The following is a 57278-nucleotide window of genomic DNA, read 5'->3' as shown; positions in this document are numbered from 1 at the left end:
CGACGCCTTCCTTGGAGTCGTTGGCGTGGATCAGCTTGAGCCGGCCCTCGCCGACCGTGTCCACCAGCAGGTCCAGCGTCTGCTTCATCCCGCCGGGCCCCGCGAGATCGTGCCCCGCCGCGTAGATGTGGCACGTGTCCAGGCAGACGCCGAGCTTGGGGTGCGCGTCGAGCGCCTCGAAGTACGGGCCGAAGTCCCAGGTGCGCGAGCACAGCGAGGAGCCCTGCCCCGCCGTCGATTCGAGCAGCAGGAACGGGTCGTCGTCGTGCGTCAGCTCGTCCAGGAGTGGCAGCAGGCGGGTGCGTACCTGCGCGAGCGCCTCGGAGCGCGGCCGGCCGCCGGTCGCCGAGCCGGTGTGCACGACCACGCCCAGCGCGCCGATCTCGCGGCCGCGGCGCAGCGAGTGCCGCAGCGACTCCACGGACTTCTCGGCGGTCGCCTCGGTGTGCGAGCCGAAGTTGATCAGGTACGGGGCATGGACGTACGCCGGTATCCGTTCGGCGGCGCACGCCGCGCGGAACAGCTCGTCCTGGGCCGGGTTTCCGGTGGGTGTCGCCCAGCCGCGCGGGTTGGCGACGAAGACCTGAACGGCCTCGGCGCCCATTTCACGGGCGTACGCGAGGCCGGTGGTGGCGAGGCCGCCGGCCACCGGGACATGGCCGCCGACGGGGTTTCGGGAGGGGAAAGGTGCGTTGCTCATCGCCGTCAAGCATGCCAGGACGGTGCGTGGCCCCTGTCGTGCCCTGTCCCTTACAGGCCCTTGGTCCTGATGGTGATCGTGCTGCCCTCCGGAGCCTCGTCGCCCTCCTCGACCGACTGGCTCGCGATCTTGTCGCTGAAGGAGAGGAAGGGGCGGTCGACCTCGACCTCGAAGCCTGCTTCTTCGAGCGTGCTCCTGGCGTCGTCGACGTCGTCACCGACCACATCGGGCACGGGAATCATGCGCGGTCCCTTGGAGACCGTCAGCGTGATGGTGTCGCCCTCGGCGAGCTGCGCTCCCTCGGCCGCAGACTGCCTGGCGACGGCTCCGGCCTCCTCCTGGGAGGTGATCCGCCCGGGCGCGACCTTCACCTTGAATCCGGCCTCCTCCAGTTCGGAGGTGGCGTCTTCCACGCTCGCGCCGGTCACGTCGGGCACCTCCACGGGGGAGCCCTTGCTGACGACGATGGCGATCGCGGAGTCCGGGCGCCGTTCGGTGCCGGCGGCCGGGTCCGTACTGACGACAGAGCCCTGCGGGACGTCCTCGCTGAACGCCCTGGTGACGATGCCGGGGGCGAGACCGGCCTCCTTGAGTTCGCCCCTGGCCTTGGCCAGCGGCAGCCGCTCGACGTCGGGGACCTTCACGGTCCGCGGGCCGCGCGAGACGACCAGCGTGACGGAGCTGTTGTCGCGGATACGGGCGCGGGACGCCGGGTCGCTGTTCATGACGGTGCCGCGTTCGTACGTCGCGCTGTACTCGCGCTCGACCTTCTTCACGTCGAGACCGGCGGCGGAGAGCCGCTTGGCGGCCTCCTTCTCGGTCTGGCCGAGGAGCGAAGGGACACGGGTGAACTGTCCCGAGTTGATGTACCAGACGCCGGTGCCGCCCCCGAGGAGCAGCAGGACGGCGACGACGGCCGCGAGGACGCCGCGCCGGGGCGCCGCGAGGGCGCCCCTGGAGGGCGAGAGCTGCGGCGCGGGCATCTGGAGACGGCTGGTGCGGTTGAGGGGTTCGTCGCCGCCGCTGCTGCCGGTTCGCTGCCCGATGGCCCGGGGGATGACGCTCGTACGGTCCTCGGCTCCGTTGTGCGTCACCTGCGCGCGGGCCTGCGGCGGCACGGCGTCGAGCTGCTCGCCGCTGAGCGCGGCGCGCGCTTCCCTGGCCTGCGCGAGGAGCGCCACGGCGTCGTACGGACGGATCTCGGGGGCGCGTGCGGTGGCGGCCGCGACCAGGTCGTCCAAGGCGGCGGCGAGGCCGGGCACGGCGGCGGACGGGGCGGGGACGTCCTCGTGGAGGTGCTGGTAGAGCACCTGTGCGGGGGTGCCGCCGGTGTGCGGCTTGGCGCCGGTCAGCATCTCGTACAGCACGACACCGCAGGCGTAGACGTCGGCGCGGGTGTCGGCGGTGCCGTGCTCTATCTGCTCGGGCGCGAGGTAGGAGACGGTGCCGAGGATGGACCCGGTGGTGCTGGTGACCGTGTCCACGGCCCGTACGAGACCGAAGTCGGCGACCTTGACTCGCCCGTCGTCCCCGATCAGGACGTTCTCCGGCTTCATGTCCCGGTGTACGAAACCGGCGCGGTGCGCGGCGCCGAGCGCGGCCAGGACGGGCTCCAGGATGTCCAGGGCGGCGCGGGGCTGGAGGGCGCCGCGCTCGCGCAGTACGTCGCGCAGGGTGCAGCCGGCGACGTACTCCATCGCGAGGTAGACGTACGGCCCTTCCGTGCCCTGGTCGAAGACGCCGACCACATTCGGGTGCGCGAGGCGGGCGACCGACTTCGCCTCCCGGATGAACCGGTCCACGAAGGAGGCGTCGGCGGCGAGGGTGGGGTGCATCACCTTGAGGGCGAGCACGCGGTCGAGGCGGGTGTCGACGGCCCGGTAGACCGTGGCCATGCCGCCGACGGCGATGCGCGCGTCGATGCGGTAGCGGCCGTCGAGCACGTGCCCGACGAGCGGGTCCTGGAGGGTCGTATCCACGGAGTGGAGTCTACGAGCCGCCGCTGACACGCTTCGCGCGCTGGGTGAGGTGGGGACCGTACTGCAGCGGATCTGTGACGCGGGCGGGTCGCCTGCGGCGGGCCCGTTCCCCACCCCGCCCCTTCCCGAACTGTGGCTCCGCCCCAGACCCCGGTCCTCAAGCGCCGGACGGGCTGGACGGTGCCGCTGAGCGGGCAATCCAGCCCGTCCGGCGTTTGAGGACACGCCCGCAGGGCGTCCGGGGTCCGGGGCTTGCCCCGGTCTAGGGAAGGGGCGGGGTGGGGAACAAGCTCCGCGCAGCGGCGGCCGGGGTCAGAACGCCGGGCGTTCCGGGTCCAGGGTCGCCATGCCGGCCGCCGGCGAAGACGCCTCGGCGAAGTGCCGCCGGGGAATCCGCCCCGCCCTGTGCGCCAGCCGCCCCGCGTGCACCCCGTGCCGCATCGCCTCAGCCATCAGCACCGGCTCCTGCGCCCGCGTGACCGCCGACGCCAGCATCACCGCCGCGCACCCCAGCTCCATCGCCAGCGTCGCGTCCGACGCCGTGCCCGCTCCCGCGTCCAGAACGACCGGCACGCGCGCGTGCTCCACGATCAGCTGGAAATTGTGCGGGTTACGGATGCCCAGCCCCGACCCGATCGGCGACCCCAGCGGCATGATCGCCGCACACCCCACGTCCTCCAGCTTCCGCGCGAGCACCGGATCGTCGTTCGTGTACGGCAGCACGGTGAAGCCGTCGTCCACCAGCGTCTCCGCCGCCTCCAGCAGCTCGATCGGATCGGGCAGCAGCGTCCGCTCGTCGGCGACGACCTCCAGCTTCACCCAGTCCGTCCCCAGCGCCTCCCGCGCCAGCCGGGCCGTCAGCACGGCCTCGCCCGCCGTGAAGCACCCCGCCGTATTCGGCAGCACACGTATTCCGAGCTTCTCCAGAACGGAAAGTACCGATCCCTGGACCGTCGGATCGAGCCGCCGCATCGCGACGGTCGTCAGCTCGGTCCCCGACGCGACAAGTGAACGTTCCAGTACGTCGAGGCTCGGCGCCCCGCCCGTTCCCATGATCAGACGCGAGGAGAACGTCGTGTCGCCGATGGTCAGAAGGTCGTCGGCCATGGTTCAGCCTCCCTGGACTGCGGTGAGGACTTCGATACGGTCACCGTCGCCGAGCGTGGTGGCATCCCACTGCCCGCGCGGTACGACGGTTTCGTTGAGGGCTGCGGCGACCCCCGAAGGGGCCTTGGTAAGGGTCGCGACGAGCGCGCCCAGCGTCGTACCGGCGACGACCTCGCGGGTCTCGCCGTTCACGGAAATGGTCATGCGGGCTGCTCCTGCGGTACGGAGGCGGGGGAGGCGGAGGACAAGGCGGGCGGTGTCGGCGCGAAGCGCAGCGGGCTGAACGCACGCGCCTCTTCCGGCAGCTCCCCGCCGGTCAGCACAGCGGCCATCGCATCGCCCGTGACCGGCGTGAGGAGCACCCCGTTGCGGTAGTGCCCGGTGGCCAGATGAAGCCCCGGCAGCGCGGTCGGCCCCAGCAGTGGTGCGTTGTCCGGGGAGCCGGGCCGCAGCCCCGCGCGGGTCTCCGTAAGGGGCAGCTCGGTGATCCCGGGCACCAGCTCGTGCGCGTCGCGCAGCAGCTCGTACACGCCGCCCGCCGTGACCGTCGTGTCCCAGCCGAGCTCCTCGCTCGTCGCGCCGACGACCAGCTCGCCGTTCTCGCGCGGCACGAGATAGACGTGACTGCCCCGCACTACCGCACGCACGGTCCGGCTCAGGAAGGGCGCGTACGCGGGTGGCACGGCCAGCCGCACCACCTGCCCCTTCACCGGCCGTACCGGCGGCAGCACCTCCTCCGGTACGCCCGCGAGCCTGCCGCTGAGGCTGCCGGCCGCCAGTACCACCTGGCCGGCGGCGAGCTCCGTCCCGTCGGCCAGTACGGCCCCGGAGGCCCGTTCCCGTACGACAGACAGCCGATCCACCCAACCGCGGTGGAATGCCACTCCGGCCCGCTCGCAGGCTGTCAGAAGGGCAGCGGCGAGCCGCCTCGGGTCGACCTGATGGTCGCCGTCCACCCGCAGGCCCCCGCGCACGCCCGGCGCGAGCATCGGCTCCAGGCGGCGGCATTCGCGCCCCGTGAGCCACTCGGACTCCAGGCCGGAGCGGCGTTGCAGCTCATGGAGCTCGCGCAGATGGGCGCGGTCGTCCGTGTCGAGCGCGACCGCGAGCGTGCCGCACGAGCGGTAACCGGTGTCCTGCCCGCTCGCTGCCTCCAGCTCGGCGACGAACGCCGGATAGCGCTCGGCGGACGCGAGATTGAGCCCGAGCAGCGTCTGCTCGCCATAGTGCAGCTCGGTGACGGCGGCGAGCATTCCGGCTGCGACCCGCGCGGCCCCGCCGCCCGGCTCCGGATCGGCCACAGCGACGCGCAGCCCCCGTTGCGCGGCCCGCCAGGCCGTCACCAGGCCGATGATTCCGCCCCCGATGACGAGGACGTCTGATGTGTCGGATGTATCCGATGTACGCGACATGGGCGTCCAGCCCCTCCCTTCGCCGGCATGACCCGGATCAGGTTCGTACGGTCGGAGGCCGCCCAGCCTCCCTCTCAGCCCGGTACGCCCGGACTCCCGCGAGTGGTTTTCCTGCTGGGGTTCCGGGGGCGTCCCCCGGATGGCAGCAGTACGGTGGCCACCCTAACGCCCGGCCCCAACGCGCTGTAAGGGAGCAACTCCAGTGGCCCGCTCGCTCGACGGACTCGTCCTCTCGCCCGTCGCCGACCAGGCACCCGGCCAGGTCGGGACCCGAACCCGCTTCACGTACCACGAGCAGGACGGCCGGATCTGGGCCGACTACGCGGGCGGCGACGTCGTACACGGCCATCTCGTCGGCACGCGCGAGGGCGACGCGCTGGACTTCCGGTACGTACAGCTGAAGCAGGACGGCACCACGTCGTCGGGCCACTGCACGTCCACCGTCGTCGCCCTCCCCGACGGGCGCGTGCGTCTGGAGGAGACCTGGGCGTGGGAGTCCCAGGAGGGCAGCGGGACGAGCGTCGTCGAGGAGCTGCCGTCTCCATCGGTGTGATGGTGTGTCAGGGATCTCCCCTTCGCGGCCTTGAGAACAGCGGCACACGCCGCCCTACAGTGACCGGGTGAGCGACCAGAGGCAGAGGCAGACAGCAGAGCGGCGCGTCGTCATCGTCGGCGCGGGAATGGCCGGCGTGCAGACTGCGGTGGCCCTGCGCGACCAGGGCTGGACCGGATCCGTCACGCTGATCGGCGCCGAGCCGCATCAGCCGTACGACAGGCCGCCGCTGTCCAAGGCGGTGCTGCTCGGCACGGCCGAGGAGTCGGCCTTCGACGTCGACTTCGAGGCGCTCGGCATCGAACTCCACCTGGGGCGTGAAGTGTCGGGCGTACGCCCCGGCGCGCACGAAATCGACACTCCCTCGGGGGCGGTTCCGTACGACGTACTGGTCGTCGCCACAGGAGCGGTGCCCATCACGCTGCCGGGCAGCGAGGGCGTCCAGGGAGTCCATCTCCTGCGCACCCTCGACGACGCCGCCCGGCTGCGGCCCGTGCTCGACCGGAAGCACGACATCGTGGTCGTCGGGGCCGGCTGGATCGGCGCGGAGTTCACCACGGCCGCCCGCGAGGCCGGCTGCGCGGTAACCGTCGTCGAAGCGGCGGACCGGCCGCTCGCGGGCACCATGCCCGCCGAGGTCGCCGCGCCCATGGCCGCCTGGTACGCCGAGAGCGGCGCCGAACTGCTCACCGGCGCGCTCGTCGCGGCGATCGAGCCCGGCACGGTCGTCCTCGCCGACGGCCGGCGGCTCGCGGCGGAAGCGGTGGTCGTCGGCATCGGCGCCAGGCCCGCGACGGCCTGGCTCGCAGGCTCGGGCATCGCGCTCGGCCCGGACGGCTCCGTCACCGCCGACGCGCGCCTGCGCACCTCGCAGCCCGACGTGTACGCCGTCGGGGACTGCGCCTCCTTCCCCTCCGCGCGCTACGGCCAACGCCTGCTCGTCCACCACTGGGACAACGCGCTCCAGGGACCGCGCACGGTCGCGGCGAACATCGTCGCGGCGAACAGCCCCGGCGAGACACCGCAGGAGTACGACCCCGTCCCGTACTTCTGGTCCGAGCAGTTCGGCCGCTTCGTGCAGTACGCGGGCCATCACGCCGGCGCCGACGCGACGGTGTGGCGCGGCGACCCCGACGGCGCCGCCTGGACGGTGTGCTGGCTGCGCGAGGGGGCGCTCGTCGCGCTGCTCACGGTGGCCCGGCCGCGCGACCTCGCGCAGGGCCGCAGGCTCATCGCTTCGGGCGCCCGGCTCGACCCCGAGCGGGCCGCCGATCCGTCCGTCCCGCTCAAGAACGCCACCCTTTAGGCGGTCACCGCGGCCCGGACGGCTGGCCCCGACTACCGGCTGTCAGTCCCAGGTGGCACGCTTGTCCCGTGACCGAGATTGACGCAAAGATCGATGCTCTCGTCCCCGCCTGGCTCTACCTCCCCGACATCGCCGAAATGCTCGGTGTCGAGGTGACGCGCGTCCGGCAGCTGGTCAGGGAAGGCCAGCTGATCGCCGTACGCCGTGGAGAGAACCGGGCGCTTCAGGTGCCTGCCGCCTTCATTGACGGCGACAAGGTGGTCAAGGGTCTCGCTGGGACCCTGACGCTCCTGAAGGACGACGGCTTCTCCGACGAAGAGATGCTCGAGTGGCTCTTCACTCCCGACCCGACCCTGCCCGGTACCCCCGCGCAGGCGTTGAGTGAGAATCGCGGCACGGAGGTGAAGCGGCGCGCCCAGGCGCTCGCCGTCTGACCTCTGCCGACATAACCGCACGCGGTGTACGGGCCCTCGACGGCCCGTGCACCGCCCACCAACGGGGGGACACCACCATGCCCGCGTCCACGAAGCGCGCACTGCTTGCCGATGCCCGGCTGTACCTGTGCACGGACGCGCGAAAGCGTCAGGGCGACCTTCCGGAGTTCCTGGACGCCGTCCTGTCCTCCGGCGTGGACATCGTGCAGCTGCGCGACAAGGGCATGGAGGCCGGCGAGGAGCTGGAGCACCTCCAGGTCTTCGACGACGCCTGCCGCCGGCACGGCAAGCTGCTCGCCGTGAACGACCGGGCCGACGTGGCACACGCCATCGGCGCCGGCGTGCTGCACCTGGGACAGGGTGACCTGCCGGTTCCGGCCGCGCGCGCGATCCTCGGCGCCGACGTCCTCGTCGGCCGCTCCACGCACGGCGAGTCCGAGGTCGACGCGGCCGTCGCCGAGCCCGGCGTGGACTACTTCTGCACGGGCCCCTGCTGGCCCACCCCCACCAAGCCCGGCCGTTACGCCCCTGGCCTCGGCCTCGTCCGGTACGCCGCCGCGCTGCGCCAGGACCGGCCGTGGTTCGCGATCGGCGGCATCGACGCCGGCAATCTCGACGAGGTGCTGGAGGCCGGTGCCCGCAGGGTCGTGGTCGTGCGGGCGATCACCGAGGCCGACGACCCGGCCGCCGCCGCGGCCGCGCTCGCGAAGAGGGTCAGGGCGTACGCCGGATAGCCGTCCAGGGCCGGCTCGGGCCGCCCACGACTGTCCACGGGTGTCCGACAGGTGGACAACAATCTGGCAATACGGACATAACACCCGCTTTTGTTGGGGCCGCGCCGAGCCCTGGTTAACCTGCGGGTATGGCCCTTGGCACAGCTTCGACCAGGACGGATCACGCACCCACCGTGCGTGAGCTGCTCGCGACCGGTAAAACTTCGTACTCGTTCGAGTTCTTCGCGCCCAGGACCGAAAAGGGTGAGCGGAACCTCTGGAACGCGCTGCGCCGGGTCGAGGCGGTCGCCCCCAGCTTCGTCTCCGTGACGTACGGAGCGGGCGGATCCACCCGCGCCGGAACGGTCGGGGCCACCGAGCAGATCGCCTCCGACTCCACGCTCACCCCGGTCGCGCACCTCACGGCGGTGGACCACTCCGTAGCGGAACTGCGCAACATGATCGGCCAGTACGCGGACGCAGGCATCCGGAACATCCTCGCCGTGCGCGGCGACCCGCCCGGCGACCCGATGGGCGAGTGGGTCGAGCACCCGCAGGGCGTGCGGTACGCCGCCGACCTGGTGCGGCTCATCAAGGAGTCCGGCGACTTCTGCGTGGGCGTCGCGGCCTTCCCCGAGATGCACCCGCGCTCGACCGACTGGGACACCGACATCGGGCACTTCGTGGACAAGTGCCGCGCCGGCGCGGACTACGCGATCACCCAGATGTTCTTCGAGCCGGAGAACTATCTGCGGCTGCGCGACGCGGTCGCCGCCGCGGGCTGCGAGACGCCGATCATCCCGGAGGTCATGCCCGTAACGGGTACCAAGCAGTTGGACAGGCTTCCGCAGCTCAGCAACGCGCACTTCCCGGCCGCCGTCAAAGAGCGGATCCTCGCCGTCAAGGACGATCCGGCCGCTGTACGCTCCATTGGCATCGAGTTCGCCACGGAGTTCTGCGCGAGGCTGCTCTCCGAGGGCGTACCCGGATTGCACTTCATCACGCTCAACAACTCCACGGCGACGCTCGAGATCTACGAGAATCTCGGACTGCACGAGCAGTCCTGACCGGCCGTACCCGCATCCTTCCGCGGGAGCGGCCGTAGGAGAGGGGCGGGCATGGGCTGGGCGGTCCTCTACATCGCGTTCGGAGTTGTCGCACTGTGGCTGCTCGGCGAAGTGCTGCTGCAGTACAAGGCGCGGCTGAGATGGCGGCTGCTCGCCTTCGCCGGCTTCATGGGCGTGGTGCTCGGTGTGCTGATGCCGTCCGTGTTCGTGATCGCGGGCGGCGCGGTCGCCTTCGCGATCGGCCAGACGTACGTCACCCTGTCGTTCCGCCGCGGCTTCTCGACGGGCTGGGCGATCGGCGGCAAGCCGGGCGAGAGCCGCCGCCGCAAGCGCGGTGCGCGGCCCGTCGAGCAGGAGCCGACGCTGGAGGTGTCGGACCTCGAATACGAGCCGGCCGCCGACCCGGCGGAGCCGGTGTACACGCCGGTGCAGCCGCTGCCGGACGAGACCGGACAGTACGGCGTCTACGACGTTGCGGCGTACGCGGGCGAACAGCAGTCCCGGAGCGACGGGTTCGGCGCCGGGTACGGCACGTACGACACCTACTCCGGCTACGAACAGCCGAACCAGGAGACGTACACCGGCCAGTACGACTACGCGCCCGACCAGCAGCAGTACCCCGCCTACTCCGACCCGTACATCGGCACCCAGCAGTACGGCGGCCAGGGGTACGGCACGCAGGAGTACGGAACTCAGGAGTACGCGAACCCCGAGTACGGCGCTGAGCAGTACAGCGGCTCGCAGTACGGCAACGAGACCCCGCCCGGCGGCGTCTGGGTGCCGCAGCAGCGTGACGGCGAGCAGCCCTTCAGCGGCGAGCAGCCGGCCCAGGAGCCGTACCAGAACGGCTACGACAACACCGGCTACAACGAGCAGTACCGCTACTGACCAGCCGGGTCCCAGCCCCAGCCCCGGTCCCTGCTCGCCCTGCCCGCCCCTACTGCGAGCCGCGGAAGCCCTCCCCCTCGACGACGAGCCCCGCCACGAGGGCGCCCGACATTCCGGCGTGCGCCAGCCCGCCGCCGGGATGTGCCCAGCCTCCGGCCAGCAGCAGGCCGGGCAGCCGCGTGGTGTTGGCCGGGTGAAGCATGCGGCCCCCGGCGCCCGCCAGCGAGGGCGGCGGCACGGCGCCACCCGGGGCGCCGGTCGCGGCCGCTGTGTCCGCCGGGGTGCGGACCTCCCGCCAGAGCAGGCGCTCGCGCAGGTCCGGCACCGCCGCGAGCGCGGCCTCGACCACCTCGTCGGCGTACCGCCCGGCCAGCACTTCGTCCGTCCAGTCGACAGGGCCCTGCGCAGCGACGGTCGCCGTGAGCGTGACGGCCTCGTGCGCGTCGTCCGGGCGGGTCAGTGGGTCGTCCGGCCGCAGCACTGTGACGGTGGGGCGCTCGGCGTGCTCGCCGGCGAACGCCGCTGACGCCTCCGCGCCGGTGTCGGGGGAGTGGACCACCGTCCGGTGCACGGCGCCGCCCCGGCGGCTCCCGCGCAGCGCGAGGAACACCGTGAGCCGGCCCGGGGGAACCGGCCCCGGCACGACGTCGTCAGCGGTCCACACCTCACGCCCCGGTGTCATACCGCCGAGGAGACGGGGATCGCCCCCGAAGACCACCGAGTCCGCCGCGGCGACCGTGCCGTCGGCCAGCTCGACCCCCGCCGCGCGGCCGTCCTTCTCGGTAATCGCGACGACCTCGGCGCCGAAGGCGAACTCCACCTTCCGGGCCAGGCACCGTTCGTACAGCGCCCGTGCCAGCTCCCTCATCCCGCCACGCACGTACCAGCTGCCGAAGGTCTGCTCCATGTACGGCAGTACGGCGGCCGCCGCGGGGGCGTTGCGCGGATCGAGTCCGTACGCGAGGGCGTAACTGTCCAGCAGGGCGGCCAGCCGGGGGTCGGACAGCTCCCACTCGCCGATTTCCGCGACCGTGGCCGCCACGCGGTCGCGCCGCAGCAGCCTGCGTCGGCGCAGCGACGGATAGGGGTCACGGCCGAGCACCTGCCAGTCCGGCCACAGTGGTTCTTCGAGCAGGGGCCGTCTGGTCCGGTCCCACGCGTCGCGGGCCCGGTTCAGGAAGTCGCCCCAGCGCTCACCGGCTCCGGCGCCGAGCGCCGCGTCCAGCGCGGAAACGACACCGGCGCGCGAGGCGTTGGGCAGCGAGACGTCCGTACCGTCGGCGAAGAGGTGGCGGCTCGCCGGGTCCACGGGGTCGAGGTCGACGCACTGCTCCAGGGACTCCTTGCCGGTCTTGGCGAACAGGTCCCGGTACACGGCCGGCAGGTGCAGCAGGCCCGGCCCCGTGTCGAAGACGAAGCCGTCCCGCTCGAACCTGCCCAGCGCGCCGCCGTACGTCGCCGCGCGCTCGTACACCGCCACGCGGTGGCCCGCGACGGCCAGCCGGGCGGCGGACGCCATCGCGCCCATCCCGGAGCCGATCACCACAATCCGTGCCATGCCAGGGACTTTAGCGGCCGCCACTGACAACCCGGCCGCCACGGGTGGGGGAGTACGAACGCGGGCGCGATCGTCACCAGGCGTCGGCCCGCCCGGCTGGGGATGAGCACGCAGGCGTGAGTATCCGTACCTAGTACAGGAGATGAGTAGCTTCGCGGATGGGCTCTCACCTGCGCAGACGGAAGAGTGGGGACCACGGAAGGGGCGCAGCGCCGATACCGCCGACACGGGGCGGCGGAGCGGCGCGGCTCCCCTGACGGAGCGGGGGTGTACCACCGGGTCGGGGGACCCGCGGGGGGAGTGGAAGGAAAACGCCGGTCCGGCGAGGCTCGGGGGGATCGAGCCTCGAAGGACCGGCGTTTTTCGCTGTTCCCAGCGGCCCGTCAGCGACGTTCCGCTACTACTAGCGGCGGCCGCTCACCCGGCCGTGCAGCAGCAGCGACAGCGCGGAGTGCACGTCGTCGATCGTCCGCTCGCGCTGGAACGCCTGCCAGTCGAGCGCTGCCACCAGCACCATGCCGACCAGCGCGGCCGCCGTCAGGGGAATGTCGATTTCCTGGCTCAGTTCGCCGTTCTCGACGCCCTCGCGCAGCACCGTCTCGACGACGGCGACGGCTTCCTGCCGCACCACCAGGAGCGTCGACTGCCAGGCCCTGTTGGTGCGCCACAGTTCGGCGACGTACAGCTGGGTGAAGGCCGGATAGCGGTCGATGAAGCCCAGACCGGCCCTGATCATCGCGTCGAGGGCCTCCACCTTCGTGCCGCCGCGCTCGGCCGTCTCGTCGGCCGCCGCCTGGAGCGAGGCGGTGAGCAGTCCTACGCCGTGCCGCAGCAGCTCCTCGAAGAGCTCGGTCTTGCTCTTGAAGTTGTAGTAGACCGTGCCCTTCGCGACGCCGGCCCGCTCCGCGATCTCGTCCACCGTCGTCGAGGAGAAGCCCTGCTCCGCGATGAGAGTGACGGCGGCCTCGTAGAGCTTCTGCTTGGTGCCCGAGCGGCGCGTTCTGCTGCTTTCCATGGACACGATTCTCACAGGCTGAGCTCCGGGTGGAGACGATCGAGGGTCCACACCTGCTTGCGCCGCGCCGAGAGGGCCGTCAGCGCCAGCGCTCCCACGGTGAAGGCCAGCAGCACGAGGCTGCCCGTCCAGACCGGCTCCAGGCCGCCGCCCGTAATGAGCCGGCGCAGGCCTTCCACGACGTAAGTCATCGGCAGGAAGGGGTGGATGGCGTTGAAGAAGCCCGGACTGGTCTGTACGGGATACGTGCCGCCCGCCGAGGTCAGCTGGAGCATCAGAACGGCGAGGACCAGGATGCGGCCGGCCGCGCCGAACCGGGCGTTGAGCCACTGCACGATCGCGGAGAAACAGCCCGTCACGAGTACCAGGAAACCGATCGTTCCCGCCGCGCGTGCCATCTGCAGTCCGAGGCCCCAGTGCAGTACGGACATGAGCGCGGCCACTTGCAGCACCCCGAGCGCGGCCACCGGCAGCCAGCCCGCGAGGGCGATCCGCCAGGCGGAGGCTCCCGCGGCGAGGGCGCGGCGGTTGAGCGGCTGGATCAGCATGTACGCCACCATCGCGCCGACCCACAGGGACAGCGGGATGAAGTACGGGGCGAATCCGGTGCCGTAGTTGGGCGCCTTGTGCATCGACTGGGAGGCGAGCTGGACCGGGTCGGCCATCACGCCGGTGCGCTGGTCGCGGTTCTCCTTGTCGTAGTCCGGGATCCGGCCGACGCCCTTGTGCAGGCCGCCGGCGAGTTCGCCGGAGCCGTCGGCGAGTTTGATCAGGCCGCCGTTCAGTTCCCCGGCGCCCGACCGGAGCCGGCCGAGCCCGTTGTCGAGGTCGGTGGCGCCGGTCTTGAGCCTGCCGATGCCGCTGTCCAGGTCGGTGGCACCGGTCTGCGCGGTGGCCAGGCCCGTGTCGAGCTTCGCGGCGCCCCGGGCGACCTTCTGGGCGCCGGCGTTGAGCGCGTTGACGTCGGCGACGGCGCTGTTCAGGTCCTCGTACAGGTGAGGAGCCCGCTTCGACAGCTCGCGCGCCTGCCGCTGGAGCTTGGCCAGGTCCTTGTCCAGCTCTGTCAGGGTGCCGCGCTGGTTCTTGATGAGGTTGTTGACGTCGGCGGCGACGAAAGCCGCCTTGGCGGCCGCCGCGTCGGCCCGCTTCAGCTGCGGGCAGGCGGGGTCGGGGAGCGGCTGGTTCACACAGCGCGCCTCGTAGACGGTGTGCAGGTCGGCGGCGGCCGCACGGGCCTCCTCGGCTGCTCCGGGCGCGTCCTTCACGAGTGAGCCGAGTCCGTCGCGTACCGCCTGGGTCTTGTCGGCGACGAGCTTCGCCGTGTCCCCGACCGTCTTGCCGTTGTCCCTCAGGTACGGCCCGATCGCGTCGGAGAGGCGGTTGACCTTGTCGGCGAGCGTCTGCGTTCCGTTCGCGACCTGCTGCGAGCCGCTCTTCAGGTCGCCCGATCCCTTGTGCAGCTTCTTCACACCGGCGGACAGGTCGCCGCTGCCCTTCTTGGCGTCCGTCAGCCCGTCCTCGAGCTTCTGCGAGCCGGCCTTGGCCTTGTTGAGGCCGCTCTTGAGATCGCCCGATCCCTTCTGCGCCTTTCCGATCCCGCCGTTGATCTCGTCGGCGCCCTTGGCCGCCTTCTCGGTGGCGTCATGGATGTCGGAGAAGGAGATGAAGATCTTGTCGAGGAACGAACGGGAGGCGTTCTTCGAAGCCGCCGTGCGAACCTCGGAAAAGACCGTTCGCGAGATCTGCCCGACGATGTAGTTGTTCGCGTCGTTGGTACGCACCTGAAGGGCGCTCGTCTCGGGAACGTCGCCCGAGCTCGAAGCGATCCGTTCGCTGAAGTCCGACGGCATGGTCAGGGACAGGTAGTACGCGCCGTCCTCGACCCCCCTGCGGGCCTCCTCGGAGCTCACCTCGTGCCATTCGAAGACCTTGCTGTCGCGCAGCTTTCCGGTGATGTCGTCACCCGCGGCGATCTTCTTGCCGTCGGCGGTGGCGCCCTTGTCGTCGTTGACGAGTGCGACGGGTATCCGGTCGAGCCTGCCGTACGGGTCCCAGAAGGACCACAGGTACAGGGCGCCGTACAGCAGCGGAAGCAGCAGCAGCGCGACGAGCGCGGCACGCGGCAGCCTCCCCCTGCCGAACCGCTTCAGCTCAAGCGCGGCCAGTTTCGGCGAGCGCATCGTCCGCCCCCTCTTCGGTGTCGTTGGAGTTGTCGGTTCCGGTGGTGACGCGCAGGGCGTCGTCGGGCGCTTCACTGCACACCGCGACGACGGTCGTTCCCCCTCGGGCGACGGACCGCAGCAGTTCCCAGGCCAGCGCGCGTTCGGCGTCGGAGAGCTTGAGGTCCATGTCGTCCACGGCGAGCAGCCGGGGGCGGGTCATCAGCGCGAGCCCGACGGACAGGCGCAGCGCCTCCAGGCGCTCCAGGTCCCGTACGGACGTACGCGTCCCCTTGGGCAGCGTGTCCACGTCCAGGCCGGCGGCGTCCAGCGCGGCGTCGATCCTGGCCCGCGCGTCGGCGGCGCGCTCGGCGCGTGGCCGCAGCAGGGCGCGCAGGGAGGCCGGTGAGCCGGCGTAGTGGCGCTGGAGGAGCGCGCGCTCCCGCAGGTGTTCGGCGACCGTGAAGGCGGGGTCGAGCTCGCTGACGCCGGTGACCGGGCCGAGCGCGCTCATGCGGCGTACGGCGGCCATCTTCTTCGGCAGGCGCTGCCCGCCGACCTCCGCATGGCCCTCGGTGGCGCGCATGCGGCCGGTGAGGGCCAGCAGGAGGCAGGTGCGGCCGGAGCCGGACGGGCCTTCGACCGCGATGAGGGCGCCGGGCTCGGCCGCGACGCTCACGCCGCGGAACGCCCAGCCGCGCGGGCCCTTCAGTCCGAAGCCTTCCGCGGTGACAGCTGCCCCGTGCGTGCTGCTCGGGCTGTCCACAAGCCCTCCCCTTATTTGAACTGACCAGTCAGTTCAAAACCTATCCCGAACCTGTGATCAAAGCAAAAGGCCAGGTCGGCGCGGATTGTCAGTGGTGCCCTTCAGGATGGACACATACGGCTACAGAGCCGTCACGCGACGAAGGAGGCTCGTCATGGCTCACACGTCCTCTCGCACGTCCTCTCGCACGTCCTCAGACGTCCACCCCGTGCTGCGCAGGGCCGGTGCGCCGCCCGCCGCCCTCGATCTGCTCGCCCAGGCCCGCAGCGGGCTGGACGAGGCCGCAGGCCTCGAAGTGCCCAACGAGCGGTACGCCACGGCCCACCTCGCCGCCCTGCGCACCGCTGCCGCCGTCCTCGCCGCCCGTGGCCGGCCGGAGACCGCGCCCCGGCGCCGGCGGATTCGCAGCGCCTGGGAGGTGCTTCCGGAGATCGCCCCGGAACTGACCGAGTGGAGCGCCCTGTTCGCCTCGGGCGCCCGCCGCCGCGCCCGCGCGGAGGCGGGCATACAGGGAGCGGCGGGCACCCGGGACGCCGACGACCTGCTGCGCGACGTGGCGATGTTCCTGCGCCTGGTCGAGCGGCTGCTCGTGCTCGATCCGGTGCTGCCGCAGCCCAGGACCGGGAGTCCGGACCACTCGGAGGCGGGATGACGGGTGCGGTTCGCGGAGGCAATAGGGTGGTGGGCAGGGCGTTGAGAGCCTGTGTCTGAGCGCCCCGCACCATCCACCGCCCCGCCGCCCGCGGCGGCACCGCGCCGAGGAGTCACCTGCCGTGTCGGACCCGATGCGCCCCCGCGCCTCCCTCCGTACCGCCGTGGTCTGGGAGGTCCTCAAGGACGCTCTCGACCGCAAGGCCGAGTCGGCCGGGAGTGACGCCCTGGACGTCCTCGACACCGGCGGCGGCACGGGCAACTTCGCGGTGCCCGTCGCCCGCCTCGGCCACCGCGTCACCGTTGTCGACCCCAGCCCCAACGCGCTGTTCGCGCTGGAGCGCCGGGCCGCCGAGGCCGGCGTCGCCGACCGCGTGCGCGGCGTGCAGGGCGACATCCACGGCCTCTTCGACGTCGTCGACCGCGGCGGCTACGACGCGGTGCTGTGCCACGGCGTCCTCGAGTACGTCGATGACCCGGCCGAGGGGGTGCGTAACGCTGTCGACGCCCTCCGCCCCTCCGGCACCCTCAGCCTGCTCGCCGCAGGCCTCGGCGGCGCCGTGCTGGCCAGGGCCCTGGCCGGTCACTTCACCGAGGCCAGGCGGGCCCTCACCGACCCGGCGGGCCGCTGGGGCGAGGGCGACCCGGTGCCGCGGCGCTTCACCGCCGATCAGCTCACCGACCTGGTCGGCAAGGCCGGCGTCGAGGTCGGCGCCGTCCACGGCGTACGGGTCTTCGCCGACCTCGTACCCGGCGCACTGGTGGACACCGAGCCCGGCGCCCTGGACGCCCTGCTCAAGCTGGAGGCCGCGGCGGCCGAGCTCCCCGCCTTCCACTCCGTCGCTTCCCAGTTGCACGTCCTCGGCGAGAAGCAGGGGCCCGGCGAGCGCTGAGGAACGGTCCCAGCGGGCGCGAAAAGCGGCTGATCAGCAACGCAGTGGCAGATGGAGTCCGCCACAGGCCCCCCGATCGGCCGCCTTGCCCCGTATGATCGGAGCACACCGTGCGCATGGCGGATCGGCCAATGGGGAATGTCTTCCTCAGGCAACCGAAACGGCATGGCGGCCCGGATTGTGAATTGGCGTAGAGGGCGGGTTTCACGGGGGCGATTCCCTGCCTATTCTGAAAGGGCCGCAAACGGTCGCCCCCCGCGACCGACGAGTAGGAGGACTCCCGTGCCGCTCTCGGAGCACGAGCAGCGAATGCTCGAGCAGATGGAGCGAGCGCTGTACGCCGAAGATCCCAAGTTCGCGACAGCGCTTGAGGGAAGCGGGCTGCGTACGTACACCCGACGACGGGTCTACCAGGCAGTCGCAGGCTTTCTGGTGGGTATCGCGCTCCTCATGGCCGGAATGGTCGCACAGCAGATCTGGGTCAGCGTGGTGGGCTTCCTTGTGATGCTCGGCTGCGCGGTGCTCGCGGTCACCGGCTGGCGCAAGGCCCCGAAGCCGGGGGACCAACCGGCTCCCGGCACCGGTACTGGCACGGCTGCTCGCAGCCGGCCTCGGCAGCGACGTTCGGTCATGGACCGGATCGAGCAGCGGTGGCAGCGCCGCCGCGACGAGGGCCAAGGCCACTGACGCTCGATCGCATCCAACACTTGCTTACGACACTTGCTTACGAGTGAGGGGTGACCGCGTAGAAGCGGTCACCCCTCACTCCGTATTCCCGCCATTCCCGCCATTCCCGCCCGTCAGCCGCGCTGCCGGGACGGGCGGCGCCGCAGGGCGACCGCCCACCCCTCCAGGCTCCAGCGGCTCCCGGCCCACCGGTTCGTCACCGCGGCCCAGCGCCCCGACACGGCCCACACCACCCGGACAGCCGAGCGCGGTGCGAGAACCGCCCGCAGACGCGCTCCCCGCCCGGCCGCGGCCCGCAGGCCCGCCCGTACCAGCTGCGCCTCCTCGGCGAGACTGCCCGAGACGGCGGGCCGAGGGGAGTAGAGCACCAGCTCCACCGCGCCCGCCGCCCGGTGCACCGCATCGGCCGAGGCACCTTCGAGCCCGCCTAGGCGCACCAGCCGGGCGGCCGCCTTGCGCGGCGTCTGCGACTCGTCCGGCGCAATGCCGAAGTCCCACGCCGCGTCGGTGATTTCCCGCCAGCCGGCCAGCGTACGAGCGGCCGCGTCCGCGGGCGTGCGCCCGCCGGACCCCAGCCGTCGCGCACGCACCCGGCTCCGCCACAGCAGCGGCAGCAGCACCAGGAGCACCACAAGCGCCACGCCCAGCGTCACCAGCAGCACCGGGCCGAGCGGGAACCCCGTATCGGTGGGTCCGGCACCGCCCTGCTGGGCGGGCACGCCGCACTCGCCCTGCCTCCTCATCCACGGGGGGCAGCTGTCCGTAACGCTCGGCGTCGCCGAGGGGGCGTCCGAGGTGCTCGGCTGCGCCTGCGCGGGGTTGGACGCGCTGCCGGACGGTGTCTCGTCGCGGGTGTACTCGGGCACCGAGCCACGGGTCGGCGTCGGCTCGAACCGCGTCCATCCCGCGCCCTCGAAGTACAGCTCCGGCCAGGCGTGCGCATCGCGCAGGCCGACCGACATGGTGCCGTCGGGCTGAGCGGCGCCGGGCGTGAAGCCCACGGCCACCCGCGCCGGAATCCCCAGCGTCCTGGCCATCGCGGCCATCGAGAAGGAGAAGTGGACGCAGAAGCCTTCCTTGTCCCGGAGGAAACGGGCGATCGCGGCCGTACCGCTGCCGGACCGCACCTGAGTGTCGTACGTGAAGCCGCCCTCCGAGGCGAACCAGTCCTGGAGCGCGACCGCCCGCTCGTAGTCGTTCGAGGCGCCCTTCGTCACCTTGAGCGCCGTCGACCTGACCACCTCCGGCAGCGAACCGGGGACCTTGGTGTAGTCGCGCAGCAGGCCGGCCGGCGGCGCGGTGGCCGTGGCCAGCTGCTCGGCCGTCGGCTGCACTATCAAACTGCCCGCGGTGTAGCGCACACCCCGGGTGTTCTGGCCCCGGTCGCCCACGAGGGTGCGGCCGGCCGGTTCGTAACGCCAGCGGCCGCCGATGTCGACCCGCGTCGCCGGATAGGGGAGCGGCAGGTAGCTCTGCGCGTACCAGCCGGCCGCCGAGACGCTGGAGTTGATCTCCGTCGTACGGACACCGGGGCGGAGCCCCTGTGGCTGGGGCAGCCGCTCCGGTACGTCCTCGATCCGGCGCTCCGACGACCTCCACGCGGCGCCGTCGAACTGGTCGAGCGAGACGATCCGCAGGTAGAGATCCTTCGTGTCGTCCGTGTTCGTGCGGTACCGCAGCACCTCGCGGTCATCGGGCTGGTTGAGGCTGTTCTGCAGCGAGACCAGCGGATTGACCGCCGAAATGGTGCCGCCGGAATCGCCACCGCCCCCGCTGCCCGTGCCGCTCAGCAGCCCGCCGTCCAGGGCGGGCAGCGCGGCGGGCACGACCAGGGCGACGCCCAGCGCCAGTACGCCGATCCGCCTGCCCGTACGGACCGGGGCGAGCGCGGACCCGCCCGCCGTCTGGAACCCGGCGGCTGTCGTACGGCCCTCGGCGCGCGGCACACCGCCGAAGACGCGCCCCCACTGCGAGAGCCGGTCCCGGCCTTCGGACAGCAGGAGCAGCAGGTAGCCGGAGGCCGCCAGCAGGAACCACAGCCAGCTCGCGCCGCCCTGCGAAAGCCCCGCGGCCACCGAGTAGAGCGCGAGCAGCGGCAGCCCTGCCGGGGCCGCACTGCGGAACGTCACCGCGATCGCGTCCACAGCCAGGGCGATCAGCAGGACACCGCCGACCAGCATCAGCCGGATGCCCTCGGTCGCCGGCGCCGGGATGGCGTACTGCCCGACATCGTCCGCGCCCGCCTCCAGCAGCCGCGCGAACTCACCGAACGCCCCGGGCCCCGGCAGCACCCCGCCGATCGCCGAGTCCCTGGCGAACACCACGGTCAGCATCAACACCGCCACCAGGGCCTGGACCGCCACGGTCAGCGGCCGCGCCAGCGGCACCAGCCGGGCGAGCGCTCCCACCCCCGCCTGGACCGACACCAGCAGCACGGCCGTCAGGAACCAGGACGTCTTGTTGACCAGCGGCAGCAGCGCGCCCGCCGCCATCAGGGTGGCCGCCGTGGCCCACAGCGCCAGCCGTCCGCGACCGCTCATGACCATCCCCCAGTCGTGCGTGGCGCGCCGCCCGCGGGGGAGGCCCCCGAGCCGGCGCGCTGTCGTTCGGCCATCCGCCACAGGTCGGCCAGCGGCATGCCGGGCGGCACGGTCAGCACCGTCCATCCCGCCTCGCGCAGCGGCCGCACCCGTTCCTCTGCGGCGGCCGGAACGCGCGCCATGAGGCCCGCCGCGCCCGCCGCCCGGCCCTGCCCCGGCGCCCTGCCCCGCGCCCAGGTCTCGCTGTCCAGGACGAACGCGACGGCGGCCCCGCCACGCTGGCGCATGCGCGCCGCCACAGCAGCCTGGTCCTCGTCCAGCTCGCCGAAGAAGGCGACCAGCAGCCCTTCGTTCCCGCCGCGCAGCACGTCGTACGACGCGGAGAGCCCCGCACCGTCCGAGTGCCCGACGACGGCGAGCGTGTCCATCATCAGCCCGGCGGAGTCGGCCGTCTCCTGGGTGGCTCCGGCGAAGCCGCCGGCCCCCTCCCCGGGCACCGAATTCCCGGTGTCGGTCAACAGACGTACGGAGAAGCCCCGTTCGAGCATGTGCACCAAGGCGGAAGCCGCCCCCGACACCGCCCACTCGAAGGCAGAGTCGGGCCCGGCCCCCTGGTACGCGACCCGCCGGGTGTCGAGCAGCACCGTGCACCTGGCCCGCTGCGGCTGCTCCTCGCGGCGCACCATCAGCTCGCCGTAGCGCGCGGTGGAGCGCCAGTGCACGCGGCGCAGGTCGTCGCCGTGCCGGTACCCGCGCGGGATCACATCGTCCTCGCCGGCCAGCGCCAGCGACCGGTTGCGCCCGTCGCCGTACCCCGAGGCCTCGCCGGTCATGCGCACGGCGGGCAGCGCCTCGACGCGCGGCATCACGGTCAGGGTGTCGTACGCGCTGAACGAGCGGGTCAGCTCGCACATGCCGAAGGGGTCAGTCAGCCGCAGCTGGAGCGGCCCGAGCGGATAGCGCCCGCGCAGGTCCGACCGCACCCGGTAGGACACCTCACGCCGGCCGCCCGCCTCCACCCGGTCCAGCACGAACCGGGGCCGCGGCCCGAGGACGTACGGCACCCGGTCCTGGAGCATCAGCAGACCGGTGGGCAGCCGCGAGACGTTGTCCAGCCGCAGATGTACCCGCGCCTCCGAGGCCGTCGGTACGCGCGACGGCGTCAGCCGCCTGCTGCCCGAGACCCGGTACCGCGTGCGGTACAGCACGCTCACGCACACCAGTGGCAGCACGGCGAGCAGCAGCCCGACCCGCAACAGGTCACCCTGCCCCAGGACGTACGCGCACACCGCGGCGGCCACGCCGGCCGCCAGGAACGACCGGCCGCGCGTGGTCAGCCCCGACAGCGCGGCCCGCGGACCGCCCCTGCAGTCGCTGTCCCCGCTGGTTTCGCCCCCGTTGGTGTCGGCCCCGGCGGTGTCGGCCCCGGCGGGTGCGGCCGCCCCCCCGGCTGCCATCACAGTCGCCGTACGCCGGGCTGCTGAGCGCCGTACATGGGAGCAGCGGCGGGCGGCGTGGCCCTGCGCTCACCCGTCGGTACGGCGGTGCGCTGGAGGATTTCCAGTACGACCTGCTCAGAGGTACGCCGGTTCAGCTGGGCCTGGGCGGTCGGCAGCAGCCGGTGCGCGAGGACCGCCACCGCGAGCGCCTGCACGTCGTCGGGCAGCGCGTAGTCGCGCCCGCTCAGCGCGGCGGACGCCTTGGCGGCGCGCAGCAGATGCAGCGTGGCGCGCGGCGAGGCGCCGAGGCGCAGATCGGGGTGGCTGCGGGTGGCCGAGACCAGCTCCACGGCGTACCGCCGCACCGCTTCGGCCACGTGGACCGTACGCACCGCGTCGATCAGCTTCAGGATCTCGTGGGCGTGCGCCACCGGCTGGAGGTCGTCGAGCGGCGAGGCCGCGCCGTGCACGTCCAGCATCTGGAGCTCGGCCTCCGCGCTCGGGTAGCCGATGGAGACCCGCGCCATGAAGCGGTCGCGCTGGGCCTCGGGCAGCGGATACGTGCCCTCCATCTCCACCGGGTTCTGCGTGGCGACCACCATGAAGGGCGACGGCAGCTCGTACGTCTGGCCGTCGATCGTGACTTGGCGCTCCTCCATGGACTCCAGCAGCGCGGACTGCGTCTTCGGCGACGCGCGGTTGATCTCGTCGCCGATCACGATCTGGGCGAAGATCGCGCCCGGTTTGAATTCGAAGTCGCGCCGCTGCTGGTCGTAGATGCTCACGCCGGTGATGTCCGAAGGCAGCAGGTCGGGCGTGAACTGAATACGCCGTACCGAACAGTCGATGGATCTGGCGAGCGCCTTCGCGAGCATCGTCTTGCCCACGCCCGGCACGTCTTCGATCAGCAGATGCCCCTCCGCGAGGAGCACGGTCAGCGAAAGGCGCACGACCTCAGGCTTGCCCTCGATCACACCCTCCACCGACCTGCGGACTCGCTCCACTGTGGTGGTCAGGTCTGTGAGGCTCGCTCGATCGTCATAGGTCGTCACCCCGGCCCTCCTAGCCCGTTCAACGGGCCGGCGTCACGACGACGGAACGACCCACCCCGAAATACGGACACCCCGCTCGGACGGTTCAGAGCGAGATGTCACACCCGCATTGTTGTTGCCGTTACCGCTTCGTGTCACTCGCCTGTGGATAACTGAGAGCGGTATGTCGGGGGTTGCCATGTTTTCACCCGCGTGGCGACTGCTACTTCAACTGCTACTTCACCGGGTCGATCTCCCGCAGCAGCCCGGTCTTCACGTCGAAGACGAAGCCGCGCACATCGTCGGTGTGCGGCAGGAACGGCGAGGTCCGCACGCGCTGCATCGACTGGCGAACGTCCTGGTCGACGTCCCGGAAGGCCTCCACGGCCCAGGAGGGGCGCTGTCCGACCTCGTCCTCCAGCTCGTGCCTGAAGTCCTCGGTGAGGCTCTCCAGACCGCAGGTGGTGTGGTGGATGAGTATGACGCTGCGCGTGCCCAGCGCGCGCTGGCTGATGGTGAGCGAGCGGATCACATCGTCGGTGACCACGCCGCCGGCGTTGCGGATGGTGTGGCAGTCGCCCAGTTCGAGGCCGAGGGCGTCGTGCAGGTCGAGCCGCGCGTCCATGCAGGCGACCACGGCGACGTGCAGCACGGGCCGGGCGTCCATCCCCGGGTCTTGGAAGTTCGCGGCGTACTGCCGGTTCGCTTCGACGAGGCGGTCGGTGACCGTACCGCCCGTGCGGGCAGCTACGGTCCTCGCGGCAGTGGGCTCGGCGGGAAGGTGTGCAGAAGTCGACATGCCTTAGACGTTAATGGCCACGGGCGGTGCGGGCCCGCTGTGAGATGGGACAAAGAACGTCAACCAGGGTTGTTGTGAGGTAACCCACAGGCGTCACGAAGCACCCTCCGTACGGGTGAACGCAAGGCGGGGCGACGCGCTCGCCCGTTGATTGACCGGGCGGACGAGTCGACTAAAGTGACGCGAAGTGGGTGGCGTGATGCGTCCCTTACTGCTTTACGGACACATCCCGCACATTTTGAAGTACTCCCGCGTGCGCGGCGTACGTACGGCCCGGCCTCCTCCCGCTCGCCGGTCGGCCGACGCCACTTCCCCGGCGCCGGCAGGCCGTCCCCTTTCGAGCGGAGGGGGACCAGGCCGTACGTACACAACCGCGCCGGTACCTGAGAGGGCGCATTGAGCCAGTCCCGACACGTCCCGGTGATGCTCCAGCGATGCCTGGACCTGTTGGCCCCGGCCCTCGACAAGCCGGGGGCAGTGGTTGTGGACTGCACCCTGGGTCTCGGCGGGCACAGCGAGGCCCTGCTCACCGCATTCCCCGAGGCGCGGCTGATCGCGCTCGACCGTGACAAGGAGGCGCTGCGGCTCTCCGGCGAGCGGCTCGCCCCGTTCGGTGACCGGGCCACTCTGGTGCACGCCGTCTACGACGAGCTGCCCGAAGTCCTGGAGCGGCTCTCCGTCCCCCGCGTCCAGGGCATCCTCTTCGACCTCGGCGTCTCCTCGATGCAGCTCGACGAGCGCGAGCGCGGTTTCGCGTACGCCCACGACGCCCCGCTCGACATGCGCATGGACCAGACGACGGGTGTCAGCGCGGCCGAGGTCCTCAACACGTACCCGCCGGGCGAGCTGGTCCGCATCCTGCGGCAGTACGGCGAGGAGAAGCAGGCCAAGAGAATCGTCTCCGCGATCGTGCGTGAGCGCGAGAAGGAGCCCTTCAGCAACAGCGCCCGGCTCGTCGAGCTGATCCGCGACGCACTGCCGCAGGCCGCCAAGCGCACGGGTGGCAACCCTGCCAAGCGCACTTTCCAGGCGCTGCGCATCGAGGTGAACGGTGAGCTCAGCGTGCTGGAGCGGGCCATCCCGGCGGCGGTGAAAACGCTCGCCGTGGACGGCCGGATCGCGGTCCTCTCGTACCACTCGCTGGAAGACCGGCTGGTCAAGCAGGTCTTCGCGGCGGGCGCCGCCAACACGGCGCCGCCCGGCCTGCCGGTCGTACCCGAGCAGTACCAGCCGAGGCTGAAGCTGCTGACGCGCGGCGCGGAACTGCCTACGGACGAAGAGATCGCGGAGAACCGCCGCGCCGCCCCGGCCCGGCTGCGCGGGGCGCAGCGCATCCGGGAGGACGTGCTGTGACCAAGCCGGCCAAGCAGCTGAAGGGGCGGGCCGCGCGGTTGTCGCGGCTGATGCCGTCGGGTCCCGCCCAGGCGGCCAGGACCCCCTTCGTGCTGCTGGTCGTGCTGCTGCTCGGCGGCGGTCTCATCACGCTGCTGCTGCTGAACTCCTCGCTCAACGAAGGCTCGTTCAAGCTGAGCGAACTCAAGAAGCGCACCACCGAGCTGACCGACAAGGAACAGGAACTCCAGCAGTACGTGGACGACCGGTCCGCGCCCGGCGCCCTGGAGCGCAGGGCCCGCGAACTGGGCATGGTGCCCGGCGGCAGCCCCGCGTTCCTCAACCCCGACGGCTCGGTCCGGGGCGTACCGTCCCGGGCGTCCGCCGGAGCCGTCGCCCCCCGCACCGCACCGCTGAGCTTCCCCGTGCTGGGCCCGCCTGCCCCACCGGCCGCGTCGGCGCCCTCCGTCTCCTCCGTCCCGTCCGCCCCGACGCCGTCCTCGCCCGCGTCCGCCCCGGCTCCCGTGGGCCCGCCCGCCGCCGTTCCCGTCCCGTAAGCCCGCCACAAGCCACATCAACAGTCCGCCAGTCCGCCAGCAGCCCCTCCGTAGCCCGCCCGCAGCCCGTCCGCGAAGCCGACCACGACCCCCGGCAGGTGACGCAGTGCCCCCCCAGGAACCACCGCGCCGCCGCGTGCCCGGCCCCGGGCGCCCGCACAGCGGCGGGCGGCCCAGGCCCGCCGCGCGGCCCAAGGCGCGCCCCCCGGTCGGGCGGCCCCGCCCCGCGCCCAGGGCCGGGCGCGCTCTGGTCCTCGGCAGCCCCCGGCCCAGGCTGCGGCTGGTCGGCGTCGGGCTGACCCTGGTCATGCTGGCCTTCGTCGTACGGCTGCTCCAGGTCCAGGCCGTCGACGCGAGCACGTACACCGCCAAGGCGGAGAAGAACCGGTACTCCAGCGCCACACTGGCCGCCGAGCGCGGCCAGATCACCGACCGCGGCGGCATCGCGCTGGCCACCAGCGTCGACGCGCACAACATCACGGCCGACCCGTCGATGTTCACCGCGAAGTTCACCAAGACCCCGGACGCTCCCGAGCAGGCCGCGGCGCTCCTCGCACCGATCCTCCGCAAGGACGCGGACGACCTGGCGAAGAAGCTGCGGACGCCCAAGAGCCTGTACGTCCTCCTGGCCCATCGCCAGACGCCGCAGATCTGGAACCAGATCAAGGACCTCAAGAGCGTCTTCGCCGAGAAGGCCGCCGCAGACAAGGCCAAGGGCGGCAAGGGCGTCAACGTCCTCGCCGGCGTCTTCCAGGAGGCCAGCAGCAAGCGCGTCTACCCCAACGGTGATCTCGCCGCCGGGATACTCGGTTACGTCAACGCCGAGGGCAAGGGCGCGGGCGGCCTGGAGACCCAGCTGGACGAGGAGCTCGCCGGTAAGGACGGGGAGATCAAATACGCCCAGTCCGGCGGCCGCCGAGTCCCCACCGTCGGCGCCCGCGAGGTCCCCGCCGTGCCCGGCTCCGACATCGAGCTGACCATCGACCGAGACATCCAGTGGGCCGCCCAGGACGCCATCAGCAAGCAGGTGGAGAAGTCCGGGGCGGACCGTGGCTACGTGATAGTCCAGGACACCCGCACCGGCGAGGTCCTCGCCATGGCCAATTCGCCCGGTTTCGACCCCAACGACCTCTCGCAGGCCGACGCCGCCGCCATGGGCAACGCCGCCCTTCAGGACGCGTACGAACCGGGCTCCACCGCCAAGGTCATGTCCATGGCCGCAGTACTGGAGGAGAACGCCGCGGCGCCGGGCACCCACGTCGTCGTACCGAACCGGCTGCACCGGGGCGACCGGCTGTTCAAGGACGACATCGACCACCCCACCTGGTACCTGACGCTCAACGGCGTGCTCGCGAAGTCCAGCAACATCGGCACCATCCTGGCCACCGAGCAGCTCGGCAAGACCCGGCGCGAGGCCAACCAGGTCCTCCACTCCTACCTGCGCAAGTTCGGCCTCGGCAGCCCCAGCGGCCTCGGCTACCCCGGCGAGACGGCGGGCATCCTGGCCGCGCCCAAGGACTGGAGCACCTCCCAGCAGTACACGATCCCGTTCGGCCAGGGCCTCTCGCTGAACGCCATGCAGGCGGCCTCGGTCTACTCGACGATCGCCAACGGCGGCGTACGGATCCAGCCAACGCTGATCCGCGGCACCAAGGGCCCGGACGGCCGCTTCACCCCGGCCCCGGCGCCCAAGAAGACCCGCGTGGTCAGCGAGAAGACCGCCAAGACGGTGGCCACCATGCTGGAATCGGTCGTCGACGACGAGGAGGGTACGGGGACCAAGGCCCGTATCCCCGGCTACCGCGTCGGCGGAAAGACCGGCACGTCCAACCGGGTGGATCCGGCCACCGGACGCTACAAGGGCTACACCGCCTCGTTTGCCGGATTCGCGCCCGCCGACAAGCCGCGGGTCACCGTCTACTGCGCCATCCAGAACCCGACCAGGGGCAGTTACTTCGGCGGCCAGATCTGCGGCCCCATCTACAAGAAGGTTATGGAGTTCGCACTCAAGACCCTCCAGGTCGCACCGACCGGCAGCAAGCCCGCCCGGCTGCCGGTGTCCTTCACACCCGGCGAGTGACTCAGGACCACCAGTGACAACCATCACCCGAAACTCCGGGAACTCCGAAGACCCCCACCCCTCGTTTCGCGAGGGGCCGGGTACGCCCGGTACGCTCACCGCCGTGCCACACGCTGATCAGTCCCAAACCACCCAGAAGGACGCCCCGGTGACGTACCCCGGAGCGCCCCGGCCGGTCCAGGTCCGCCCGACACCCCTCGGGGAGCTGGCCGAACGGCTGGGTATCGAGCCCCCAGCCGTCGAAAGCGCGGCCGAGGTCACCGGTATCACGCACGACTCCCGTGCGGTGAGGCCAGGCGACCTGTACGCCGCCCTGCCAGGGGCGCGCCTCCACGGCGCCGACTTCGCCACGCAGGCGGCGGGTCTCGGCGCGGCCGCGATCCTCACCGATCCGGCCGGCGCCGCACGGGCCGAGGCCACGGGCCTGCCGGCCCTGGTCGTCGAGGACCCACGCGGCCGGATGGGCGAGCTCGCCACTGAGATCTACGGCCACCCGGGCAGCGGTCTCCTCCAGATCGGCATCACCGGCACCTCCGGCAAGACCACCACGGCGTACCTGGTCGAGGGCGGTCTGCAGGCAGCCGGGAAAAAGACCGGTCTGATCGGTACGGTCGAGATGCGCATCGGCGACGAGCGCATCAAGTCCGAGCGCACCACCCCCGAGGCCACCGACCTCCAGGCCCTCTTCGCCGTCATGCGCGAACGCGGGGTCGAGGCGGTCGCCATGGAGGTTTCCAGCCACGCGCTGGTGCTCGGCCGGGTCGACGGCTGCGTTTTCGACGTCGCGGTCTTCAACAATCTGAGCCCCGAGCACATGGAATTCCACTCCGGCATGGAGGACTACTTCCAGGCGAAGGCACGTCTCTTCACCCCGGAGCGCAGCAGGACCGGCGTCGTGAACTTCGACGACGAGTACGGCCGCCGGCTCATCACCGAGTCCGGCGTCCCGGTCACCTCCTTCTCCGCCGAGGGCCACCCGGACGCCGACTGGCGCGCCGAGGGCGTCGAGGTCGGCCCGTTCACCAGTACGTTCACGGCCGTCGGCCCCAAGGACGAGCGCATCACCGCGACCGCCCCGCTGGCCGGCCCCTTCAACGTCGCCAACACGCTCGCCGCGATCGTCACGCTCGCCGTGGCGGGCGTCGACCCGCAGACCGCCGCCGACGGCATCGCCGCCGTCCCCGGCGTACCGGGCCGCCTGGAGCGCGTGGACGCGGGCCAGCCGTACCTCGCCGTCGTCGACTACGCCCACAAGACGGACGCTGTCGAATCGGTCCTGCGCGCGCTGCGCAAGGTCACCGAGGGGGAGCTGCACATCGTGCTCGGCTGCGGCGGCGACCGCGACAAGCAGAAGCGGCCCTCGATGGGCGCCGCCGCCGCCCGCCTCGCCGACACGGCCGTACTGACCTCCGACAACCCGCGCTCCGAGGACCCCCTCGCGATCCTCGCGGCGATGCTCGCCGGCGCCGCCGAGGTGCCCGCGCACGAGCGCGGCGACGTCCTGGTCGACGCCGACCGGGCCTCGGCCATCGCGGCCGCGGTCGCCCGCGCGAAGCCCGGTGACACCGTGCTCGTCGCGGGCAAGGGGCACGAGCAGGGCCAGGACATCGCCGGAGTGGTACGCCCCTTCGACGACCGCCAGGTACTGCGCGCCGCGATCCGCGCCGCCGCACTGACCCAGGACGGCGGGGTGGCCCAGTGATCGCACTCTCCCTCGCCGAGATCGCCGAGATCACCGGCGGGCAGTCGCACGACATACCGGACAGCGCCCTGCCGGTGACCGGCCCCGTAGTCATCGACTCGCGCGAAGTGAAGCCCGGCAGCCTCTTCGCCGCCTTCGCGGGCGAGAAAGTCGACGGCCACGACTACGCCGAGCGGGCCGTCGCCTCCGGTGCGGCAGCCGTGCTGGCCACCCGCCCCGTCGGCGTACCCGCCATCGTCGTCGACGATGTCACCGAGGCGCTGGGCGCCCTGGCACGGGCCGTCGTCGGACGGCTCGGCACGAAGGTCGTCGCCCTCACCGGCTCGGCCGGCAAGACGTCCACCAAGGACCTGATCGCCCAGCTCCTGGAGCGCAAGGCCCCCACGGTCTGGACGCCCGGCTCCCTCAACAACGAGATCGGCCTGCCGCTCACCGCGCTGCGCGCCACCGAGGAGACCGAGCACCTGGTCCTCGAAATGGGCGCGCGCGGCATCGGCCACATCCGGTACCTCGCCGGGCTGACCCCGCCGCACATCGGACTCGTACTGAATGTCGGCACCGCTCACATCGGTGAGTTCGGCGGCCGCGAGCAGATCGCCGAGGCCAAGGGCGAGATGGTCGAGGCGCTGCCGCCGGCGGACGCGGGCGGGGTGGCCGTGCTCAACGCCGACGACCAGCTCGTACGGGCCATGGTGTCCCGTACAAAAGCGCGGGTCGTGCTCTTCGGCGAGGCCGCGGACGCCGACGTACGCGCCGAGAATGTCCGGCTCATGGAGAATGGCCGGCCGGCCTTCAGTCTTCGCACACCCACCGGGTGCAGTGACGTGACCATGCGGCTGTACGGTGAGCACCACGTGTCGAACGCGCTCGCCGCGGCCGCCGTCGCCCATGAGCTGGGCATGTCCGTGGACGAGATCGCCACCGCGCTCTCCGAGGCGGGCACCCTCTCCCGCTGGCGCATGGAGGTCACCGAGCGTCCGGACGGTGTGACGATCGTCAACGACGCCTACAACGCGAACCCCGAGTCCATGCGAGCCGCTCTGCGCGCGCTCGCGGCAATGGGCAGGGCCTCCCAGGCAAAGGGTGGGCGTACGTGGGCGGTGCTCGGTCAGATGGCCGAGCTGGGTGACGATTCGCTCACCGAGCACGACGCGGTCGGACGGCTCGCCGTCCGGCTCAACGTCAGCAAGCTCGTGGCAGTCGGGGGCAGGGAAGCGTCCTGGCTGCAGCTGGGCGCTTACAACGAGGGTTCGTGGGGTGAGGAGTCGGTGCACGTGTCCGACGCGCAAGCGGCGGTCGACCTGTTGCGCAGTGAACTGCGTCCGGGAGACGTCGTGCTGGTGAAGGCTTCCAGGTCGGTCGGTCTCGAGCGAGTCGCGCAGGCGCTCCTCGACCACCGCACCGAGGGCGAGGTCACCGGCCGATGAGGCAGATCCTCTTCGCGGGAGCCATCGGTCTCTTCCTGACCCTGATCGGCACCCCGCTGCTCATCAAACTGCTGGCCCGCAAGGGATACGGGCAGTTCATCCGGGACGACGGTCCGCGCGGCCACCACGGCAAGCGCGGCACCCCGACCATGGGCGGCATCGCCTTCATCCTGGCCACGCTCATCGCGTACGCCCTGGCGAAGGTGATCACCGGCGAGAAGCCGAGCGTCTCCGGCCTGCTGGTGCTCTTCCTCATGGCGGGCATGGGCCTGGTCGGCTTCCTCGACGACTACATCAAGATCGTCAAGCAGCGTTCGCTGGGCCTGCGGGCCAAGGCGAAGATGGCCGGACAGCTGATCGTCGGCATCGCGTTCGCCGTGCTGGCCCTGCAGTTCAAGGACATCCGCGGCAACGCCCCGGCCTCCACCAGGCTCTCCTTCGTCCAGGACTTCGGCTGGTCGATCGGCCCGGTGCTGTTCGTGGTCTGGGCGCTGTTCATGATCCTGGCGATGTCGAACGGTGTGAACCTCACCGACGGCCTCGACGGACTCGCCACCGGCGCCTCCGTGATGGTCTTCGGCGCGTACACCTTCATCGGTCTCTGGCAGTTCCAGGAGTCCTGTGCGGACGCGCCGAGCCTGACCAACCCGGAAGCCTGTTTCGAAGTACGAGATCCACTGGACCTCGCGGTCGTCGCGGCGGCCCTGATGGGCGCCTGCTTCGGCTTCCTGTGGTGGAACACCTCGCCCGCCAAGATCTTCATGGGTGACACCGGCTCGCTCGCCCTCGGCGGCGCGCTCGCGGGTCTGGCGATCTGCTCGCGCACCGAGTTCCTGATGGCGCTCCTCGGCGGCCTGTTCGTCCTCATCACGATGTCCGTCGTGATCCAGGTCGGCTCGTTCAAGATGACCGGCAAGCGCGTCTTCAAGATGGCGCCGCTCCAGCACCACTTCGAGCTCAAGGGCTGGTCCGAAGTCCTTGTGGTGGTCCGCTTCTGGATCATCCAGGGCATGTGCGTCATCATCGGTCTGGGGCTCTTCTACGCGGGCTGGGCGGCCGACAAGTGACAGAAGTGACCTGGACCGGCAAGCGGGTGACCGTCGCGGGTCTTGGCGTCTCCGGGATCCCCGCGGCACGTGTGCTGCGGGGCCTGGGGGCACACGTCACCGTCGTCAACGACGGCGACGACGAGCGCTCCCGCGCCCAGGCCGCCGAACTCGAAGCCCTGGGCGTCACCGTGCGCCTCGGCGACGGCGCGACCCTCCCCGAGGGCACCGAGCTGATCGTCACCGCGCCCGGCTGGAAGCCCGACAAGCCACTCTTCCTGGCCGCCGCCGAGGCGGGCGTGGAGATCTGGGGCGACGTAGAGCTGGCCTGGCGGCTCCGGGGCCATGGCGGCAGAAAACCAGCTCCCTGGCTCGCGGTCACCGGCACCAATGGCAAGACCACGACCGTACGCATGCTGGCCTCCATCCTTCAGGCCGCGGGCCTGCGTACCGCCGCCGTCGGCAACATCGGCGTATCGCTGCTGGACGCCGTCCTCGGCGACGAGCCCTACGACGTACTGGCCGTCGAGCTCTCCAGCTACCAGCTGCACTGGGCGCCCTCGCTGCGCGCCCACTCCGCGGCGGTGCTGAACCTCGCCCCCGACCACCTCGACTGGCACGGCTCCATGGAGGCGTACGCCGCCGACAAGGGCCGGATCTACCAGGGCAACCAGGTCGCCTGCGTCTACAACGCGGCCGACCCGGCGACCGAGGACCTGGTCCGCGAGGCCGACGTCGAGGAGGGCTGCCGCGCGATCGGCTTCACCCTCGGCCCGCCCGCGCCCTCCCAACTCGGTGTCGTCGACGGCATCCTGGTCGACCGCGCCTTCGTCACGAACCGCCAGAAGAACGCGCAGGAGCTGGCCGAGGTGGCGGACGTCAACCCGCCGGCCCCGCACAACGTCGCCAACGCGCTGGCGGCCGCGGCCCTGGCCCGCGCCTACGGCGTCGAGCCCGCCGCCGTACGCGACGGACTGCGCGCGTTCCGCCCCGACGCGCACCGCATCGAGCATGTCGCGGACGTCGCCGGTGTCGCGTACGTCGACGACTCCAAGGCCACCAACACCCATGCCACCGAGGCCTCTCTGGCGGCGTACGACCCCATCGTGTGGATCGCGGGCGGCCTCGCCAAGGGCGCCACCTTCGACGAGCTCGTCGAGAAGTCGGCAAAGCGACTGCGCGGCGCCGTCCTCATCGGCGCCGACCGCGCGCTCATCCGCGAAGCCCTCGCGCGACACGCGCCCGAAGTACCGGTGGTCGACCTCGACCGGACCGACACTGGGGCGATGTCGGCGGCGGTGCGGGAAGCGGCGCGGCTCGCCCGGCCCGGGGACACGGTCCTGCTGGCCCCGGCCTGCGCCTCCATGGACATGTACACCAACTACAACAAGCGCGGCGAGGCGTTCGCCGATGCCGTACGCGAGTTGGCCGCGGAGCGCGATTAGGAGACCGGTCCCCGCGCCACGGACCGGTCGGCGCAGCTCATGAGTGGAGGGGACGCCGACATGTTGGCCGACGACACTGCCCCACGCGGCCGCACCGCGCTGCGCGGGCGCTCCGGGGCCGGGAGGGCCGGGACGGCAAGGATGCAGTCGGCCGGGGCGCGGACCCCCCGCCGTCCGGCCGCCACGCGCCGCCGCGGTGCGTTCCTGCCGAGACCGCCCGGCGAGAACGGTCCGCGCCGGTTGTACGAGCAGGCGCGCCGCACCTGGGACCGGCCTCTCACGGCGTACTACCTCATCCTGGGCAGCGCCCTGCTGATCACGGTGCTCGGCCTCGTGATGGTCTACTCGGCGTCGATGATCAAGGCGCTGGAGCTGTCGCTGCCCGCCTCGTACTTCTTCCGCAAACAGTTCCTCGCCGCGCTCATCGGCACGGCTCTGCTGCTGGCCGCCTCCCGGATGCCCGCCAAGCTGCACCGCGCGCTCTCGTACCCGCTGCTGGCCGTGTCCATCTTCCTGATGGTGCTCGTCCAGATCCCCGGGATAGGAGTGGCGATCGGCGGCAACCAGAACTGGATCTCGCTGGGCGGCCCCTTCATGCTCCAGCCCAGCGAGTTCGGCAAGCTGGCGCTCGTCCTGTGGGGGGCCGACCTGCTCGCCCGCAAGCAGGAGAAGCGGCTGCTGACCCAGTGGAAGCACATGCTGGTGCCGCTCGTCCCCGTCGCCTTCCTGCTGCTCGGCCTGATCATGCTCGGCGGCGACATGGGTACGGCGATCCTCCTCACCGCGATCCTCTTCGGCCTGCTGTGGCTCGCGGGCGCGCCCACCCGGCTCTTCGCCGGTGTACTCGGCTTCGCGGCATTCGTCGGCTTCGTCCTCATCAGCAGCAACCCCAACCGGATGTCGCGCCTCGCCTGCACCGGCGCGACCGACCTCGGCCCCAAGGGTGAATGCTGGCAGGCGGTGCACGGAATCTATGCTCTGGCGTCGGGCGGATGGTTCGGTTCCGGACTGGGTGCGAGTGTGGAGAAATGGGGTCAACTCCCCGAGCCGCACACCGACTTCATCTTCGCCATCACCGGCGAGGAACTGGGTCTGGCGGGGACGCTGTCGGTACTCGCCCTCTTCGCGGCTCTAGGCTATGCGGGTATCCGCGTGGCCGGACGCACGGAGGACCCCTTCGTGAGGTACGCCGCGGGAGGTGTGACCACCTGGATCACGGCTCAGGCCGTGGTCAATATCGGTGCGGTGCTCGGCCTGCTGCCGATCGCCGGAGTCCCGCTCCCGCTGTTCTCCTACGGGGGCTCGTCCCTGTTGCCGACCATGTTCGCCGTAGGGTTGCTGATCGCCTTCGCGCGAGAGGATCCCGCGGCGAAGGCCGCCCTGGCCATGCGAAGGACTGTCCTTGGCAAAGGGGCCGGGGTGAGATGGAAGACGATGAGACGGCGCGTCAAGAAGCGTCCGTCCGGAGAGCGGTGAATTTCGGTGCATGTCGTACTCGCCGGTGGGGGGACCGCCGGCCACATCGAGCCCGCGCTTGCCCTCGCGGACGCACTGCGGAGGCAGGACCCTTCCGTGGGCATCACAGCCCTCGGCACGGAGCGCGGACTTGAGACCAGGCTCGTACCCGAGCGCGGCTACGAACTCGGGCTCATCCCCGCGGTCCCGCTGCCCCGCAGGCCCACCCCCGAACTGATCACCGTCCCCGGGCGGCTGCGCGGCACGATCAAGGCCGCCGAGCAGATCCTGGAACGTACGAAGGCGGACTGCGTCGTCGGCTTCGGCGGTTACGTCGCCCTGCCCGGCTACCTCGCGGCCAAGCGCCTCGGCGTACCGATCATCGTCCACGAGGCCAACGCCAGACCGGGCCTCGCCAACAAGATCGGCTCGCGCTACGCGCACGCCGTGGCGGTCTCCACCCCCGACAGCAAGCTGCGCGGCGCCCGCTACATCGGCATCCCGCTGCGCCGCACCATCGCCACCCTCGACCGGGCCCGGGTCCGCCCCGAGGCGCGTGCCGCCTTCGGCCTCGACCCGAACCTGCCGACGCTGCTGGTCTCCGGCGGCTCGCAGGGCGCCCGGCGCCTCAACGAGGTGATCCAGCAGGTCGCGCCGGTGCTCCAGCGCTCCGGCATCCAGATCCTGCACGCGGTCGGGCCCAAGAACGAACTGCCGCGGGTGGACAACATGCCCGGAATGCCGCCGTACATCCCGGTACCGTACGTGGACCGGATGGACCTCGCGTACGCCGCGGCCGACATGATGCTCTGCCGCGCGGGCGCGATGACCGTCGCCGAACTCTCCGCCGTCGGGCTGCCCGCCGCGTACGTCCCGCTGCCCATCGGCAACGGCGAGCAGCGGCTCAACGCCCAGCCGGTGGTCAACGCCGGAGGCGGCCTGCTGGTCGACGACGCGGCGCTGACGCCCGAGTGGGTGCAGAGCGAGGTGCTCCCGGTCCTCGCGGACCCGCACCGGCTCTTCGAGATGTCCCGCGCCGCCGCCGAGTTCGGCCGCCGGGACGCCGACGACCTGCTCGTCGGCATGGTGTACGAGGCGATCGCCGCACGCAGGGCCGGCTGAACGGCCCACCGACGCAGGCCCCAGGAGGCGACAGGCAGTGGCCGGACCGACGACCGCCCAGCGCGGTGAACGACAGGCGCAGGCGTCGTCGGCGGCCCGCCCGCCGCACGGCGGTGCCGGTCGGGGTGGAGCCGGCCGCCGCTTCCGGCTGCCCGGGCGTGGCGTCCTGATCCTGGTGCTCGTCCTGGCGGTGCTGGGTACGGGGGGCGGAATCTGGGTGCTTTACGGCTCTTCCTGGTTGCGCGTGGAGCAGGTGAAGGCGTCGGGCACACAGGTTCTGACGCCCGATGAGGTACTGGATGCCGCGGCCGTCCCGGTCGGGGCGCCACTGATTTCAATCGATACGGACGACATCGAGGACCGGCTGCGCCGGAAATTGCCCCGTATCGACTCGGTGGAAGTCGTACGTTCATGGCCGCACGGCATTGGTCTGAAAGTGACCGAGCGAAAGCCGGTACTGCTCATGAAAAAGGGCGCAAACTTCATCGAAGTGGACGATGAGAGTGTGCGGTTCGCCACGGTCGCCAAGGCGCCCGCGGGCGTACCGCTGCTGGAATTGGCGTCCGGCGACTCCCCGAGTCTGCGCCGTTTCGGAGCGGACCGACTGCTCCGTGAGGCGGTACGGGTCACGGGCGACCTGCCGGCGACCGTGGCCCCCGACGTACGCACCATCCAGGTCGGCTCGTACGACTCCATCACCCTGGGGCTCCACGGGGACCGTATTGTCATCTGGGGGAGCGCCGAGCAGGGCGAGGCGAAGGCGCGCGCACTGAAGGCGCTCATGAAAGCAGCTCCGGGGGCCGGGCACTTCAATGTGAGTGCGCCCACCGCGCCCGCCGCGTCAGGGAGTTGACGGTCATTCGTGCTGGCCAGCACCCTGGTTGGCCAGCGATATGGGTGATCACATAGGGTGAAAAGAAAAACGGGAGGTTCGGCGTGTTCGTTGAACGTGCGCCACTTGTCGACTTAGTGTCCTGTTCGGAGAGTCCAAGGAACAGACACACTGGTAACCCTAAACTTCACCGTTAGGGTTCGGGTCGGCGTTCGGACCGTCCCAATCGGCATCAGTCGTCGCGGCGCTGCAACCCCGCGGCGGCACGTAACTCGAGGCGAGAGGCCTTCGACGTGGCAGCACCGCAGAACTACCTCGCAGTCATCAAGGTCATCGGTGTCGGCGGCGGTGGTGTCAATGCCATCAACCGGATGATCGAGGTCGGTCTCAAGGGCGTCGAGTTCATCGCGATCAACACCGACGCGCAAGCCCTGTTGATGAGCGACGCCGACGTCAAGCTCGACGTCGGACGTGAACTGACCCGCGGCCTCGGCGCCGGAGCCAACCCGGCAGTCGGCCGCAAGGCGGCAGAGGACCACCGCGAGGAGATCGAGGAGGTCCTCAAGGGGGCCGACATGGTCTTCGTCACGGCCGGCGAAGGCGGTGGCACCGGAACCGGTGGCGCACCCGTCGTCGCCAACATCGCGCGCTCGCTCGGCGCCCTCACGATCGGTGTGGTCACCCGCCCGTTCACCTTCGAGGGCCGGCGCCGCGCGAACCAGGCGGAGGACGGCATCGCCGAGCTCCGCGAAGAGGTCGACACCCTCATCGTCATCCCGAACGACCGGCTGCTGTCCATTTCGGACCGTCAGGTCAGCGTGCTGGATGCCTTCAAGTCGGCGGACCAGGTCCTGCTGAGCGGTGTCCAGGGCATCACCGACCTCATCACCACCCCCGGTCTGATCAACCTGGACTTCGCCGACGTCAAGTCGGTCATGTCCGAGGCCGGTTCGGCTCTCATGGGCATCGGGTCGGCGCGCGGCGACGACCGCGCGGTGGCGGCGGCGGAGATGGCGATCTCCTCGCCCCTCCTGGAAGCCTCCATCGACGGCGCCCGTGGCGTGCTGCTCTCCATCTCGGGCGGCTCGGACCTCGGTCTCTTCGAAATCAACGAGGCCGCGCAGCTGGTGAGCGAAGCCGCTCACCCCGAGGCCAACATCATCTTCGGCGCGGTCATCGACGACGCGCTGGGCGACGAGGTACGGGTCACCGTCATCGCCGCGGGCTTCGACGGCGGACAGCCGCCGGCCCGCCGCGAGAACGTGCTCGGCGCCAGCTCGGGGGCGGCCGCCAAGCGCGAGGAGCCCGCGCCGTCCCGGCCCGCCGAGACTTCGCGGCCGGCCGGCGGCATCGGTACGGTCCCGCCGCGCGAGCGCGAGGAGCCGGCCCCGGCCCAGGCCGAGGCCGCCCCGGCGCACGAGCTGCCGGCCACGCCGGTCCCGTCCGCGACGCACGTGCCGCCGGCCCGCCCGTACCACCAGGACAGCCAGGCAGAAGAGCTGGATGTCCCGGACTTCTTGAAGTGACAGTGCGGCACGACGCGATACACGTGGGCGGCGCCCACTTCGCCTTCACCGACAGGTGGGGCGGGGTGAGCGCCGTTCCGTACGAGGAGCTCAATCTCGGCGGCGCGGTCGGCGACGACCCGGCCGCCGTGCTGGCCAACCGGGAACTCGCGGCCAAGTCGTTCGGTCTCGACCCCGACCTGGTCGTCTGGATGAACCAGGTGCACGGGCGGGACGTGGCGGTGGTCGAAGGGCCGTGGGGCGCGGAAGTTCCTTCCGTGGACGCGGTCGTGACCACGCGGCGCGGGCTCGCGCTCGCCGTACTCACCGCGGACTGCACGCCCGTTCTGCTGGCCGACCCGGTCGCCGGTGTCGCGGCGGCCGCCCACGCCGGACGCCCCGGCATGGTCGCGGGGGTGGTTCCCGCCGCCGTCGAGGCGATGATCACTCTGGGCGCCGATCCTTCCCGTATCACCGCGCGTACGGGGCCCGCCGTCTGCGGGCGCTGTTACGAAGTACCGGCGCGGATGCGGGCCGAGGTCGCCGAAGTCGTGCCCGCGGCCTGGTCGGAGACCAGCTGGGGAACACCGGCCGTCGATGTGACCGCCGGAGTGCACGCCCAGCTCGAAGCGCTCGGCGTACGCGACCGGCGCCGGTCGCCGGTCTGCACACTGGAGTCGCGCGACCACTTCTCTTACCGCCGGGACCGCACCACGGGGCGGCTCGCCGGATATGTCTGGCTGGATAGGTAGGACATGACGGACCGTAAGGCTCAACTCGCCGCAAATCTCGCGCAGGTGGAGGAACGTATCTCCGCTGCGTGCGCCGCCGCGGGACGGGCGCGTGAGGAGGTGACCCTGATCGTGGTCACCAAGACGTACCCGGCGAGCGATGTGCGCCTGCTCTCCGAGCTCGGCGTACGCCATGTCGCGGAGAACAAGGACCAGGAGGCGGCTCCCAAGGCGGCCGAGTCGGCGGACCTGCCGGTCAGCTGGCACTTCGTCGGACAGCTTCAGACCAATAAGGCCCGTTCTGTTGCGAGTTACGCCGATGTTGTGCAGTCCGTCGACCGCGCGAAGCTCGTTACGGCGCTGTCGACGGCGGCGGTACGGGCCGGGCGCGAGCTGGACTGCCTTGTCCAGGTGGCCCTCGACGCGGAGTCGGGCGAGCGGGGGGAGCGCGGCGGTGTCGCGCCCGACGGTATCGAGGAGTTGGCCGCGAAGGTGGCCGACGCACCGGGCCTGAAGCTCGGCGGACTGATGACGGTCGCGCCGCTCGCCGGACCGTACGCGGGGCGCGAACAGGCGGCGTTCGAGCGGCTGATGGAATTCTCATCCCGCCTGCGCGCCGCCCATCCTGCTGCGAACATGGTCTCCGCGGGGATGAGTGCGGACCTTGAGCAGGCCGTGGCCGCCGGGGCGACACATGTACGCGTCGGTACTGCGGTGCTCGGAGTCCGCCCCAGGCTCGGGTAACGTCGCGAAGCAAGTCGGACCACAGCAGAAAATATGGTCATTCCCACTGATAGGTGGGTGGGCCGAGTGGATCGCGGGCACTTGGTGACGCTGCGAGATTGGCAGCAAGGGCGATCCACCACAGAGCGGAGGACTCAGAGAATGGCCGGCGCGATGCGCAAGATGGCGGTCTACCTCGGCCTCGTGGAGGACGATGGGTACGACGGCCGGGGTTTCGATCCCGATGACGATTTCGAGCCCGAGCCGGAGCCCGAGCGGGAACACCGCCGGCACCAGCCCCCGCACCAGGAGCGGCACGAAGAGCCGGTCCGAGCGGTGCAGCCGCCCCCGCAGCGCGAACCTGCGCCCCACCTCGCTCCGCTTTCCGCGGAAATCGGACGACCCGCACGTATTGCCCCCGTGGCATCCATCACACCTGAACGTCCGAATCTGGAGAAGAACGCACCAGTGATCATGCCCAAGGTTGTGTCCGAGCGGGAGCCATACCGCATCACCACGCTGCACCCCCGGACCTACAACGAGGCCCGTACCATCGGGGAACACTTCCGCGAGGGCACGCCGGTGATCATGAACCTGACCGAGATGGACGACACGGACGCGAAGCGACTTGTCGACTTTGCGGCGGGACTCGTCTTCGGCCTGCATGGCAGCATTGAACGAGTGACGCAGAAGGTGTTCCTGTTGTCGCCTGCTAACGTCGATGTCACGGCGGAGGACAAGGCCCGTATCGCAGAGGGCGGTTTCTTCAACCAGAGCTGAGACATGACAACGGGAACGAACCCGGCCGGCAGGCCGGAGTTGTGAGAGCGCGGGGAGAGGGAAGCACGAGATGAGTGTGGCACTGGACGTGATCTACATCGCGCTGATGTGTTTTCTCATCGTGCTGATCTTCCGGCTGGTCATGGATTACGTCTTCCAGTTCGCGCGCTCATGGGAACCCGGCAAGGCGATGGTGGTCGTTCTGGAGGCCACCTACACTGTCACCGATCCACCGCTCAAGCTTCTGCGGCGGTTCATTCCGCCGCTGCGTCTCGGGGGCGTGGCACTCGACCTGTCCTTCTTCGTTCTGATGATCATCGTCTACATCTTGATCACCATCGTGGTCAGGGTGTGAGCGATACGGTCTTGCCGACTGCCGACGACTACGTAGAGGTGAAGAAGAGATGCCGTTGACCCCCGAGGACGTGCGGAACAAGCAGTTCACGACCGTCCGCCTCCGAGAAGGCTATGACGAGGACGAGGTCGATGCCTTCCTCGATGAGGTCGAAGCCGAACTGACGCGCCTGCTGCGCGAGAACGAGGACCTGCGCGCCAAGCTGGCCGCCGCGACGCGTGCCGCCGCGCAGAACCAGCAGCAGCAGGGTATGCGCAAGCCGCCGGAGCAGCAGGATCGTCCCGGCGCGCCCGTGCCTGCGGCCATATCCGGCCCGCCGGTCCAGCAGCAGCCCCCGCAGATGGGTCCGCCCCAGCTGTCCGGTGGTGCGCCGCAGCTGCCCGCCGGCCCCAGTGGTCACCAGCAGCAGGGTCAGCACGGTCAGGGTCAGATGGGCCAGGGCCAGCTCGGTCCCGGTCAGCACGGTCAGGGTCAGCAGGGCCAGCACGGTCCCGGCCCGATGGGGCAGGGCCCGATGGGCCAGGGCCAGATGCAGGGCCAGATGGGCCAGCAGATGGGTCAGGGCCAGATGGGCCAGGGCCCCATGGGTGGCCCGATGGGCGGCCCCATGGGCGGCCACGGTCCGCAGCTCCCGCAGCCCGGTCAGGGCCCCGGCGGCGACAGCGCCGCGCGTGTGCTCTCGCTGGCGCAGCAGACCGCCGACCAGGCGATCGCCGAGGCCCGTTCCGAGGCCAACAAGATCGTCGGTGAGGCGCGCAGCCGCGCCGAGGGTCTGGAGCGGGACGCCCGTGCGAAGGCGGACGCGCTGGAGCGGGACGCGCAGGAGAAGCACCGCGTCGCGATGGGCTCCCTGGAGTCCGCTCGCGCCACGCTGGAGCGCAAGGTCGAGGACCTGCGTGGCTTCGAGCGCGAGTACCGGACCCGGCTGAAGTCCTACCTGGAGAGCCAGCTGCGACAGCTGGAGACCCAGGCGGACGACTCGCTGGCTCCGCCGCGGACTCCGGCGACCGCGTCGCTGCCGCCGGCTCCGCAGATGAGCGGTTCCATGGCACAGGCCGGTGCGGGTTCGATGGGGCACTCCATGGGTGGCAACCCGTCCATGGGCGGCCACGGTGGTCAGTCCTCGAACGGTCCGTCGTACGGCGGCCAGCAGCAGATGTCGCCGGCGATGACTCAGCCGATGGCTCCGGTTCGGCCGCAGGCGCCGCAGCCGATGCAGCAGGCGCCGTCGCCCATGCGCGGGTTCCTGATCGACGAGGACGACAACTGACGGGCGATTGCGCGCGCTGAGCGCGTAGCCGTCGGCAGGCTGAGGGCCGGGCCCCGGGGATTTCTCCCCCGGGGCCCGGCCCTTTTGCGTACGAGTACGCGCGCACGGGCGGTGCGGGTGGGCGACGCCTGCGGCGGGCTCTTTTCCCACCACGCCCCTTCCCGAACTGGGGCGCTGCCCAGACCCCGCTCCTCAAGCGCCGGAGGGGCTGGAGGGTGCCGGGCAGGGGCGGGTGGGAGAACAAGCAAAGGCCCGGCCGACGAGGTCGGCCGGGCCCGGTTGCCTGGGTGGCGGTTACGCCTCGGTCTTGCGGAGGCGGAAGGTCAGGGACAGGCCCTCGTCCGTGAAGGGGGTGCCGTAGGTGTCGTCCGCTTCAGCCTTGGTGAAGTCCCGGGCCAGGACCTCGTCCGCGATCAGCGCCGCGTGCTCGGACAGGGCAGCCGCCGTCTCCTCGGAGGTGGTGGTCCAGCGGACCGCGATACGGTCCGCCACGTCCAGGCCGCTGTTCTTGCGGGCCTCCTGGATCAGCCGGATCGCGTCACGCGCCAGGCCCGCCCGCCGCAGCTCGGGAGTGATCTCCAGGTCCAGGGCGACCGTCGCGCCCGAGTCCGAGGCCACCGACCAGCCCTCGCGCGGGGTCTCGGTGATGATGACCTCGTCGGGGGAGAGGGAGACCGTCTCGCCGTTCACCGTGACCGTCGCCGTGCCCTCGCGCAGGGCCAGGGAGAGCGCGGCAGCATCCGCCTCCGCCACCGCCTTGGCCACCGCCTGCACACCCTTGCCGAAGCGCTTGCCGAGGGCGCGGAAGTTCGCCTTGGCGGTCGTGTCGACCAGCGAGCCGCCGACCTCCGAGAGGGAGGCGAGCGAGGAGACGTTCAGCTCCTCCGTGATCTGGGCCCGCAGTTCGGGCGTCAGGGACTCGAAGCCCGAGGCCGCGACCAGGGCGCGGGACAGCGGCTGGCGGGTCTTGACGCCCGACTCCGCCCGCGTCGCCCGCCCCAGCTCGACCAGGCGGCGTACCAGCGCCATCTGCCGGGACAGGGTGGGGTCGATCGCCGTGAGGTCGGGGTCCGGCCATGTGGAGAGGTGGACCGACTCCGGGGCGTCCGGCGTGACCGGGGTGATCAAGTCCTGCCAGACCCGCTCGGTGATGAAGGGGGTGAGGGGGGCCATCAGGCGGGTGATCGTCTCGACCACGTCGTGCAGGGTGCGCAGCGCCGCCTTGTCGCCCTGCCAGAAGCGGCGGCGTGATCGGCGTACGTACCAGTTCGAGAGGTCGTCGACGAAGGAAGACAGGAGCTTGCCCGCTCGCTGGGTGTCGAACGTCTCCATCGACTGCGTGACCTGGTCCGTCAGCGCGTGGAGTTCCGACAGGAGCCAGCGGTCCAGCACCGGGCGGTCGGCCGGGGCCGGGTCCGCGGCGCTGGGCGCCCAGTTCGACGTACGGGCGTACAGGGCCTGGAAGGCGACCGTGTTCCAGTAGGTGAGGAGGGTCTTCCTCACCACCTCCTGGATCGTGCCGTGGCCCACGCGGCGCGCCGCCCACGGCGAGCCGCCGGCCGCCATGAACCAGCGGACCGCGTCCGCGCCGTGCTGGTCCATGAGCGGGATGGGTTCGAGGGTGTTGCCCAGGTGCTTGGACATCTTCCGGCCGTCCTCGGCCAGGATGTGACCCAGGCAGACGACGTTCTCGTACGACGACTTGTCGAAGACCAGCGTGCCCACGGCCATGAGCGTGTAGAACCAGCCGCGGGTCTGGTCGATGGCCTCCGAGATGAACTGCGCCGGGTAGCGCTTCTCGAAGAGTTCCTTGTTCTGGTACGGGTAGCCCCACTGCGCGAACGGCATCGAGCCCGAGTCGTACCAGGCGTCGATGACCTCGGGGACGCGCGTCGCGGTCTGCTCGCAGGTGGGGCAGGGGAACGTGACCGTGTCGATGTACGGGCGGTGCGGGTCCAGGGACGACTGGTCGGTGCCGGAGAGGTCGGAGAGCTCCGCCAGGGAGCCTACGCACGTGAGGTGGTTGTCCTCGCAGCGCCAGATCGGGAGCGGGGTGCCCCAGTAGCGGTTGCGGGACAGCGCCCAGTCGATGTTGTTGTTCAGCCAGTCGCCGAAGCGGCCCTGCTTCACGGAGTCCGGGAACCAGTTCGTCCGCTCGTTCTCGCGCAGCATCGCGTCCTTGACCGCGGTGGTCCTGATGTACCAGGACGGCTGTGCGTAGTAGAGAAGCGCGGTGTGGCAGCGCCAGCAGTGCGGGTAGCTGTGCTCGTACGGGGTGTGGCGGAAGAGGAGACCGCGCGCGTCCAGGTCCGCGGTGAGGGCCTCGTCGGCCTTCTTGAAGAACTGGCCGCCGACGAGCGTGAGCTCGGGGGCGAAGGTGCCGTCGGGGAGGACCGGGTTCACTACCGGGAGGCCGTACGCCCGGCAGGTCTTCAGGTCGTCCTCACCGAAGGCCGGAGCCTGGTGGACCAAGCCCGTGCCGTCCTCCGTGGTGACGTAGTCGGCGTTCACCACGAAATGGGCCGGCTTTTCGAAGCCGACCAGGGCGAAGGGGCGCTCGTACGTCCAGCGCTCCATCTCCGCGCCGGTGAAGGTCTGGCCGGTCGGCTGCCAGTCTTCGCCCAGGGACTTCTCCAGGAGGGGCTGGGCCACTACCAGCTTTTCGTCGCCGTTCGTGGCCACCACGTAAGTGACGTCGGGGTGCGCCGCCACCGCCGTGTTGGAGACGAGGGTCCACGGAGTCGTTGTCCAGATCAGCAGCGACGCCTCACCCGCGAGCGGGCCCGAGGTGAGGGGGAAGCGGACGAAGACGGAGGGGTCGACTACCGTTTCGTAGCCCTGTGCCAGCTCGTGGTCGGACAGGCCCGTGCCGCAGCGGGGGCACCAGGGGGCTACGCGGTGGTCCTGGACCAGCAGGTCCTTGTTGAAGATCTCCTTCAGGGACCACCAGACCGACTGGACGTACGACGGATCCATGGTCCGGTACGCGTTGTCGAGGTCCGTCCAGTACCCCATGCGGGTCGTGAGCTCGGCGAAGGCGTCGGTGTGGCGGGTGACCGACTCGCGGCACTTCGCGTTGAATTCCGCGATGCCGTACGCCTCGATGTCCTTCTTGCCGTTGAAGCCGAGCTCCTTCTCGACGGCGAGCTCGACGGGCAGGCCGTGGCAGTCCCAGCCGGCCTTGCGGGCGACGTGATAGCCCCGCATGGTGCGAAAGCGCGGGAAGACGTCCTTGAAGACGCGGGCCTCGATGTGGTGCGCGCCCGGCATGCCGTTGGCGGTGGGCGGGCCCTCGTAGAACACCCACTCAGGGCGTCCCTCGGACTGTTCGAGACTCTTCGAGAAGACCTTGTTCTCGCGCCAGAATTCGAGCACGGCGTGCTCAAGGGCGGGCAGGTCGACCTGGGCGGGCACCTGGCGGTACAGCGACATCGATTCCTCCGGCGGACTGTGACTTCCGTCGGAGGGACGAGAGCGCTGTGCTGCTCCCGCGGTACCACCCTCCTTGGCCCCGGGCGGCGCCCGTGACCCCCTCATTGGGGCAGCGATGCCGGTTCTACTCGCCTTGCGTCCGTGGGCGGAGCCCACTGTTCAAAGCTTTCTTCCGGCGGCTCAGGGGTGATGCTTCACGTCGGGCCGGCCCCCGGGCTCACACCGTCCCCGGGTCGCTCTTGGCTGCGTACGACGCTACTCGTCCCCTTCGAGGCCTTTCGCTGCGCCCAGTGTACGGGCCGGGGGGCCGGGCGGCCGCCCCGTTTTCCGCGCGGCGCCGGGGCGTACACCGATAACCCGAATGGCCATACGCGGCCCGCGGACTCCGCCCGCATCCCCCGGAGCGGATTACCGGGCGGAGAGCTGGGCACAACCGATGCAGGCTCACCGTGTCCCGCGTACGGCGGGGCCCAACCGGCGGCGTGCCCCGTTGCCGCGGGGCTGGGGTCGACTTATCGTCCCAGCACGATGCGCGAGCAAGATCACAATATGTGAAGGGGCCGCGGCCATGGTGGCTAAGAAGACCGCCGCAGAGAGCGCAGACGGGATCGGCACGACGGAGCACGCGGACCACGCGGACAACGCAGCCGTCGCGAAGAAGGCCGTCGCGAAAAGGGCCGCTGCCAAGGAGACCGCCGCCAAGAAGAGCGCCGCGAAGAAGGCTGTGGCGAAGAAGGCGGCACCGGCCAAGAAGGCACCTGCCGAGAAGGCGGCTGCGAAGAGGGCCGCTCCTGCGGCCAAGGGGGCGGCTGCGGCCGCGGAAGAGACAGGAGCCAAGACGGTGGTTGCCAAGAAGACCGCGAGCAGGACCACGGGCGCCAAGAAGGCGGCCACGGCTACGACGACAGGGCTTCCCGCGTCCCTCACGGTCGCCCCGGCGGCCCCCGGCGAGCTCGCCGTCAGGCCGGGGGAGGATCCCTGGACCCCGGACGAGGTCGCCGAGGCGCGGGCCGCGCTGGAACAGGAGGTCGCCGGTCTCAGGGCCGAGATCATCGCGTCGGAGGAGGCGGTGACCGGACTGATGCGGGACTCCGGGGACGGCGCGGGCGACGACCAGGCCGACACCGGTACCAAGAACATCTCCCGCGAGTACGAGCTGGCACTGGCGGCCAGCGCCCGCGAACGTCTGGAACAGACCGAGCGGGCCCTGGAGCGGCTGGACGCGGGGACGTACGGACTCTGTGAGGTCTGCGGCAAGCCGATCGGCAAGGCGCGCATGCAGGCCTTCCCGCGCGCCACGCTCTGCGTCGAGGACAAGCAGAAGCAGGAGCGCCGCTACTGACACCACAAGTCTGTCCGTACGTGTGTGCCGTACCCTCGTGCTCAGTCAGGCACCTAGGTTGAGGGACTCACGTGGCAGAGGCGGAGCGCATCATCGGTACGCCGGATACCCCTGATGAGGTCGGGGGACCTGAGCCGGACGAGACCTCCGACGCGGCGGCCCCCGGCACGGCTGCGGACGAGCAGCCGGCGGGCAGGGGCAAGCGCAGGATCGCTGTGCTGTTCACGGTGGCCCTGGTGGCCTACGTACTGGATCTGAGCACCAAGATGCTCGTGGTGGCCAAGCTGGAGCATCACGAGCCGATCCAGGTCATCGGTGACCTGCTGAGGTTCGAGGCGATCAGGAACGCCGGCGCCGCGTTCGGCATCGGCGAGGCCTTCACCGTCATCTTCACGGCCATCGCGGCCGCCGTGATCGTGGTGATCGCCCGGCTCGCGCGCAAGCTCTACAGCCTGCCCTGGGCCATCGCGCTCGGCCTGCTGCTCGGTGGCGCGCTCGGCAACCTCACCGACCGGATCTTCCGCTCGCCCGGCGTCTTCAAGGGCGCCGTGGTGGACTTCATCGCCCCGGCGAACTTCGCGGTCTTCAACCTCGCGGACTCGGCGATCGTGTGCGGCGGCATTCTGATTGTGATCCTGTCGTTCCGGGGGCTGGACCCCGACGGGACCGTTCACAAGGACTGACAAGGCATACTCGACGGGTGAGTACCATTCCCGAGTTCCGCACCCTGCCCGTACCCGATGGCCTTGAGGGCGAGCGCGTCGACGCCGCCATTTCCCGGATGTTCGGGTTTTCCCGTACGAAGGCGGCCGAGCTTGCCGCCGCCGGGAAGGTTCAGGTCGACGGGGCGGTGGTCGGGAAGTCCGAGCGGGTCCACGGCGGGGCCTGGCTCGAGGTGGAGATGCCGCAGGCCGCAGCCCCCGTACAGATCGTCGCCGAGCCCGTCGAGGGCATGGAGATCGTGCATGACGACGACGACATCGTCGTCATAGACAAGCCCGTCGGCGTCGCCGCCCACCCCAGCCCCGGCTGGACCGGCACCACCGTCATCGGCGGGCTCGCCGCCGCCGGGTACCGCATCTCGACGTCGGGCGCCGCCGAGCGCCAGGGCATCGTGCACCGCCTCGACGTCGGTACGTCGGGCCTCATGGTCGTGGCCAAGTCGGAGCGGGCGTACACGCTGCTCAAGGCGCAGTTCCGGGACCGGGTCGTCGTGAAGAAGTACCACGCGCTGGTCCAGGGCCACCCCGACCCGATGAGCGGCACGATCGACGCCCCGATCGGGCGCCACCCCAACCACGACTACAAGTGGGCCGTGACGGCCGAGGGCAAGCCTTCCGTCACGCACTACGACCTGATCGAGGCCTTCAGGGCCGCGTCGCTCCTCGACATCAAGCTGGAGACCGGGCGTACGCACCAGATCCGCGTGCACATGTCCGCTCACCGCCACCCGTGCGTGGGTGACCTGACGTACGGCGCCGACCCGACGATGGGCAAGCGGCTCGGCCTGACGCGGCAGTGGCTGCACGCGATGCGGCTCGGCTTCGAGCACCCGTCGGACGGGCAGTGGGTCGAGTTCGAGAGCTCGTACCCCGCCGACCTCCAGAAGGCGCTGGATGTGATCCGCGCCGAGAGCGAGTGAGCGCGCGGCGATGAGTACGTCCGCCGCGTACGTCGTCCGGATCGCTGACGGGCCTGCCGACATGGAAGCCTGTTTCGCCGTACGCAAGCAGGTCTTCGTCGTCGAGCAGCGGGTGCCCGCCGACATCGAGTACGACGCGTACGACGCCGGCGCGGTGCACGTCCTGGCCGTGACCGGCGACGGGCTGCCGCTCGGCACGGGGCGGCTGCTGTACGGGGCCGCCGCGGCCGGCAAGACCGGCGGGGACGAGTCGGTCGGCTCGCTCGGCAGGCTGGCCGTCCGCCGCGAGGCGCGCGGGCTCGGCGTCGGGGCGGCGCTGGTGCGGGCGATCGAGGGCGCGGCGCGGGAGCGGGGGCTGCGCGCGGTGGACCTGCACGCGCAGACGCACGCGCTCGGCTTCTACGAGCGGCTCGGGTACGCCGGGTACGGGCCGGAATTCCCGGACGCGGGCATTCCGCACCAGGCGATGAGGCGCGGGTTGTAGGCGCGGCTCAGCGCGCTCATGGGGTCACAGCTCAAGGCTGTGGCCCCATTTCGCTGCCCGCTGATGGTGGGGAAAGGGGCGCCGGGGCTGTCCAGAGCCGGCGTCTGGATCCGGCAGCGGATCCGGGAGTAGTGGCACGCTTGGGGTCTTGATCGGCGCTGATCGTCGCTGATCGTCATTGATTGTCGAGATTCCGAACCGCCGGAAGGTGCACCGTGGATCAATTGGCCCTGCTGTTCCTGCTGTTGCTCGGGGCCGTCGTCACGGTGCCGCTCGGGGAACGTCTCGGGCTGCCGGCGCCGGTACTGATGACGCTCGCCGGAATCGTTCTGGCGCTGCTGCCGTTCGTACCGAACGTCGAGATCCCGCCCGAGTACATCCTGCCGCTGGTCCTGCCGCCGCTGCTGTACGCCGCCGTACAGCGCACCTCGTGGCGGCAGTTCGCCGCGAACATCAGGCCCATCCTGCTGCTCGCAGTGGCGCTCGTCTTCGTGACGATGGCCGCCGTGGCCGCCGTCGCGGGCGCCCTCGTGCCGGGGCTGCCGCTGGCCGCGGCCATCGCGCTGGGGGCGCTCGTCGCCCCGCCCGACCCGATCGCGGCGACTGCCGTGGCCGGTTCGTTGGGGCTGCCGCGGCGGCTCGTGTCGATCCTGGAGGGCGAGGGGCTGTTCAACGATGTGACGGCCATCGTGCTCTATCACGTGGCGATCGCGGCGGCGGTGAGCGGAACGTTCTCCTGGCCGGTCGCGGTCGGCGAGCTCTTTCTCTCCGCTCTCGTCGCCGTCGTCGTCGGGTTCGGGCTCGGCTGGACGACCGACAAGCTGATGGGCTACCTCGGCGATGCGACCCTGCAGATCAGCCTGACGCTGCTGGCGCCCTTCGTCGCCTATGTGCTGGCGGAGGAGTTCAAGGGCTCCGGCGTGCTCGCCGTACTCGTCATCGCGCTGTATCTGGCCGAGCACGCCGTCGACGCCGACGACGTACTCGGCCGCATCGCCGGACGGACCTTCTGGCAGATCGTCGACACCCTGGTCACCGGTGTCGCGTTCGGGCTGATCGGCCTGGAGCTGCACAACGTCTTCGGTACGGCTGACGACCGCCTGGGCGAGATGCTCGGCTGGGGCGGAGCGATCGTCGCGGTGGTCGTCGGCGTACGGCTGGCGTGGCTGCTGCCGGCGACCTGGCTGGCCAAGCGGCTGCACACGCTGCGGGACTACGACGAGGACATTCCCGTCAGCTGGCGGGAGACCGTCGTCATGTGGTGGTCGGGGATGCGGGGCGTGGCGTCGGTCGCGCTGGCGCTGGCGATTCCGCTGAAGACGGCCGACGGTTCGCCGTTCCCGGCGCGGGACGAGATCATCTTCATCGCGTTCTCGGTCATCCTGACGACACTCGTCGTCCAGGGGCTCACGCTGCCGTGGCTGGTGCGCAGGCTCGGCGTACGCGCGGACACGGGGGCGGAGCGCGAGCTCGAACACGGGCTCGCGGTACGGGCCGCCAAGGCCGCCAAGCGCAGGCTCAAGGAGATCCAGGACGTCGAGGACCTGCCCGAGGACGTCCTGGAGCGGCTCCTGCGTGGTGCGTTCGACATCGGGGCGAGGATCAGTCCGGACATCGTGGACGACGAGCGGCGCGAGGCGTACGCGCAGCGCGTCGAGCGGGTGAAGTCCGTGCACCGGATCCAGCGCGAGATGATGTCGGCGGCGCGGCACGAGGTGCTGTCCGCACGGAACGAACCGGGGGCGGACCCGGAGGTTGTCGACCGCAATGAGTGCCGCCGTGAGGATTCCGTGGGTCATGCCCCGACGGTATGGATCAACCGGGCATCAGTACGCATCACTTGGACGTGCGCAGCCTGCGGTAGGCGCCTCCCGACGAGTCACCCGCGGCCCGTGCGCGGGGTCGTGTCGGTCGTGTCGGTCGTGTCGTCCTCGGCACGCGTGATCGCCTCCGGCGGGCGGTGGCCGTTGCCGTTCGGGGGGTGGGCCGCCGGGGCCGTGGCGATGCGGGGGAGGGCATACGGGTGCTTCTCGGCCAGCCAGCCGATCAGCTGCTCGCGAACCGTGCATCGCACCGTCCAGACGTCGTCCGCGTCCTTGGCCGTGACGACCGCCCGTACCTGCATGGTGTTCGGCGTCGTATCGGTGACCGCCAGGCCCCAGTCGCGGCCGTCCCACGCCTTGCACGTGCCCAGGATCTCCTGGAGCTTCTCCCGCATCAGGTCCACCGGCGCGCTGTGGTCGAGGTGGAAGAAGACCGTGCCGGTCATCTGGGCGCCGCCGCGCGACCAGTTCTCGAACGGCTTGCTGGTGAAGTACGACACCGGCATGGTGATCCGCCGCTCGTCCCAGGTCCGTACGGCCAGGAACGTGAGCGTGACCTCCTCCACCGTGCCCCATTCGCCGTCCACGACCACCGTGTCCCCTATGCGCACCATGTCACCGAAGGCGATCTGGAAGCCGGCGAAGAGGTTGCCGAGGGTCGACTGGGCCGCGACACCGGCCACGATGCCGATGATTCCGGCCGAGGCGAGCATCGACGTACCGATCGTCCGCATGCCGGGGAAGGTCATCAGCATCGCGCCGACCGCCACCACCGCCACGACCGCGGTCACGATCCGCATGATCAGCGTGACCTGGGTGCGGACGCGCCGTACCCGGGCCGGATCGCGGGTCGAGGACGCGTAGCGCGCGTACGACGATTCCACGATGGCGGAGGCGATCCGCACCACCAGCCACGCACTGGCACCGATCAGCACCAGCGAGAGCGTCTGGCCGATACCGGCCCTGTGGTCCTGGACCATCCTCAGGTCGGTCTTCGCGTACGCCCCTCTCAGGACCGCGGCGAGCAGCAGCACCTGCAGTGGGACGCGGCAGCGGCGCAGCAGGCCCCACAGGGGGGTCTCGTGGTGACGGGCATCGGTCCGGCGCAAAAGGAGATCGGCGGCCCAGCCGACGAGCAGCGTGAGCGCGACCGAGCCACCAATGACCAGCAACGGGCGCAGTACGTTCTCCATGACTCCGACGCTAAATGGGAGGATGACGGGATGGACATCATGCTTTTCCACTCCGTCTGCGGTCTGCGCCCGGCGGTGCACGCCGCGGCAGAGCGGCTACGTGCCGCCGGGCACCAGGTGCACGTGCCCGACCTCTTCGACGGGCAAACCGCCGAAACCGTGGAGGAGGGTATGGCGATCAAGGACGGCATCGGCCGGGACGAGCTGCTGCGGCGCGCCGTCCTCGCCGCTGCCCCGCACTCCGAGAGCGGTCTGGTGTACGCCGGTTTCTCCTTCGGCGGGTCCGTCGCGCAGAATCTGGCGCTCGGTGACGAGAAGGCCCGTGGGCTGCTGCTTCTGCACGGCACCTCGGACATCGCGGACGACGCTTCGGCGCAGGGTCTGCCCGTACAGCTGCATGTCGCGGACCCCGATCCCTTCGAGTCCGACGACTGGCTGAACGCCTGGTATCTGCGGATGCGGCGGGCCGGCGCTGACGTGGAGATCTATCGCTATCCGGGGGCCGGGCACCTCTACACCGACCCGGAGCTGCCGGACTACGACGCCGAAGCGGCGACGACGACGTGGAAGGTCGCAGCCGGCTTCCTGGCGACGCTGTAGAGCGGCGCGAGGCCCCGCGCGTACCCGCTGCGGCGGGAAGCGCGAGGCCTCGGCCTGCTGGTTCGGTCAGCCGGCGCGGTACGCCGTCCAGTTGTCGGCCATCCGCGTCACCTGGCCGGTCGTGAACTGGTACATGCAGTTGTCGTACGTGTAGTCCATGAAGTTGTGGACCGGGTCGACGCCGGGCTTGCTGGCGCAGGAGTCACGGCCGGTCGGGCACTGGTACGCCGCGCTCTTCTCGGCCGGGGTGTCGGTGACGTAGTCGCCGTTGCCGTTACAGCCGCCCTGGAAGGTGTGGTAGAGCCCCAGCCAGTGGCCGACCTCGTGGGTGGCGGTGTCGCCCTCGTTGTAGTTGGCGGAGCTGCCGCCCGGGAGCGACTTGTCGAGGACGACGACGCCGTCCATGGTCGGGTTTGACTGGTACGAGCTCGGGAAGGTCGCCCAGCCGAGCAGTCCGCCGCTGAGGTTGGCGGTGTAGAAGTTGAGCGCGCCGGCGCCGCCCTGACGCAGGGCGGCCTTCATCTCCTTCTCGGCGGTCGAGCCGGACGCCAGGTTGTACCAGGAGGCGTTGTCCGTGTAGTCCGTGGCGGCCAGCGTGAACTGGAAGTTGGAGTTGGCGTTTCCGGTGCCCTGGCCGCCGAACGCCGAGTTGAGGACCGCCATCTGGTTGTTGATGTCGGTCGTCGTCAGTTTGCCGGTGGTGCCGCTGTGAATGACGTGGAAGTACACCGGGATGTTCGTCACGGCGGTGGCCGAGAAGTCCCTGGCGGCGCCGCCCGACGTGCGCAGCTTGTCGAGTCTCCTGCGCAGGTCCGCGTCCATGGCCTGGGCCTTGGCGGCCGTGACCTCGTTGGGCTCGTGGGCGTGCTGGTCGCCCGAGGGACGCGCCTCGCGGGCGGTGGCGCTCGCGTGGGTCTCCTCGACGCACTTCTCGGCCTTCTCGGCGGGCGCCTTGGCGACGGCGATGCCGGCGGGTGCGGACAGGGTGGACAGGGCCAGGGTTCCAGCCATTACCGCCGTACCTATGAACCGCTTGCGCAGAAGGGGGGATATACGGGCAAGAGCACGCACGTTGACTCCTCGCGGGGGTGGGCGAGGGTGGGTTGTTCCTCGCCGCTGCCCGGAGGTTATGTGTGCATGTCAGATCTCGATGAGAAGCGATCAAGCCCAATCAATCCTCAGAGCAATTGGGACATCGGGACGAAAACTTTCAGCCTGGTCCAGACTTTGAGATGCGCAGGTAAGGCCTGGGGCTACCGAGGCGGGTGGTGTGTCCGCATTCGGATGGCGGATTAACACCACCCGCCTCCTGGCGTGATCTGCTCGCAACAGGTTGCTTGGTGGCTGAAAATCGCCTGTCAGCGAACCGGCTGGTTCACCCGCTCGACCTTCTGCGTTCCGCTGAGCGTGCGGTACGAGCGCGTCCAGCGCGCGGTCGCGTCCTGACGTGTCTTGTCGGAGATGACGAAGTAGTCCATCTGCGAGCGCTCGCCCGTGACGTCGAGGACGCCGAAGCCGTGAGAGTCCATGTCCAGCCACTTCACATGGCGGTTGGCGGCCTTGACCGCCGTGGCGGCGACCAGCGAGACGGTCTGGGGCGCGACGTGCAGGATGTCGTCGAGGTTGTCCGAGGAGACCGAGGTGACCACGAACTCGGTCGCCGCCGACGGCGAGATCGGATACGTCGCCGCTCTGACCGGTACGTCGTTGGCCCATGCCATGTGGATGTCACCGGTCAGGAAGACCGTGTTCTTGATCGCCCGGTCCCTGAGGTGGGTGATCAGCTCCTTGCGGTCGTCGGTGTAGCCGTCCCACTGGTCGACGTTGACCGCGAGTCCTTCCTTGGGCAGACCGAGCAACTCGGCCAGCGGCTCCAGCAGATGGGCCGGTACGGAGCCGAAGGCCACCGGCGAGATCATCACCGACGTACCGACCAGCTTCCAGACGGCGTCGGAGGAGGTGAGCCCGGACTTGAGCCAGTCGAGCTGGGCACGGCCCGTGATCGTACGCTCGGGGTCGTCGACCGAGCCGTTGCCGATTTTCGCCTGCTGGGAGCGGAACGACCTCAGGTCGAGCAGGTGCAGATCGGCCAGCTTGCCGAAGCGCAGCCGTCGGTAGACGGTGCCCTCCGTGGAGGCGCGGACCGGCATCCACTCGAAGTACGCCTGCTTCGCGGCGGCCACGCGCGCGGACCACTCGCCCTCCGCGCCCGGCGTGTGGTTCTGCGCGCCGCCCGACCAGGCGTCGTTGGCCATTTCGTGGTCGTCCCAGATGGCTATGACCGGGTGCGCGGCGTGCAGCGCCTGGAGATCGGCGTCGGTCTTGTACTTGCCGTGGCGGGTGCGGTAGTCGGCGAGGGTGAGGATCTCGTGGGCCGGCTCGTGCTGCCGTACGACGGCCGGGGGCGCGGGGTAGCCGCCCGTCGCGTACTCGTACAGGTAGTCGCCGAGGTGGAGGACCGCGTCGAGGTCGGCGCGGGCGGCGAGATGCCGGTACGCCGAGAAGTAACCCGACTCCCAGTTGGCGCAGGAGACGACGCCGAAGCGCACGCCGGGCGTGTCGGCGTCGGCGGCCGGAGCGGTGCGGGTGCGGGCGGTGGGGGACACGACCTCGCCCGCGGTGAAGCGGAAGTAATAGGCGGCTCCCTGAGCCAAGCCCCTTACGTCGACCTTGACGGTGTGGTCGGCCGCCGCGCTCGCGGTTGTCGTACCGCGGGCGACGGTCTTCGAGAACCCCTTGTCCTCGGCGACCTCCCAACTCACCGCCACATCGGGCCCCTTGCCGGAGCCCGGCCCGGCGTCAGGGGTGGGAGTTATTCGGGTCCACAGGAGGACACCGTCGGGCAACGGGTCGCCGGAAGCGACTCCATGGAGGAATGCGGGTCTCTGTACGGCGTCGGCAGCAGCGGCTCCGGAACTCGTACCGGCGACGACAGGGGCGGCGACAGCGGTGGCGGCGGCGGCCTTGAGGGCCGTGCGGCGGCTGGGAGATGAAGCGAATCGACTGGTCACAGCCGTACATTACTGATCAGTACGGCCCAAGGGTGGGCAAACGCAAGAACGTTCGCCCGCCCTTGGGTGAAGTGCCGTGCGGCCGCTACGCCTTGAGGGCCTTGTCGATCGCCGCCTTGAACTCCGCAGGCGCCATGGGCGGGTTCTCGCCGTCCGAACCGGTGACCTTCTCGCCGTCCATCTTGAGCGTCGGCGTCCCCTTCACACCGCTCTTGTCGAAGGTGTCCGACATCTTCAGCGCCCAGGCGTCGAAGGTGCCGTCCTGCACGTTCCGCTGGAACTTCTTGTTGCCCTTCAAAGCGTCCACCTCGTCGGCCACCTTGATCAGGTAGTCGTCCTTCGCGAACTTGTCGTCCTGCTCCTCGGGGTGGTTCTTCTGCGAGTACAGCGCGCCCTTGTACTCCAGGAACGCCTCGGGGCTGACGTCGAGCGCGGCGCCCAGCGCGCTCAGCGCGTTCCGCGAGCCCTCACCGGGGATGGTCGTGTCGATGAAGGTGGCGCCGATGTACTTGACCTTGTACTTGCCGGCGTCGACGTCCTTCAGAATCGTCTCGCCGTTGGCCTGCTCGAACGTGGCGCAGACGGGGCAGCGCGAGTCCTCGTACAGCTCCAGCGTCTTCTTGGCGTCCTTCTTGCCGACGACGACGGTCGTGCCGTCCTTGCCCGTGGTGTTCGCCGGAGCGGTGACCTGCTTCTGGTTCTTGGCGGCCTCCCAGGCGGACGGCTTGTTCGCCTGCATGACGCCGTAGCCGACGCCGCCGGCCACCGCCAGGACGCCGACGATCGAAAGGGCGACGATCAGCTGGCGGCGGGTCCTGTCCTTCTTGGCCTGACGCTCGCGCTCGGCGCGCAGCCGCTCGCGGGCCGCTGCCTTGTTGGCCTGGTTGTTGCGTGCACTCATGGTCGTGTTCTCCGTAAGTCCGTAAGGGGGACTGGGTGGCTGGACTGGGGGCTGCTGGGCTCAGGCGAAAACGGGTGCCGAGCGCGGCGGACCCCTGCGTCCTACGGAGTGCACGAACAGGCGGCCGGGGGAGGCGGTGCGGGCCCGGCGGGTGGGCCGCACCGCGCGGCGTACGGGCCAGTGGGCCGCGCCGGTCGCGGCGACGGCGATCAGCAGCGGCCGGAAGGTGAACGCGGCCAAGGTCCGCACGAGACCCGCGAGCGCCGCCTCACCGCGCCGCAGCCAGGCCGCGGCGAGCAGCCCCACCGTGACGTGGGCGGCGAGCAGCAGCCAGGGCAGGGCGGGGTCGGGGGAGCTGAGGAGGGCGGCGGCGCTCTCCTGGGGGCCCGTGACCCGTACGAGCGGAGCACCGAGCCCGCCCTTCGCGCCGCCGCCGCACAGCACGTCGAATCCGACCGAACGCAAAGAGCCCGCGACCGGGCCGCCCGCAGCCCCGTAACAGAGGTGCTGTCCGGTGGTGAAGACCGTGTCGGCGGCCAGCTCCAGCGGTACGAGCAGACCGGCGATGGCGCCGAAGCCGCGCTCCCGGCCCGCCAGTGCGTACGCGACGGCGAACACGGTGGCCGCGATCCCGGCCACCACGGTCAGCGGCAGCGGGACCCGGGAGAGCAGCACATGGGACGCGGCGGAGAGCGTGACGACGAGCGCGGTGAAAAGCGCCGCACGCACCGCCCTCAGCTGCGTCCCCGATACGTCCATAGCCCGTGAGTTTGCCACGGGTTCCTGTAAGA

The 57278-nt window shown here is 70.7% G+C and carries 49 protein-coding genes, 1 pseudogene and 1 riboswitch (1 of these 51 running past the window's edge); of the genes and pseudogenes, 31 read left to right on the top strand and 19 right to left on the bottom strand.

Annotated elements, in window-relative coordinates:
• From J7E96_RS00745 to thiO, 5 genes are all read right to left on the bottom strand, one after another.
• Window positions 1–700: the 5' portion of a deoxyribonuclease IV gene (locus J7E96_RS00745; RefSeq protein ID WP_215126305.1), read on the bottom strand. It extends 176 nt beyond the left edge of the window; only the first 700 of its 876 coding nucleotides appear in the window; it begins with the start codon at window positions 698–700; its stop codon lies beyond the left edge, outside the window.
• Between the two features lie 50 nt (window positions 701–750).
• Window positions 751–2679, bottom strand: coding sequence for a Stk1 family PASTA domain-containing Ser/Thr kinase (gene pknB, locus J7E96_RS00740; RefSeq protein WP_215126303.1), 1929 nt, complete (start codon window positions 2677–2679; stop codon window positions 751–753).
• Between the two features lie 312 nt (window positions 2680–2991).
• A complete protein-coding gene (locus J7E96_RS00735) occupies window positions 2992–3786 on the bottom strand; it encodes a thiazole synthase (RefSeq protein WP_215126301.1) in 795 nt (264 codons plus the stop codon).
• 3 nt (window positions 3787–3789) lie between these two features.
• Complete coding sequence (gene thiS / locus J7E96_RS00730) at window positions 3790–3990, bottom strand: sulfur carrier protein ThiS (protein ID WP_215126299.1); 201 nt, start codon at window positions 3988–3990, stop codon at window positions 3790–3792.
• A complete protein-coding gene (gene thiO / locus J7E96_RS00725) occupies window positions 3987–5198 on the bottom strand; it encodes a glycine oxidase ThiO (protein WP_215126297.1) in 1212 nt (403 codons plus the stop codon). Before thiO ends, thiS begins: the two co-directional genes overlap by 4 nt.
• A riboswitch (TPP riboswitch) is annotated at window positions 5196–5308 on the bottom strand. (Overlaps the previous gene by 3 nt.)
• Before the next feature lie 92 nt (window positions 5309–5400).
• Here thiO and J7E96_RS00720 point away from each other — a divergent pair.
• The 6 genes from J7E96_RS00720 to J7E96_RS00695 all read left to right on the top strand — a co-directional run bounded on the left by J7E96_RS00720 (window position 5401) and on the right by J7E96_RS00695 (window position 10159).
• Window positions 5401–5751, top strand: coding sequence for a hypothetical protein (locus tag J7E96_RS00720; protein WP_215126295.1), 351 nt, complete (start codon window positions 5401–5403; stop codon window positions 5749–5751).
• Between the two features lie 127 nt (window positions 5752–5878).
• Window positions 5879–7057, top strand: coding sequence for an NAD(P)/FAD-dependent oxidoreductase (locus J7E96_RS00715; protein ID WP_251069228.1), 1179 nt, complete (start codon window positions 5879–5881; stop codon window positions 7055–7057).
• Window positions 7058–7125: 68 nt separating this feature from the next.
• Window positions 7126–7491, top strand: coding sequence for an Rv2175c family DNA-binding protein (locus J7E96_RS00710; RefSeq protein WP_215126291.1), 366 nt, complete (start codon window positions 7126–7128; stop codon window positions 7489–7491).
• Window positions 7492–7568: 77 nt separating this feature from the next.
• On the top strand, window positions 7569–8225 hold the full coding sequence (gene thiE / locus J7E96_RS00705) for a thiamine phosphate synthase (protein ID WP_215126289.1): 657 nt from the start codon (window positions 7569–7571) through the stop codon (window positions 8223–8225).
• Window positions 8226–8353: 128 nt separating this feature from the next.
• Window positions 8354–9271 (top strand): methylenetetrahydrofolate reductase [NAD(P)H], encoded by a 918-nt coding sequence (gene metF, locus J7E96_RS00700; RefSeq protein ID WP_215126287.1) that lies wholly within the window; start codon window positions 8354–8356, stop codon window positions 9269–9271.
• A 51-nt stretch (window positions 9272–9322) separates the two neighbouring features.
• Complete coding sequence (locus J7E96_RS00695; protein WP_215126285.1) at window positions 9323–10159, top strand: hypothetical protein; 837 nt, start codon at window positions 9323–9325, stop codon at window positions 10157–10159.
• A 49-nt stretch (window positions 10160–10208) separates the two neighbouring features.
• Here the strand turns inward: J7E96_RS00695 and J7E96_RS00690 are convergent, their stop codons facing one another.
• From J7E96_RS00690 to J7E96_RS00675, 4 genes are all read right to left on the bottom strand, one after another.
• Window positions 10209–11717, bottom strand: a complete 1509-nt coding sequence (locus J7E96_RS00690; protein WP_215126283.1) for an NAD(P)/FAD-dependent oxidoreductase — start codon at window positions 11715–11717, stop codon at window positions 10209–10211.
• A gap of 403 nt (window positions 11718–12120) precedes the next feature.
• Window positions 12121–12732 carry a TetR/AcrR family transcriptional regulator gene (locus J7E96_RS00685; protein ID WP_215126281.1) on the bottom strand — a complete coding sequence of 204 codons (612 nt, stop codon included), beginning with the start codon at window positions 12730–12732 and terminating at the stop codon, window positions 12121–12123.
• An 11-nt stretch (window positions 12733–12743) separates the two neighbouring features.
• The gene (locus J7E96_RS00680) at window positions 12744–14912 is read right to left on the bottom strand and encodes a YhgE/Pip family protein (RefSeq protein WP_215126279.1); all 2169 of its coding nucleotides are present in this window, start codon (window positions 14910–14912) and stop codon (window positions 12744–12746) included.
• Entirely contained in the window at window positions 14884–15657 is a 774-nt protein-coding gene (locus J7E96_RS00675) for an ATP-binding cassette domain-containing protein (protein ID WP_215126277.1), read from the bottom strand. Before J7E96_RS00675 ends, J7E96_RS00680 begins: the two co-directional genes overlap by 29 nt.
• 106 nt (window positions 15658–15763) lie before the next feature.
• On the opposite strand from J7E96_RS00675, the gene J7E96_RS00670 reads away from it, so the two are divergent.
• From J7E96_RS00670 to J7E96_RS00660, 3 genes are all read left to right on the top strand, one after another.
• Window positions 15764–16309, top strand: a complete 546-nt coding sequence (locus J7E96_RS00670; protein ID WP_374196625.1) for an SAV_6107 family HEPN domain-containing protein — start codon at window positions 15764–15766, stop codon at window positions 16307–16309.
• A 121-nt stretch (window positions 16310–16430) separates the two neighbouring features.
• A complete protein-coding gene (locus tag J7E96_RS00665; protein WP_215126275.1) occupies window positions 16431–17201 on the top strand; it encodes a bifunctional 2-polyprenyl-6-hydroxyphenol methylase/3-demethylubiquinol 3-O-methyltransferase UbiG in 771 nt (256 codons plus the stop codon).
• Between the two features lie 282 nt (window positions 17202–17483).
• Window positions 17484–17888: a DUF3040 domain-containing protein gene (locus J7E96_RS00660; RefSeq protein ID WP_215126274.1), complete on the top strand. Its 405-nt coding sequence runs from the start codon at window positions 17484–17486 to the stop codon at window positions 17886–17888.
• A 113-nt stretch (window positions 17889–18001) separates the two neighbouring features.
• Here the strand turns inward: J7E96_RS00660 and J7E96_RS00655 are convergent, their stop codons facing one another.
• From J7E96_RS00655 to J7E96_RS00640, 4 genes are all read right to left on the bottom strand, one after another.
• Window positions 18002–20428: a DUF3488 and transglutaminase-like domain-containing protein gene (locus J7E96_RS00655; RefSeq protein ID WP_215126272.1), complete on the bottom strand. Its 2427-nt coding sequence runs from the start codon at window positions 20426–20428 to the stop codon at window positions 18002–18004.
• Entirely contained in the window at window positions 20425–21885 is a 1461-nt protein-coding gene (locus J7E96_RS00650) for a DUF58 domain-containing protein (protein ID WP_215126270.1), read from the bottom strand. Before J7E96_RS00650 ends, J7E96_RS00655 begins: the two co-directional genes overlap by 4 nt.
• Complete coding sequence (locus tag J7E96_RS00645) at window positions 21885–22919, bottom strand: MoxR family ATPase (RefSeq protein WP_215126268.1); 1035 nt, start codon at window positions 22917–22919, stop codon at window positions 21885–21887. Before J7E96_RS00645 ends, J7E96_RS00650 begins: the two co-directional genes overlap by 1 nt.
• Before the next feature lie 214 nt (window positions 22920–23133).
• On the bottom strand, window positions 23134–23697 hold the full coding sequence (locus J7E96_RS00640) for a carbonic anhydrase (protein ID WP_215126266.1): 564 nt from the start codon (window positions 23695–23697) through the stop codon (window positions 23134–23136).
• Window positions 23698–24093: 396 nt separating this feature from the next.
• Here J7E96_RS00640 and rsmH point away from each other — a divergent pair, with 396 nt between their 5' ends.
• From rsmH to J7E96_RS00560, 16 genes are all read left to right on the top strand, one after another.
• Window positions 24094–25050: a 16S rRNA (cytosine(1402)-N(4))-methyltransferase RsmH gene (gene rsmH, locus J7E96_RS00635; protein WP_215126264.1), complete on the top strand. Its 957-nt coding sequence runs from the start codon at window positions 24094–24096 to the stop codon at window positions 25048–25050.
• Complete coding sequence (locus J7E96_RS00630; protein ID WP_215126262.1) at window positions 25047–25586, top strand: hypothetical protein; 540 nt, start codon at window positions 25047–25049, stop codon at window positions 25584–25586. Before rsmH ends, J7E96_RS00630 begins: the two co-directional genes overlap by 4 nt.
• 106 nt (window positions 25587–25692) lie before the next feature.
• Entirely contained in the window at window positions 25693–27666 is a 1974-nt protein-coding gene (locus J7E96_RS00625) for a penicillin-binding protein 2 (RefSeq protein WP_215126260.1), read from the top strand.
• A 13-nt stretch (window positions 27667–27679) separates the two neighbouring features.
• Window positions 27680–29368 (top strand): UDP-N-acetylmuramoyl-L-alanyl-D-glutamate--2,6-diaminopimelate ligase, encoded by a 1689-nt coding sequence (locus tag J7E96_RS00620; protein WP_215126258.1) that lies wholly within the window; start codon window positions 27680–27682, stop codon window positions 29366–29368.
• Window positions 29365–30795 carry a UDP-N-acetylmuramoyl-tripeptide--D-alanyl-D-alanine ligase gene (gene murF / locus J7E96_RS00615; RefSeq protein ID WP_215126256.1) on the top strand — a complete coding sequence of 477 codons (1431 nt, stop codon included), beginning with the start codon at window positions 29365–29367 and terminating at the stop codon, window positions 30793–30795. The genes J7E96_RS00620 and murF overlap by 4 nt, the downstream gene beginning before the upstream one ends.
• Window positions 30792–31862, top strand: a complete 1071-nt coding sequence (mraY, locus tag J7E96_RS00610) for a phospho-N-acetylmuramoyl-pentapeptide-transferase (protein ID WP_215126253.1) — start codon at window positions 30792–30794, stop codon at window positions 31860–31862. The genes murF and mraY overlap by 4 nt, the downstream gene beginning before the upstream one ends.
• 5 nt (window positions 31863–31867) lie before the next feature.
• Window positions 31868–33286, top strand: coding sequence for a UDP-N-acetylmuramoyl-L-alanine--D-glutamate ligase (gene murD, locus J7E96_RS00605; RefSeq protein ID WP_374196627.1), 1419 nt, complete (start codon window positions 31868–31870; stop codon window positions 33284–33286).
• Between the two features lie 141 nt (window positions 33287–33427).
• A complete protein-coding gene (gene ftsW / locus J7E96_RS00600; protein WP_215126487.1) occupies window positions 33428–34762 on the top strand; it encodes a putative lipid II flippase FtsW in 1335 nt (444 codons plus the stop codon).
• Between the two features lie 6 nt (window positions 34763–34768).
• Complete coding sequence (gene murG, locus J7E96_RS00595) at window positions 34769–35863, top strand: undecaprenyldiphospho-muramoylpentapeptide beta-N-acetylglucosaminyltransferase (protein ID WP_215126251.1); 1095 nt, start codon at window positions 34769–34771, stop codon at window positions 35861–35863.
• A 37-nt stretch (window positions 35864–35900) separates the two neighbouring features.
• Window positions 35901–36716: an FtsQ-type POTRA domain-containing protein gene (locus J7E96_RS00590; protein WP_215126250.1), complete on the top strand. Its 816-nt coding sequence runs from the start codon at window positions 35901–35903 to the stop codon at window positions 36714–36716.
• 272 nt (window positions 36717–36988) lie between these two features.
• A complete protein-coding gene (gene ftsZ / locus J7E96_RS00585; protein ID WP_215126249.1) occupies window positions 36989–38221 on the top strand; it encodes a cell division protein FtsZ in 1233 nt (410 codons plus the stop codon).
• A gap of 23 nt (window positions 38222–38244) precedes the next feature.
• Complete coding sequence (pgeF, locus tag J7E96_RS00580; protein ID WP_215126485.1) at window positions 38245–38952, top strand: peptidoglycan editing factor PgeF; 708 nt, start codon at window positions 38245–38247, stop codon at window positions 38950–38952.
• Between the two features lie 3 nt (window positions 38953–38955).
• Entirely contained in the window at window positions 38956–39675 is a 720-nt protein-coding gene (locus J7E96_RS00575; protein WP_215126248.1) for a YggS family pyridoxal phosphate-dependent enzyme, read from the top strand.
• A 141-nt stretch (window positions 39676–39816) separates the two neighbouring features.
• The gene (locus tag J7E96_RS00570; RefSeq protein WP_215126246.1) at window positions 39817–40434 is read left to right on the top strand and encodes a cell division protein SepF; all 618 of its coding nucleotides are present in this window, start codon (window positions 39817–39819) and stop codon (window positions 40432–40434) included.
• A 70-nt stretch (window positions 40435–40504) separates the two neighbouring features.
• The gene (locus J7E96_RS00565; protein ID WP_214977449.1) at window positions 40505–40789 is read left to right on the top strand and encodes a YggT family protein; all 285 of its coding nucleotides are present in this window, start codon (window positions 40505–40507) and stop codon (window positions 40787–40789) included.
• 49 nt (window positions 40790–40838) lie between these two features.
• Window positions 40839–42059, top strand: a complete 1221-nt coding sequence (locus J7E96_RS00560; protein WP_215126244.1) for a DivIVA domain-containing protein — start codon at window positions 40839–40841, stop codon at window positions 42057–42059.
• A 294-nt stretch (window positions 42060–42353) separates the two neighbouring features.
• On the opposite strand, the gene ileS is transcribed toward J7E96_RS00560, so the two are convergent.
• A complete protein-coding gene (gene ileS, locus J7E96_RS00555; RefSeq protein WP_215126242.1) occupies window positions 42354–45491 on the bottom strand; it encodes an isoleucine--tRNA ligase in 3138 nt (1045 codons plus the stop codon).
• Between the two features lie 568 nt (window positions 45492–46059).
• Here ileS and J7E96_RS00550 point away from each other — a divergent pair.
• The 5 genes and pseudogenes from J7E96_RS00550 to J7E96_RS00530 all read left to right on the top strand — a co-directional run.
• A complete protein-coding gene (locus J7E96_RS00550) occupies window positions 46060–46833 on the top strand; it encodes a TraR/DksA family transcriptional regulator (protein ID WP_215126240.1) in 774 nt (257 codons plus the stop codon).
• A gap of 71 nt (window positions 46834–46904) precedes the next feature.
• Window positions 46905–47516, top strand: coding sequence for a signal peptidase II (gene lspA / locus J7E96_RS00545; RefSeq protein ID WP_215126238.1), 612 nt, complete (start codon window positions 46905–46907; stop codon window positions 47514–47516).
• 17 nt (window positions 47517–47533) lie between these two features.
• Window positions 47534–48475: an RluA family pseudouridine synthase gene (locus J7E96_RS00540; protein WP_214977444.1), complete on the top strand. Its 942-nt coding sequence runs from the start codon at window positions 47534–47536 to the stop codon at window positions 48473–48475.
• Window positions 48476–48485: 10 nt separating this feature from the next.
• Window positions 48486–48959, top strand: coding sequence for a GNAT family N-acetyltransferase (locus tag J7E96_RS00535; protein WP_215126236.1), 474 nt, complete (start codon window positions 48486–48488; stop codon window positions 48957–48959).
• 215 nt (window positions 48960–49174) lie between these two features.
• Window positions 49175–50725, top strand: a pseudogene (locus J7E96_RS00530) (Na+/H+ antiporter); the annotation flags it as partial.
• 113 nt (window positions 50726–50838) lie between these two features.
• On the opposite strand, the gene J7E96_RS00525 reads toward J7E96_RS00530, so the two are convergent.
• Window positions 50839–51975, bottom strand: a complete 1137-nt coding sequence (locus tag J7E96_RS00525; protein ID WP_215126483.1) for a mechanosensitive ion channel family protein — start codon at window positions 51973–51975, stop codon at window positions 50839–50841.
• Window positions 51976–52005: 30 nt separating this feature from the next.
• On the opposite strand from J7E96_RS00525, the gene J7E96_RS00520 reads away from it, so the two are divergent.
• Complete coding sequence (locus J7E96_RS00520; protein ID WP_215126481.1) at window positions 52006–52575, top strand: dienelactone hydrolase family protein; 570 nt, start codon at window positions 52006–52008, stop codon at window positions 52573–52575.
• A 66-nt stretch (window positions 52576–52641) separates the two neighbouring features.
• Here the strand turns inward: J7E96_RS00520 and J7E96_RS00515 are convergent, their stop codons facing one another.
• From J7E96_RS00515 to J7E96_RS00500, 4 genes are all read right to left on the bottom strand, one after another.
• Entirely contained in the window at window positions 52642–53586 is a 945-nt protein-coding gene (locus J7E96_RS00515; RefSeq protein WP_215126235.1) for a zinc metalloprotease, read from the bottom strand.
• A 347-nt stretch (window positions 53587–53933) separates the two neighbouring features.
• Window positions 53934–55586: an alkaline phosphatase gene (locus J7E96_RS00510; protein WP_215126233.1), complete on the bottom strand. Its 1653-nt coding sequence runs from the start codon at window positions 55584–55586 to the stop codon at window positions 53934–53936.
• An 85-nt stretch (window positions 55587–55671) separates the two neighbouring features.
• Entirely contained in the window at window positions 55672–56487 is an 816-nt protein-coding gene (locus J7E96_RS00505) for a DsbA family protein (protein WP_215126231.1), read from the bottom strand.
• Between the two features lie 60 nt (window positions 56488–56547).
• A complete protein-coding gene (locus J7E96_RS00500; RefSeq protein WP_215126229.1) occupies window positions 56548–57246 on the bottom strand; it encodes a hypothetical protein in 699 nt (232 codons plus the stop codon).
• Window positions 57247–57278: the final 32 nt, after the last annotated feature.

The sequence above is a fragment of the Streptomyces sp. ISL-96 genome (genome assembly GCF_018614035.1).
In the GTDB taxonomy this organism is placed as follows: domain Bacteria; phylum Actinomycetota; class Actinomycetes; order Streptomycetales; family Streptomycetaceae; genus Streptomyces.
This window is presented reverse-complemented; position numbering and strand designations above follow the sequence as displayed.

What these genes read in the sequence shown, in the direction of transcription:
- J7E96_RS00735 (WP_215126301.1), bottom strand. Translation starts at nt 3,786, where the DNA reads ATGGCCGACGACCTTCTGACCATCGGCGACACGACGTTCTCCTCGCGT.
- thiS (WP_215126299.1), bottom strand. Translation starts at nt 3,990, where the DNA reads ATGACCATTTCCGTGAACGGCGAGACCCGCGAGGTCGTCGCCGGTACG.
- thiO (WP_215126297.1), bottom strand. Translation starts at nt 5,198, where the DNA reads ATGTCGCGTACATCGGATACATCCGACACATCAGACGTCCTCGTCATC.
- J7E96_RS00715 (WP_251069228.1), top strand. Translation starts at nt 5,879, where the DNA reads ATGGCCGGCGTGCAGACTGCGGTGGCCCTGCGCGACCAGGGCTGGACC.
- thiE (WP_215126289.1), top strand. Translation starts at nt 7,569, where the DNA reads ATGCCCGCGTCCACGAAGCGCGCACTGCTTGCCGATGCCCGGCTGTAC.
- metF (WP_215126287.1), top strand. Translation starts at nt 8,354, where the DNA reads ATGGCCCTTGGCACAGCTTCGACCAGGACGGATCACGCACCCACCGTG.
- J7E96_RS00695 (WP_215126285.1), top strand. Translation starts at nt 9,323, where the DNA reads ATGGGCTGGGCGGTCCTCTACATCGCGTTCGGAGTTGTCGCACTGTGG.
- J7E96_RS00690 (WP_215126283.1), bottom strand. Translation starts at nt 11,717, where the DNA reads ATGGCACGGATTGTGGTGATCGGCTCCGGGATGGGCGCGATGGCGTCC.
- J7E96_RS00685 (WP_215126281.1), bottom strand. Translation starts at nt 12,732, where the DNA reads ATGGAAAGCAGCAGAACGCGCCGCTCGGGCACCAAGCAGAAGCTCTAC.
- J7E96_RS00680 (WP_215126279.1), bottom strand. Translation starts at nt 14,912, where the DNA reads ATGCGCTCGCCGAAACTGGCCGCGCTTGAGCTGAAGCGGTTCGGCAGG.
- J7E96_RS00670 (WP_374196625.1), top strand. Translation starts at nt 15,764, where the DNA reads ATGGACACATACGGCTACAGAGCCGTCACGCGACGAAGGAGGCTCGTC.
- J7E96_RS00655 (WP_215126272.1), bottom strand. Translation starts at nt 20,428, where the DNA reads ATGAGCGGTCGCGGACGGCTGGCGCTGTGGGCCACGGCGGCCACCCTG.
- J7E96_RS00650 (WP_215126270.1), bottom strand. Translation starts at nt 21,885, where the DNA reads ATGGCAGCCGGGGGGGCGGCCGCACCCGCCGGGGCCGACACCGCCGGG.
- J7E96_RS00640 (WP_215126266.1), bottom strand. Translation starts at nt 23,697, where the DNA reads ATGTCGACTTCTGCACACCTTCCCGCCGAGCCCACTGCCGCGAGGACC.
- mraY (WP_215126253.1), top strand. Translation starts at nt 30,792, where the DNA reads ATGAGGCAGATCCTCTTCGCGGGAGCCATCGGTCTCTTCCTGACCCTG.
- ftsW (WP_215126487.1), top strand. Translation starts at nt 33,428, where the DNA reads ATGCAGTCGGCCGGGGCGCGGACCCCCCGCCGTCCGGCCGCCACGCGC.
- J7E96_RS00575 (WP_215126248.1), top strand. Translation starts at nt 38,956, where the DNA reads ATGACGGACCGTAAGGCTCAACTCGCCGCAAATCTCGCGCAGGTGGAG.
- J7E96_RS00570 (WP_215126246.1), top strand. Translation starts at nt 39,817, where the DNA reads ATGGCCGGCGCGATGCGCAAGATGGCGGTCTACCTCGGCCTCGTGGAG.
- J7E96_RS00565 (WP_214977449.1), top strand. Translation starts at nt 40,505, where the DNA reads ATGAGTGTGGCACTGGACGTGATCTACATCGCGCTGATGTGTTTTCTC.
- J7E96_RS00560 (WP_215126244.1), top strand. Translation starts at nt 40,839, where the DNA reads ATGCCGTTGACCCCCGAGGACGTGCGGAACAAGCAGTTCACGACCGTC.
- ileS (WP_215126242.1), bottom strand. Translation starts at nt 45,491, where the DNA reads ATGTCGCTGTACCGCCAGGTGCCCGCCCAGGTCGACCTGCCCGCCCTT.
- J7E96_RS00550 (WP_215126240.1), top strand. Translation starts at nt 46,060, where the DNA reads ATGGTGGCTAAGAAGACCGCCGCAGAGAGCGCAGACGGGATCGGCACG.
- J7E96_RS00535 (WP_215126236.1), top strand. Translation starts at nt 48,486, where the DNA reads ATGAGTACGTCCGCCGCGTACGTCGTCCGGATCGCTGACGGGCCTGCC.
- J7E96_RS00525 (WP_215126483.1), bottom strand. Translation starts at nt 51,975, where the DNA reads ATGGAGAACGTACTGCGCCCGTTGCTGGTCATTGGTGGCTCGGTCGCG.
- J7E96_RS00520 (WP_215126481.1), top strand. Translation starts at nt 52,006, where the DNA reads ATGGACATCATGCTTTTCCACTCCGTCTGCGGTCTGCGCCCGGCGGTG.
- J7E96_RS00515 (WP_215126235.1), bottom strand. Translation starts at nt 53,586, where the DNA reads ATGGCTGGAACCCTGGCCCTGTCCACCCTGTCCGCACCCGCCGGCATC.
- J7E96_RS00505 (WP_215126231.1), bottom strand. Translation starts at nt 56,487, where the DNA reads ATGAGTGCACGCAACAACCAGGCCAACAAGGCAGCGGCCCGCGAGCGG.
- J7E96_RS00500 (WP_215126229.1), bottom strand. Translation starts at nt 57,246, where the DNA reads ATGGACGTATCGGGGACGCAGCTGAGGGCGGTGCGTGCGGCGCTTTTC.